The following is a 57671-nucleotide window of genomic DNA, read 5'->3' as shown; positions in this document are numbered from 1 at the left end:
CCTGTCCGACGCCGGTCCGAGCATCTGTGTCAACGGCCAGGGCGTGTTCACCGGCTTCGACAACGAGCTCCTCAAAGCGGTGGCCGCCAAGCTCGGCCTGCAGATCCAGTTCGCCGGGACCGAGTTCGCCGGGCTGCTGTCGCAGGTTGCCACCAACCGCTTCGATGTCGGCTCGTCGTCGATCACCACGACCGATGAGCGTCGCCGAACCGTCGATTTCACCAACGGCTACGACTTCGGCTACTTCTCGCTCGTCGCGCCGGACGGCGGTGCGGTCCAAGGCTTCGGCGACCTGAACGATTCCGTGCGGATCGGCGTCGTGCAGGGCACCGTGCAGGACGACTACGTCGTCAACACGCTCGGGCTCGACCCGGTCAAGTTCCCCGACTACGCCACCGCCTACGCGAACCTGAAGGCCGGGCAGATCGATGCCTGGGTGGCGCCGTCGCAGCAGGCCGAGGGGTCGGTGCAGCCCGGCGACAACGCGTCGATCGTGGAGAACACATTCAGCGTCAACAACTTCATCGCCTGGGCGATCGGCGAGAACAAACCCAATCTGACCGAGGCCCTCAACTCCGGTCTGGACGCGGTGATCGCCGACGGCACCTATGCGGACCTGTACGCCGACTGGGTTCCGCGCGAGCTACCCGACGGCTGGAAACCGGGCAGTAAGGCTGCGCCGGAACCCGAACTGCCTGACTTCGCCGCGATCGCCCGCGAGAACGCCGACGACACCGCTGCCGGCGACACCGCACCGAAGAGCACCCTGGAACAACTCGGCGCGACATTCTTCGACTGGGGGCTGTACAAGGAGTCGTTCCCCGACCTGATCAAGACCGGCCTGGTCAACACGCTGATCCTGTCGCTGGTTTCCGGGGTGCTGGGCACCATCCTCGGCATGCTGCTGGCGGTCGCGGGCATCTCCCGGTCCCGCTGGCTGCGCTGGCCGGCCCGGATTTACACCGACATCTTCCGCGGCCTGCCCGCGGTGGTGGTGATCCTCATCGTCGGGCTCGGAGTGGGCCCGGTGGTGCGTGGCATCACCGGCAACAATCCGTACTGGCTCGGCGCGGTCGCGCTCGCCTTGCTCTCTGCGGCCTACATCGGCGAGATCTTCCGCTCCGGCATCCAGAGCGTCGACGACGGGCAGATGGAGGCGTCACGCGCCATCGGCTTCAGTTACCGGCAGTCGATGCGGCTCGTCGTGGTGCCCCAGGGTGTGCGCCGCGTCCTTCCGGCCTTGATGAACCAATTCATCGCCCTGATCAAGGACAGTTCGCTGGTCTATTTCCTCGGGTTGCTGGCCAGTCAACGCGAACTGTTCGCGGTGGGACGTGACCTCAACGCCCAGACCGGCAATCTGTCGCCGCTGGTGGCTGCGGGCATCGTGTACCTGGTGCTCACCATTCCGCTGACCCATTTGGTCAACTACATCGACGCCCGCCTACGGACGGGCCGATCCGTCGAGGTAGATGAGGATCCGGTACCCCCGACTGCCGTCGAGAGAGGCTGAGCAGTGTCTGAGACCACCACCCGCGATGCGGTGTCGCTGACCGGTACCGATCTGCATCTGTCGTTCGGCAAGAACCATGTGCTGCGCGGTGTCGACATCGCCGTCGACGCCGGCACCACCACCACTGTCATCGGTCCGTCCGGGTCAGGGAAGTCGACGTTGCTGCGGGTGCTCAACCGGCTGCACGAACCCGACAAGGGTGACATCGCGCTCGACGGCCGTTCGGTGCTGCGCGACAATCCCGATGAACTGCGCCGTCGCATCGGCATGGTGTTCCAGCACTTCAATCTGTTCCCGCACAAGACGGTGGCGCAGAACATCGCGTTGGGTCCGCGCAAGCTGCGTGGGTTGAGCAAAGACGAGGCGCACGAGGTTGCGTTGCGGCAACTCGACGTCGTCGGTCTGCGCGCGAAAGCCGATGTGCGGCCGGGCAATCTGTCGGGCGGCCAGCAGCAGCGGGTGGCGATCGCCCGTGCGCTGGCGATGTCACCGCAGGTGATGTTCTTCGACGAGGCCACCTCCGCGCTGGACCCCGAACTCGTCAAAGGGGTCCTTGCGCTGATGGCGGACCTCTCGGCGGAGGGGATGACGATGGTGGTGGTCACCCACGAGATGGGCTACGCGCGCAACGTCTCCGATCACGTGTTGTTCATGGACCACGGCGCGGTGGTGGAAACCGGGCCGCCCGAGCAGCTGTTCACCGACGCGTCGTCGGAGCGGCTGCGCAACTTCCTGTCTCAGGTGCTCTGAGCGCACGCCTCACGGAGTGCCGATCCCGAACAGCTGCGCGGCGTTCTCGTAGAACACGCCGCGAACCCAGTCGTCGCCGAGATCGAGACGCACGACCGCTTCGAGCGCATGCGTGTAGGGGTAGGGGATGTTGGGGTAGTCGCTGCCGAACATGATGCGATCGCCGACGTCGAGCAGACGGGGCAATGCGTCGACCGGAAACGGTGCACTTTCCTCGGCAAAGTCTGTGAACGACATCGTGGTGTCGAAGCGGACGTTCGGGTAGCGCTCGGCGAGGTCGAGGAACTCGACGTACTCGGGGGTGCCCATGTGCGCGATGATCAGCGGTAGCGACGGAAATCGGCGCAGCAGCGCGGCGATCGGTTCGGGCCCGGTGTGAGTGCCCGGCGCCGGCCCGGACCCGCAGTGGATGATCACCGGCACCTGGCTGTCGGCGATCTGCGACCACACCCCGTCGAGCAGCGAGTCCATCGGCGAGAAGTCTCCGACCTGGATGTGGCATTTGAACACCTGCGTGCCGCGCTGGATCGCGTGCGAGATGTAGGAGGGTGCGGACTCTTCCGGGTAGAAGGTGGCCGTGTGCAGGCAGTCCGGGTGATGCGCCGCGAAGTCCGATGCCCAGCCGTTGAGCCACTCGGCCATGTCCGGCTTGTGCGGATACACCAGCGACGAGTAACCGCGCAATCCGAAACCCTGCAGGCCCGCGACCCGGATGTCCTCGTCGGCCCGGTAGGTGATGGGCCACTCCCGTCCGATCAGTGGTCCGGCCGAATCGAAGTACGCCCAGACCTTGTCCATCACCGGCTTGGGCATGAAGTGGGTGTGGATGTCGATCAGCCCGGGCAGATGCAGGGACTTCCACATCTGCCGCACCGCGTCGGCTTCCTCCGCTCCGAACGGAGCTGATCCGGAGTTCTCGTACACGTCGTTGTCCACTCGATCGACGTTACCGTCGGCCCGTCTCTGCGACTACGTCAACGAAGAACACGTCCTCGTGGATGGAACGGGGTCATCGGGTCAGCCGACGGCCGATCGGCTGGGCACCAGATCCGGCCGCGCGTCGGCGAGGATCTCGTCGCGATCAGCGGCGAGGGCGAATCCACTGTCGATCATCTGCTCGGTCGCCGAGCGGTACCGGGCCAGATAGTCATCGGCGTCGCGATACCGTCGCGCCAGCAGGCCGGGATCGGCCGGAGTCGTGGAACCGAAGAGCATGCAGATGCGGGCGACGTCACCGGTGACGATGCCGCGCAGTACCTGGGTCGCCGCGTCGACGCTGGGTGAACGCACCCCGCCGACAACGTTGCCGATTTCGTCGAGAACGAATCGTGGTCTCGTGTCGAGGCTCTCGACGGCCAGCGGTGCCGCGATCGGCGGCGGGGGGCCACCGGCGGCCCAGGCGTTGAGGTGGTGCAGGGCTGCGCGCAGGACGAAACGCTGTTGGCCTCGGTTGACCGGTGTCGGGCAGCCCAGCATGGATTCGTACGGGCCGATCTGGTGCAGGTCGGCGTGCGAGGTCCCGGCCAGCTCCCAGATCCGGATGCGGTCGGTGTCGGGCTGACGTGACCGCACCGACATGAAGTTGGTCAACACGTCGGTCTCGGTCTGCACCATGAACACCGGGATGGGCACCGATTTGGCGATCCTGGTGGGTACGCCGCGGAAGACCTGGTCGATGTCGACGCCGCTTCCGGGCTCGCCGAACGGCATCTCGGCTGCGGCGCGGCTGTGGATGAGGATGCCGTCGACGACCGCATGGCGCTCGGCGAACCGGTTGGCGTAGGTGGTCAGCGCCATCGCCGACTGCGACTCGCCTGCGGCGAGCACGCGTCGCACCGACAACCCGCTCAGCGGGTGACCGTCGTCGGAGGGTGCGCGCAGTGCGGCGCAGACGGCACCGAAGATGTCGAAACAATAGGCATCGCCGGGGTGACGCAGTGCGCCATAGCGTTCCGGGTCCTTGGCGGCAAGACTGCGGGGACCGCCATCGATCGCCATTCCCACCGAACCGTGTCCGCCGGCGATTCCGGTGTATTGGGCCGACACGCCCAGCCAGGCGTAGCCGTTCCGGAGGAGTTCCTCGGCGAGATAGGTGTATTCGGGTGCGGCATCGGAGCCGCTGCTGACATTGAGCCACTCCACCACGACGGTGCCGTTGAAACCGGTGTCCGCGACGGGTCGTCGGAGCAGGGCGCGCGTGGTGAACGCGGCGGAATCGAGCAACGTCACGCCGTCGGCGCCCGACGGCGCGTATCCGCGCGCCACACCGCGGACCGCGTACTCACCCTCACGGTAACCGTGCTCGACGAGGTCGGGTCCCGGGGTGGCGCTCACGATCGAACAGCCGTTGCCGCCGGACAGTTCGGTGAACTCGATCGGTTCGATGACGTCGCGTGCTGGTGGGGTCCCTGCGGACACGTGGGCTTCCCTTCTGCCGACGGTCACATGAAAGCGTTTGTGCTTCACGCTGATTGTCGAGTTTACTGATCTGCGACCGGTTTGTGGGTGAGGAGTTCTCGATGGCGGGCATCTTGATCGCGGGCACCACCAGCGACGCCGGTAAGAGCGTGGTGACCACCGGTTTGTGCCGGGCGTTGGCGCGCCGTGGCATGCGGGTCGCGCCGTACAAGGCGCAGAACATGTCGAACAACTCGATGGTGTGCGTCGGTCCAGACGGTGACGGTGTGGAGATCGGGCGGGCCCAGTGGGTGCAGGCCATGGCGGCGCAGGCCACCCCGGAGGCGGCGATGAATCCGGTCCTGCTGAAACCGGGGAGCGATCGCCGCAGCCACGTCATGTTGATGGGACGGCCGTGGGGTGCGATCGACTCCTCGGACTGGCTGGAGGGACGGCGCGAGCTCGGGCGGGCGGCACACGCCGCCTTCGACGATCTCGCGACTCGATTCGACGTGGTGGTCGCCGAGGGCGCGGGCAGCCCCGCCGAGATCAACCTGCGGGCGGGCGACTACGTCAACATGGGATTGGCCCGGCATGCCGATCTGCCGACGGTCGTCGTCGGTGATATCGATCGCGGTGGGGTGTTCGCGGCGTTCCTCGGTACGGTGGCCCTGCTGTCGCCGGAGGATCAGGCATTGGTTGCGGGGTTCGTCGTGAACAAGTTCCGCGGTGACCTCGATCTGCTCGCTGGGGGCGTGCGCGATCTCGAACGGGTCACCGGCCGCCGGGTGTTCGGCACGCTGCCCTGGCACCCGGACATCTGGTTGGACTCCGAGGATGCCCTCGACCTGCAAGGACGACGGACGACGACCGGGCGGCGCGCACGGGTGGTGGTGATCCGGCTGCCCCGCATCAGCAACTTCACCGACGTCGACGCGCTCGGTATCGAACCCGACCTCGACGTCGTGTTCGCCTCGGATCCCCGATCGCTGGCCGACGCCGACCTGGTGGTGTTGCCGGGTACGCGATCGACCATCGCCGACCTGGCCTGGCTGCGCGAGCGCGGCCTCGACCGATCGATCATCGACCATGCACAGGCGGGCAGACCGGTGCTGGGTATCTGCGGTGGCTTTCAGATGCTCGGCCGCACGGTCTGCGACCCCGAGGGCATCGAAGGTGCGCCGGCCGAGGTCGACGGTCTGGGACTGCTCGACGTCGAGACCACCTTCGGGTCGTCGAAGGTACTGCGGCTGTCGGAGGGGCGGTGGCGCGACGTGCCGGCCTCGGGCTACGAAATCCATCACGGGCGGATCACCCGAGGTGAAGGCGCCGAAGAGTTCCTCGCCGGCGCACGTGCGGGCCGCGTCTTCGGCACCATGTGGCACGGTTCGCTCGAGGGCGACGAGTTGCGGCACGAGTTTCTTCGGCAGGCTCTGTCGCTCAATGCTTCTGACGTCTCTTTCGGGGCCGCGCGAGAACGGCGACTTGACGTGCTCGGCGATCTCGTGGAGACGTGTCTCGACGTCGACGCGCTGGTGGATCTGGCGCGGGACGGGGCGCCGCGCGGCCTGCCCTTCGTGGCGCCGGGCGCACCGTAGCGGTCGATGCGCGGGTCATGCGACGGTGACCCGCGGGAGAACGCCGACCGCATCATCGGGACTCGCCGGCAAACGGGTGCAGCGGAGTCATCCCGCGCGGTGAGATGAAGAGGCCTTCGGCCTCCGCTGTGACAGCCCCGTCGACCAGCATCGCCGCGCGGGCCAACGTCTTTCGGCCATCCCGTTCTGGAGTGAATGCTTCGATCCGCAGCGGCCCCAACGGGGTGGGCCGCAGATATCGGATGGTGAGCGTCCCGGTGTAGCTCGGTAGGCCGGTCATACTCGCCGCCTCACCGAGAACCTGGTCGAACAGCAGAGAAACCACACCACCGTGGACGTGACCGGGCGGACCCTCGTATGCGGCGCCGAGTTCCACGTCGGCGTGGGCGACCACTGGATCGGTGACACTGCCCCGGACCACCGTCAGCGGTGGCGCGATCGCGTTGCGGAGGCCGATCACCGCGTTGCCCCAGGCCATTCCGCGACCCTCGGCGGTGTGCCGGACACCGTAGGCCCCGGGGATCTGCTGTGCCCGCAAGGCTGCGGTGACCTCCGAGATCGTTTCCGTCGCCGAGTGCACGGTCGCGTCGTCGACCTCGGTCCGGATGACGGCGTCGACGAGTTCGCGGAGGGCTGCGGTGAGCGGTTGGTACACCGCAACCCGGTGGTGGTACTCGTCGGCCGTCAGGTCTTCGTAGGTGAACTCCATGATGCTCCTGACTGGCTCGGGCGAGGTCCACGGCCCGAGACGGACATGGGCTACTTCTGGTTCTTGCGATGATTGGCGATCACAGTGCCGAACATGAAGTTCATCTTGGTGCCCAACGGCCAGCCCACGTAGTAGCAGAGGAACAACGCGATCTCCTCGAGTTGCTCGGGAGTCAGTTCCTCGTTGGTCAGGGCTGCCCCGGCCTGTATCTCGGCCACGTCGATCTGCCCACCGGCGGCGAGCGCACCCAGCAGGATCAGCCGACGATCACGGATGGACAACCCCTCGCGGGTCCACACTTCGGCGAACACCTGATCGCAGGTGTGCGCGAAGAAGTCGCCCGGTCCGTCGGACATCTCCCAGCCGTAGACCTTCGACATCATGTCGAGGCCCTTTCGCCGCCGGGCGTCGGCAGTCTCGTCTGGGCTCGACCCGTCTGTACCTGCCTCATGTGGGGCCGTCATCGTTGTTCTCCTTCCTGATGTGGCACACCGAGTTCCGCCGCGAAGTCGCGTAGCGCGATTTCGCCGAGGGGGAGGTCGACGTCGAGTTCGCGTCCCAGTTCCAGCGCCAGGGTCAGATCCTTTTCGCCGAGCCCGCGGACTGGGATCAGCACGTCGTGCCAGAAGTCGTCGGGTGCCACGTCGGCAGTGGTGTCGCGCAGCATGATCGCACCCGGCCCACCGGTGATCGCGTCGGTGTGCCGAACCACTTTGCCGAGCTTGGTGATGTCGATCCCGGCGGCCTCGGCGAGGCGAGATGCCTCCATCGCCGCGGTGAACGCCACGAAATGCATCAGGTTGCGCGCCAATTTCATCTTGGTGCCGGCGCCCACGTCGTTGCCGGCGTGGACGAGCATGTCCGACACCGCCGCGTAAGGCTCCTTCAACCGCAGGTATGCCTCCCGGTCACCCCCGACCATGATGGCCAGCCGCCGCTGCTCGGCACCCGCCGCGCCCCCGGAGATCGGTGCGTCCAGCAGGGTGACGCCCTTGTCGGCGCAGTGGGCGGCCAACTCGGTGGCCGTCTGAGGGCTGATGGTGGAGTGGACGGCGATGATCGTTCCGGGCGTGGCGGCCTCGAGGAGCCCGCCGGCACCGGACACGACCGTGCGTACCTGATCGTCGTTGAGCACGCAGATGCCGATGATGTCGGCACGGGTGGCGAGATCGACCAACGATGACGCCGCGGTGGCGCCCGCATCGACGAGCTTGGCGACTGCGTCGGCGGAGAGGTCGAACACCGTGAGCTCGTCCGACCAGGCGGTGAGGCTTGCGGCCATCGGACCCCCGATGTTGCCGAGTCCGACGTAGCCGAGCCGGATCTGTCCCGGGCCGGGGTCACTCATGAGCGGATGACCTGTCCACCGTCGACATTGAAGATCTGCCCGGTCACCCAACCGGCCTCGTCGGAGAGCAGGAACAAGCACATGCCGACCAGATCCTCCGGTGTCCCGAAACGCTTGAGCGGCAGACGGTTGACGATGTCGTCCACCATTTCCTTGGGAGTGGTGGAGCGGGTGGCCTCGGTGTCGATCGGGCCGGGCGCGATGGCGTTGACCCGGATGTTCTGTCCGCCCAGTTCGGTGGCCAGCTGCTGGGTGAGGCCGTTCACACCCACTTTGGCCAGGCCATAGAAACCGCTGTAGAGCCATGCGGCGGTGGAGGACTGGTTGACGATCGCGCCGCCGTCGGTCATATGCGGGTACACCGCCCGGGTGACGTTGAGGGCGCCGTCGAGGTTCACGCTCATGAACTTCTTGTAGTAGTCCCAGGGCACGGTGATCAGGAAGTCGAGCTTCATCCCGCCGTAGATCGCTGCGTTGTTGACCAGACCGTCGATCCGGCCATAGGCGTCGACGGCCGCCGCGGCGAGCGCCTGCGCGGACTGTTCGTCGGCGACGTCGGTACTGACGTAGAGACCGTTGATGTCGGCGGCCACCTGCTTACCTGCGTCGTCGTTGAGGTCGGCGACGACGACGTTGGCGCCCTCGGCGGCCAGAGCGCGGGCATAGACCTCACCGATGCCGCCGGCGGCCCCGGTCACGATGATGGTCTTGTCTCCGAAACGGTTGCGACTATCGGAAGTCATTGTGCTGCTTTCTGTTGTGGGTTGTGCGAGCGTCATCTGTTGGTCGGTGAGGAGCGAGCTTGCGAGCGTCACCTGTTGGTCGGTGAGGAGCGAGCTTGCGAGCGTCACGAAGGGTCATGCCGGCGTCGCCACGGCCTTGGACTCCAGATACTCCTCGAATCCGGCGACGCCCATCTCGCGACCGATGCCGGACTGCTTGTAGCCACCGAACGGGACGTCGGCGGAGTACCAGATGCCGCCGTTGATGCCCATGGTCCCGGTGCGGACTCCGTTGACGACCTTGTTGATCCGGTCCGGATCGGTACCCCAGACCGCCCCCGACAGGCCGTATGGTGAATCGTTGGCGATGCGAATCGCATCATCGTCGCCGTCGTGCGCAATGATCACCAGCACCGGCCCGAAGATCTCCTCCTGCGCGACCCGGGCGGAGTTGTCCAGGCCGGATATCAGGGTGGGCTCCACGAAGTAGCCCTTGTCCCTGTCGGCGGGACGGCCGCCGCCGATCTCGATGGTGCCGCCCTCGCTCCTGGCGAGCGCGATGTAGGACTCCACCCGCTCGCGTTGGACGGCCGAGATCAACGGTCCGCAGATGGTTCCCGCGTCGCTCGGATCGCCGGCGGGCAGTCCCGCCAGCGCGTTCTTCGTCGCGGTGATCGCCTCGTCTAGCTTCTCGCGCGGGACCACCAGCCGGGTGGTGATGGCGCATCCCTGACCGGCGTGGGTGACGACGTTGAACGCGGCCATCGAGCAGGCCGACGCGATGTCGGCGTCGTCGAGCACGATGAACGCCGACTTCCCGCCGAGTTCCAGGAACACCTTCTTCAATGTCTCGGCAGCACCGGCCATCACCTTCTTGCCGGTCGCGGTGGAACCGGTGAACGAGACCAGGTCGACGCGCGGATCGGTCGAGAGCTGCGCACCGAGCGCGTGATCGCTGGAGGTGACGACGTTGATGACGCCGGGCGGGAAGTCGGTCTCCTCGGCGATGACCTTGCCGACCAACGCCGCGCACCACGGGGTGTCCGGCGCGGGCTTGAGTACCACCGTGCAACCGGCCGCCAAGGCGGGGCCGATCTTCGCGAAGTTGATCTGGTGCGGGAAGTTCCACGGGGTGATGGCGCCGACCACCCCGACCGCCTCGAACCGGACTTCGCGGGTGTTCTTGAGGCCCATCGGTTTCGCCTCGCCGAGATCGGTGGTCCACTCGTAGGACTCGGCGAGGTCGGCGAAGTAGCCGAGATCGTTGACGGGGCCGGAGAATTGGGGTCCGGAGGTCAGGAAGGTCGGGCAACCGACCTCGGCGACGGCGAGTTCGCGGAACTCGTCGCCGTGGGCGAGCAGCGCATCGCGAAGCTGACGCAGACAGCGCGCGCGGAACCCGTGGTCGCGTGACCAGTCGGTGGTGTCGAAGGCGCGGCGCGCGGCCGCGATCGCCGCGTCCATGTCGTCGGCGGTGGCATCGGCCGCCTGGCCGAGTACTTCTTCGGTGGCCGGGTTGCGCACATCGAAAGTGCCGCCGGTGCCGGGAGCGAGTTTGCCGTCGATCAACAGGTCTGACGACGACACTGGGCGTAGAGGCATGGTCTGGAACTCCATCTGGACAGGTGTCTGGACTCGTGATCAAACCTAGTGTAGCGTGACTCACATGTCCAGTCCCGTGTCTCAGGAATCCACTCGCCGACGGCTGACGCAGCAACAGGCCGAGACGGTCACCCGGTTGACCGACGCGGCGGTCGAGGTGCTCAACATCGAGGGTTTCGACGGTCTCACTGTGCGCACCGTGGCGAAATTGGCGGGGGTCGCCCCGGCGACCGCGTACACGTATTTCTCGTCGAAGAGTCATCTGGTCGCCGAGGTGTTCTGGCGTCGCCTCAGTGCGGGTGTGCCCGAGCCGGATCTGTCGGTGCCACCGGCCGAGCGCGTCGCCCAGGTGCTGCGTGAGGTCTCGATGGTGGTGGCAGGTGAGGGGCAGCTCGGTGGCGCCGTGACCATGGCGCTGTTGGGCACCGACCCGGACGTCGAGCACCTGCGCCTGCGGATCGGCGGTTTTATTCGTCGCCGGCTCGCCGAGGCGCTCGAGGTGGACCCCGAGCACCCGGGTCCGCTGCTCGATGCACTCGAGATGATCTACGCCGGTGGCCTGGTGCACGCGGGGATGGGGCATATGTCCTACGAGCAGACATCCGAACGTCTGGTCGCAGCAGCACACCTACTGATGGAGAAGTGATGACCGATACCGCCACGGGGACGGGTATGGAGCATCTCGTCCCGTTCGATCCGTATGCCTATGACTTTCACGAGGATCCGTATCCGACGTACGCTCGGCTCCGGGACGAGGCGCCTGTCTACTACAACGCGGAGATGAACTTCTGGGCGCTGGCCAAACATTCCGATGTGCGCACGGGGTTTCGCGACTGTGTGAACCTGTCCAACGCGTGGGGCGTGTCGATGGACCCGTCGTCGTATGGGCCGGACGCACACAAGTCAATGTCGTTCTTGGCGATGGACGACCCGAAGCACATGCGCATCCGGAAGCTGGTGTCCAAGGGGTTCACGCCACGGCGCGTCAACGACCTCACAGATCGGATCACCGCACTGACACAGCAACATTGGGACAGATGTCTCGAGATGGGCGAGTTCGACTACGTCGAGGACTTCGCCGGCCTGCTCCCGATGGATGTCGTCTCCGAACTGCTGGGGGTCCCCGAGGCCGATCGCGCCTTCCTGCGGCAGCAGTCGGATCTGCTGCTGCATCGCGAAGAGGGTGTGCTCGACATCCCCGAGGCCGCCGTCTACGCCTATATCGAACTGCACAAGTACTACACCGAACTCATCGCCGAACGCCGGAACAATCTCGGCGAGGATCTGGTGTCGGCGTTGATCGCCGCCGAGATCGACGACGACGAGACCGGCGAGAAGACCAGCCTCACCGAGGACGAGATCGTCGGCTTCATGGTGCTGATGGTGGTCGCCGGCAACGAGACCACGACCAAACTGCTTGCCAACGCACTGTATTGGGCCTGGCGCAATCCGGCCGAACTCGCCAAGGTGATCGCCGACGAGGACATGGTGCCCGACTGGACCGAGGAGACCCTCAGATACGACAACTCGACGCAGATGGTGCTGCGCAAAGTCGCCGCCGACACCACTTTCGGTGACATCACCATCCCGGAGGGTGATCGGGTGCTGCTGCTCGTCGGTTCGGCCAACCGGGACGACGAGGTCTTCGACAACGCCGATCGGTACCAGATCGGCCGCGACTGCAGCCAAGCGCTGATGAGCTTCGGCATGGGGACCCACTTCTGTCTCGGCGCGCACCTCGCGCGACTCGAATCGAACATCGGTCTGTCCGAGGTGGTTCGCACCATCAAGTCGGTGGACATCGACATGGATCGTGCCGTCCGCGTCCACTCGGTGAATGTTCGTGGCTTCGCCCAACTACCCGTGAAAGTGCAGGTGCGCTGATGGCATTCATCCCTCATCCGGACAGACGACCGGTGCTGATCGCCGGTGCGTCCTCGGGTATCGGCGCAGCGACCGCCGAATATCTGGCCGACGCAGGCTATCCGGTCGCACTCGCAGCCCGGCGCGTGGACAAGTGCCACGAGATCGCCGAGAAGATCACCGCCAATGGTGGTGAGGCGGTGGCGGTCCCGCTCGACGTGACCGACGAACAATCCGTCGTCGACTGCGTGGCGAAGGCGCAGGCAGCCCTGGGGCCAATCGAGATCGCGGTCTCCGGTGCGGGTGACCTCGCGATCGGACTCTCCTACGAGACGTCCTCCGATGAGTTCGCGTCGCAGGTGAACATCCACCTCGTCGGCGCACACCGCATCTACCGTGCGGTGGTCCCGGACATGATCGAACGCGGACGCGGTGACTTCGTGTTCATCGGTTCGGATGTGGCGCTGCATCCGCGACCCTGGTCGTCGGCCTACGTGGCGGCGAAGTCGGGTATCGACGGCCTGGTCGCGACCGTGCAGCTGGAACTCGAAGGAACCGGCGTGCGGGCCAGCATCATCCGGCCGGGCCAGACCATCACCGGCATGGGTATGAACCTGGATCAGAAATCCACCGACGCCATGCTCAACGACTGGATCAGACACGGCCTCGCTCGGCATGGGAACTTCCTTGCCCCCGAACACCTTGCGCAGGGGATCGGCGCCATCGTCGCGATGCCGCGCGGGGCGCACATGCGCGTGGTGGAGATCGAGGCCGAAGGAGCATTGACCAAGAAGGGAACCGACGCATGACCGCACTCACCAAACCCCAGCGCGTCTCCGGCGGGGACGGCGAACACGGCCACCTCGACGAACTCGCCTCCGACCCCATCGGACTGTTCTGGCGGGTCCGCGACGAGTGTGGCGATGTGGGCCAGTTCCAGCTCGCCGACCGGGAGGTGGTCCTCGTCTCCGGTGCACTTGCCAATGAGGAGTTCTTCCGCGCGCCGGAAGAAGATCTCGACCAGGCGGCCGCCTACCCGTTCATGACGCCGGTGTTCGGGGAGGGCGTCGTCTTCGACACCAGCCCCGAAGAGCGCTCCAAGGCCATCCACAACTCGGCGCTCAAGGGCCCGCACATGAAGCAGCACGCGGTGACCATCCCGAACGAGGTCGAACGCATCATCGCCGACTGGGGTGACGAAGGCGAGATCGACCTGCTCGAGTTCTTCGCCGAACTCACGCTGTACACGTCGTCGGCGTGCCTGATCGGCCGCAAGTTCCGCGAGCGGCTCAACGGACACATCGCGCACCTGTTCCACGACCTGGAGAAGGGCACCGACCCGATCGCCTACGTCGACTACAACGCCGACATCGAAAGCTTCCGCAAGCGCGACGAGGCCCGAGCCGAGTTGGTGGAGTTCATCCAGGGCGTGATGGACGAGCGGATCGCGAATCCGACTGAGAACAAAGAAGATCGCGACCTGATGGATGTTCTCGTCCAGGTCGGATTCGACGCCAACACCATCACCGGGATGTTCATCTCGATGATGTTCGCCGGCCACCACACCACCTCAGGAACCGCAGCGTGGACGCTGATCGAATTGTTGCGCAACCCCGACTACATGGGGCGCGTGTACGCCGAACTCGACGAGATCTACGGCGACACCCCCGACGGCGAACGGCCCGAATACACTTTTGCCCACACCCGGCAGATGCCGCAGTTGGAGAATGCGCTCAAGGAGGCCCTGCGGCTGCACCCACCGCTGATCATCCTGATGCGTGTGGTGCAGAACGACTTCCACATCGAGGACTTCGAGATCACGGCAGGTCAGTCGATCGCGGTGTCCCCGGCCATCTCCAACCGGCTACCCGAGGACTTCCCCGAGCCGGACACCTTCGATCCGGATCGCTATGACAAGCCCCGGCAGGAGGACCTGGTGAACCGGTGGACGTGGATTCCGTTCGGTGCCGGCCGCCATCGTTGCGTCGGGGCGCAGTTCGCGATCATGCAGCTCAAGGCGATCTTCTCGGTACTGTTCCAGAACTACGAGTTCGAGATGCTGCAGCCGTCGGAGACCTACCGCAATGATCATTCCAAGATGGTCGTTCAGCTGCAGCAGCCGTGCCGTGTGAAGTACCGGAGGCGGTGAGCGCCGATGCGTGTCGAAGTGGATCTGGATCTGTGCCAGGGGCACGGCATGTGCGAGATGGAGGCGCCTGAGGTCTTCCGAGCGCACTCCGACCACGTCGAGATCCTCGACAAGGAGCCAGACGAGAGCCGCCGAGCCGAGGTCGAGGCCGCGGTCATGTATTGCCCGACACAAGCCCTCAAGATTGTGGACGACGAGTGAGTGGAGAGACGCGACATGCCTTTTGATCGTGCCGAACTGGAAGAGATGAAACAGCGTTGGCTGGACGCCAACGTCGAGGCGGAGAAGGCCGGCGACTGGAAACCGCTGGCGGAGTTCTACACCGAAGACGCCACCTACGGGTGGAATTACGGCCCCGACAAAGATTTCATGGCCGTCGGACGCGACGAGATCCGCGACATCGCACTCGGCCAGGAGATGGAGGGCCTCGAAGGTTGGGAGTATCCGTATCAGGCGTGGGTGATCGACGATCAGACCGGCGACCTGATCGGTTTCTGGAAGCAGGTGTATCAGGGCACCCGCGAGGACGGCACCAACTACGCCCTCGAGGGTATTCAGGGCAGCTGGTTCAAGTACGCCGGTAACTTCCAGTTCTCCTGGCAGCGCGACTTCTTCGACTACGGGAACGTGTCGGCGCTGTTCATCGAGATGCTGAAGAACAACGCGATGAGTGACGGCATGCTCAAGCGGATCGAGAAGGCCACCGGCGATCAGCCGGGCTGGTATCCGTTCGGCAAGGCGCCCGTCGAGTTCTGGTGAGCACTGAGATGACTACCTTAGCCCCGGCCTACCAAGGTCTGAGTCAGTCGCAACTCGCCGTCTTGGTGCCCGAACTCCTGCTCTCCGGGCAGTTGATCGACCGCAGTGGTATGGCACACCTGATCAGCGCCTTCGGGCGAGAAGTGATGGGGCAGGTCGCCATCGAGGAGTGGATGGCCGCCAGCCCCGTCTACACCCAGCGTATGCGCACCGCTCTCGGCATCGACGGCGACGGCGTCGAGGACATGTTCAAATGTCTGCAACTCGACATCGGTGCGCCACCACAGTTCATGGACTTTCGCTATGAGGTGACCGACAAGTACCACGGTTCCTTCTTCCTGCAGCACTGCGGCGCGTTGATGGACGTGGAACCGATGGGCGACGACTACGTCACCACGATGTGCCACGACATCGAGGACCCGACTTTCGACGCCACTGCCATCGCCACGAACCGTCGGGCGCGCATCCGTCCGATCCACCGGCCGCCGCGACGGCCGGAAGGTCGTACACCGCATTGTGAGTGGACAGTGACGATCGAGGACGACCGCGACGAACTGCCGTTGCCGTCCGATGCGCAGGAGATGTTCGGCACCCGAGCCGGGACGGTGACGCTCACCCCCATCGACGCGTCGGCGACAGACGGACTGGTCGACTACCGGGGACCGCTGCTCGCCGACCTCCAGTTCCGGGAGTGGTCACACACCGCGCTCGCCCGGATCGCCGAGGAGATCGCACTGCAGCACCAGCTGTTGTCGCTCGGCTTCCTCTGGTCGGTTCGTCGGCACGCGACCGATGAGGCCCAGGTGCGCGAAATCTACCGCAAACAGCTGACCGGCATCGCGGGATTGTCGGCCGACCGTCTGCGGCGGGCGCTGACGCTGGGCGCCGACGCGTCGGCCCTGGCGACGGTGATCAACCTGCATCCGGTTCTCGGTCCGCTCGCCTACACCGGGGTGGCTGCCGAGGTGCGGGGGGACGACGTCATCGTTGTGGTGCCCACCGAGTCGGATGCGGCCGTCGACGGCGGCTGGATCGCGCTTCTCGATGCCGACCACGTCGAACCGCTGCAGGCGATCGCGACCGCGGTGGACGCATACTGGGCGGTGTCGTCGGCAACCGCTGCCGACGGAGTCACCGAGTTCGTGATGAGCAGAGGAGATGCCGCGCACCAGGAGTCAGGGGAGGTGGCGATCGCGCGATTCAGTTCGGGCGCCGACTTCGAGTTCACCGACCGTGGGCGATCGATTCCGATCACGCCGGTGGGTAGCGGTGTTTGATGACCCCGAGTCGGTGACCGCCCCCTGGCCGGGGGCGGGGGACCTGAGTCTCTCGGGTCGCGTTGCCGCGGTGGCCGGCGCGACCCGGGGGATCGGTCTGTCGGTGGCATACGCGCTCGCCGGACGAGGTGTGTCGGTGGTGATCAACGGTCGAGATCCGGTTGCCGTCGATGAGACCGTCACCGAGATCCGTGGCGGTGGTGGCTATGCGGTGGGCGTTGTCGGGTCGGCCGGTGACGACGGTGTGGCCCAGAAGATGGTCGATGCGGCGCTCTCGGAGTTCGGGGCGCTCGACATCGCCATCAACTGTGCCGGCATCGCCGAACCGCCGGGATCGACGATCCTGTCGATCAGCGCCGAGGAGTTCCGTGACCAGCTCGACGCACATCTGATGAGTGCATTTCATCTGATGCAGGCCGCCGGCCGGGTCTTCGCCGAACAGCAGACCGGGTCGATCGTCCTGACCGGGTCCGCGGCCTCGCTCGGGATGTTCGGGGGCAGTGGCTACCCGGCGGCCAAGGGCGGGGTCAACGCCCTTGCGCTGGCCGCTGGTGCCGACCTCGCCGACCGTGGCGTCCGGGTGAACGTGGTGATGCCCGGTGCGAAGTCGCGGTTGTCGAGCGGTGACGACTACGTGTCGCATATCGAGAGCCTGCATCGGCGAGGGATACTCGACGAGGTGACCCGGGACGCGGCGCTCGACCCTGCCCCGCCCGAGTACGTCGCCGCGCTCTACGTGTTCCTCGCCAGCGGCGCCGCACGACACGTCACCGGTCAAATATTCACCGCAGCAGGCGGTTTCATCGGGCGCTATGAGCCCCAGCAGGCGTCGTTCGTCGCCTACCGCGACCACAAGGACAGCGCCCCCTACACGCTGAGCGAACTCGCGGAGTTGCTGGGCACGAACTGATGTGAGGGGTGGGCGTCACGAAGGGCCGGCACCTGCAGCCGTTCGCCGCGCCGCGAGGTCGAGCCAGAACCGCGCCCCCGCACGCACGGCATCGGCCACCGGTGCCGGCTCCCAACCGAGTTCGCGCACCGCCTTGCGGTGATCCATCTGCGACATCTGGTGCATCAGCCGTACGGTCTGCACGCTGAGCTTGGGTGTGGCACCGGTCAGTCGGCTGCGCAAGGAGCCCACCGCACCGATCGCATACATCGTCGGTTTGTGCAACACCAGACGGGGTTCTCGACGACCGGCGATGCCGGCTGCGATGGACACGACCTCGTCGAGGTCGATCTGCGACTCGGCGATGATGTAGCGTTCGCCGACGCGGCCCTTGTCGGCGGCGAGACGGAGCGCGGCGGCGGCATCGTCGACACCCACCGATTCGGTGCGCATCCCGCGAACGGTGAAGGGCAGTTTGCCCAGCGCGGCGCCCGCGACGAACGACCCGTGCGGGGTGGGCAGGTAGTCGCCAGGGCCGTAGGTGTTGGCCACGCACAGCGCGACGACCGGCACCCGGCCGTCGCGTCCGTAACCCAGGGCGACGTCCTCGCCGGCGACCCGGGACCGGATGTAATCGTTCGCCTCGTGGTGCCAGTTGAACTCGTCGGTCTCGTCGACGATGGCGTCCGGACGGCGTCCGATCGTCGCGATGCTGCTGGTGAACACGAATTTTCGCAGGTCGGCACGGGCGGCGACGTCAAGCACCGAACGCACCCCGTCAACATTGGTTCGATCCAACACCGAGCCATCGGTGAGCCAGGCGCGCGCGTCTACCGCGCAGTGGTACACCACCTCGCAGCCCGACATCGCCGACGCCAGCGCGTCGCTGTCGAACAGGTCGCCGACCACCCGCTCCACATCGAGATCGTCGATGGCCCGGGTGTTGCTGGTCGCGCGCACCAGAACCCGCACGTGTTCGCCGGATTCGACCAACTGCCGCGTCACCCGGGAGCCGAGGAAACCGGTCGCCCCGATCACCAGTTTCACCCCGACGATCCGCTCGCATGATCGGCGACGGCTGCGGCACCCCGCGACAACATGGTCGCGAACATGCGATCACCACGCTCGGTGGGCTGCGCCGCGCCCGCGCCGAACACCACCAGCAGCAGCGTGTGCAGCAGGCCGTCGACGTAATCGTTCCAGCACTGCGCTGCCGAGTAGTCGGCGATCCCGCGTGTGCACAGTGCGTCGTGGTAGGCGCTCACGATGGCTCGTTCATGAGCGCGCCGGTCCGTGACCGACAGACTCGTAGAGACCAGAAATGCGATGTCACGCAAGGGGGGACCGGCGGCAATGGTCTGCCAGTCGACCACCGTGGCCGTTCCGTCCGGATCGAACAGGATGTTGTCGAGCCGCAGGTCGGAGTGGATGATCGTGTACGGCTGGTCGGATGCGACGAGCCAGTCGTGTGCGTGCGCCACGAGATGGTCGAGGGCTGCAGAGTCCGGCCCCGTCGGCGCGAACCGCTCGCGGAAGGTGTCCGCCATCGGGACGAGGAACTCCTGCATCATGTCCGCGTCCTCGGCGGTGGGCAAGTTCAGGCCGGCTTCGGTGAGCAGCGTTTCATCGCACCACCGGGGTGCGTGCAGGCCGGCGGCGGCAACGGCAACCGCGGTGACGGCCTGCGGATCGGCGCCGGCGATCTGATCACCCTGCTCCGCCGGGGCCATGTCCTCGAGGAGCAGCACGAACTCGCTTCCCGCATCGGAGATCACCGCCGCGTATGCGCGTGGAGTGGGGACGTCGACTGTCGGGGCGATGTCGGCGTAGAAGGCAACTTCGTTGCGGAATGCGCCCACTGCGAACGTGCGTTGGTCGAGTGGGCCGGTGGCGATCTTGGCGACCATGGTTGTCGGGAGCGTCGCGTCGTTGATCGCGTAGGTGAGCGACAACCGGAACGAACTGGCCATCTGACCGGAACCGACCGGAGATGCCGACACCGAAGCCACCGTCGCCACGTGACCGGCCGAACGCAGCACACCGGTGAGGAAGTCGGCGGTGACCGCGTCGACATCGGTGGGGATCAACCCCGGTTTCGAGGGCGATGGACTCACCCCGCTCCCGGTCATCGAGTGTCACCGATCGAGACGCGCGCGTAGGCCGCGGAGAGTCCGGGATTGACCGGGAGATCAGGCAGTTCCGGTCGGATGGACCGATACGCGGCGAGGACGTCGAGGAGTTCGGACGGGGCCGCCCCGTGCAGGATGACGGAGTCGACACCGAGGTCGAATTGGTGGGCAATAGTGGCGGCGCACTGTGCCGCGCTGCCGGTCGCCGAGTCGGCCACCCACGCTTGCGGTATGGCCTCATGGAGTTGCCGGATCTCGTCGTCGGTCGCGGTGGCGTCAATCGGACCGCGCGCGCCGACGAACGCGTCCGTCGCTCTCAGGTGTTCGAGATCTGCCGCGGCCCAGTCATTGGCCTTCATGAGGACATCGGGGTAGCCCTGCAGGTACGTGGCCAGTCGTCCGTAGAGGCGACGGAGTCGTTCGGCGTCACCGAGTCCGTCGGGGATGGTGGCCAGGACCGACCAGATGCGTACCGACGCCGGGTCCCGTCCGGCGCGTTCGGCGGCGGTGCGCACGATCTCTACGGCTCTACGCGTCGCCTCGTCGGAAAAGACGGTGTGCAGCACCACGCCGTCGGCGATGCGACCGGCGAGTTCGAGTGTCCGGCGGGACATGGTGATCAGCATGACCGGCACCGGTGTCACCGAGACGCCGAGATTCAGCAGCGGAAAGCTCCCGATCGGGCCGTCGTGTCCGACGATCATCTCGCCGCGCCACAAGGTGCGGAGAACTTCGGCGACATCGGCGAGTTGCGCCCCGGTGACCGGCGGCACATCGAGGATCTGCCACTGCGCGTCGATCCCGCGGCCGAGGCCCAGGGCGAACCGGTTGCCGCTGAGTTCGGCGAGAGTTGCCCCCATCGTCGCGGTGATGATCGGGTGACGGGTGTTGTGATTGGTTGCCGCGGTGGCGACCCCGATACGCCTGGTCGCAGCCGCGATGGCCCCGCAGAGGACGGCGGCGTCCTTGACGTTGAACCGTTCGGAGACGAATGCGGTCCCGAAACCGGCACGATCGGCCAGGGCGGCCTCGTCTACCAGCTCACCCGGGTTGACGGGGTGCCGGGAGAGTGCGTAGTAGCCGATCTCCGGAAGCGGCTTGCGCGGGTCGGAGGGGTCGACGGGCGTTCGCACGCTCACACGGCCGCCGAGGTGGTCACCACCCGGTAGTCCCTGGACCGCGCATCCCGCACCCACAACGTTCCGCCGGTCGAGGTCGGTCCGTCCTTCTTCAGCTCCCGCTTGAGGATCTTGTTCGTCGCAGTGGTGGGCAGGTCATCCTCGATACGGACGAACCGCGGCCACGCCTTGGGGGACAGGTCCGGTTGTGCGGCAAGCTGTTCGGCGAACGACTCGGGTGTCAACTTCGCGTCGTCCTGCAACACGACCGCCGCCATCACGGCGTCACCGACATGCTCGTCCGGGACCGCGTACACGGCCACCCGGTTGAGTTCGGGAATGCGCAGCAGATTGCGTTCGATCGGTCCGGCGGCCAGGTTCTCGCCATCGACCCGCATCCAGTCGCCGGTCCGCCCGGCGAGGTAGATCCAGTCGTCGGCGTCCTTGTAGGCGAGGTCGCCGGACCAGTACATCCCGTGACGGATTCGTTCGCTGGTGGCGTCGGCGTCGTTGTAGTAGCCCATGAACATGCCGGCGCCCTCGATGTTGACCAGCTCGCCGATGGCGTCCTCCGCGTTGGTCAGTGCGCCGTTCTCGTCGAACTCGGCACGCGGACACTCGGTGAGCGTGTCCGAGTTGTACACGGCCACATTGGAAAAACCCTTGCCGATGGAACCCTCCGGCGTGCCCGGTTCGCGGGTGATGATGATGGCGAGTTCGGTGGAGCCGAAGCCGTCCCACACCGTGCATGCGAAACGGCGGGAGAACTCGTTGATGTCGCGGTCGGTGGCCTCGTTGCCGAACGCCACGCGCAGAGGGTTGTCGGCGTCGTCGGACCGCTCCTCGGTGGCGAGGATGTAGGCCAGTGGTTTCCCGACGTAGTTCATGTAGGTGGCCCGGTATCGCCGGATGTCGTCGAGGAAGGTCGACGCGGAGAACTTCGCCGGTGCGATCGCCGCCCCGCCACACAGCGCCACGCAGTAGCCGCCCATCAGGGCCGCGGAGTGGAACAGTGGCATCGACAGGTAGCAGACATCCCCTGGTCCCACATCGTACTTGTCGGCCAGGACCGGTCCGGCGAACGGAATCATCATGTGCGCGAACTGAACCGGTTTGGGGTTACCACTGGTTCCGGAGGTGAAGATCAGCATGAACGTGTCCATTGCGGTCGGCTCGCTCAGCGGGACCAGCTCGCCGGCATCGGCCAGCAGCGTGGCCCACTCCGGCGACGATGTGTCGAGCACACGAACCCCGGACAGATTCAGACCGGCGAGCAGCGGGCGATGCTCGGCATCGGTGATGAGGATCTGGCAGTCGGCGCGGACGATGTCGGCCGCCAGACCTTCGCCGCGGCGGGTGTTGTTGAGACCGACGGTGACGTAGCCGCCGAGTGCTCCCGCGGCCAGCGCGATCAGCATGTCCGGTGTGTTGCCGAGTAGGACACCGACATGCGGCGGCCGTGACCGGTCGGTCAGCGTCAAGACCGCGGCTGCGGCACGTTCGGCAGCCGCGATGTACTGCCGCCACGACCATTGCATGTCGTCGTAGGTGATCGCCAGGTTGTCGTCGTCGGTGCGCTCGCGGAGGAGCTGCGTCACGGTCTCGGCCACATCCTCACTGTAGAACGTGTTCTCATTCCTTGTGAACAGATTCCGAGAAATGTCTACTCGGACGTTCCGCGGGGCCGGTCAGCGGATGAACCAGCCGGTGCCGGGGCTGATCGTGAAGGCCTGCTCGGCCCGTCCGATGATGGTGGTGGTGAACGATATGCGGCCGATGCCGGTGGATACGACCGCGCCCGACGAGGGCTTGCCGGCAGCGCAGACCGGGAAGGTGACGTCGTCGGTGCGGTTCGTGTTCACGTTGCGCCAGGTGATGGCCACCCGTGCGGTGGCCAGGCTGTCGGCACATGCCTCGGCGAACGGCCGCAGCGCCAACCGGGTGCGCTCACCGTCGGCTGCCACCGCGGTGAGATCGGCGGCAAAACCTCCCGAGATCCCGTTGTCGTCGACAGTGATGCCGACATTCGGGGCCTGGTCGACACGCAACGGGGTCGGTGCGGCATCGGCAACGCCCGCGCCGACGCTCAGGGTGAGCCCGGCGGCAGCTGCTGCGGCGATCAGGGTGGACTGGCGCGCGGTGGTACCGCGGGAGACGAGTCGGGACGCGATCACGGTCATTGCTTTCCCTTCGAGGTGGGCCCGCATGGTCGCCGGCGTTGCCTCCCAGGGTCGCCGACGCCCACGGCCGCCGGGGCGCGCCCGTGGTGATCTGTTATGCATCCGAGATGCGTGACGCCGACCACTGCGATGCGAGTGCTTGGATTGGTCCATGGTTGCCGACATGAACTGGACAGACCGCGAGCCGCCGACCGATCCGATGAGTGCCTTCGGTATCGGCAACGTGGCCATGGTCGAGGGCGGCCGGGTGGCCGCCGACCAGCAGCTCGGACCGCTGTTCGCCGATCACCGCGGCCGCATCGACCTGGCGGCCCTGGCGGTGCTGTTCGATCACCTGGGGGGCCTGCCGTTCTTCCGGTCCGGCCCCAACGGGTCCCCGTGCGTACAGGCGCGGCTGGCGATGTCGATGCAGGGGCGCGTCGGCGTGGATGACCGGGTCACCGGGACCGCCGAGCTGATGATGCACGACGACGGCTTCGGTTCGACCCGGGTCGATCTGGTCACCTCGACCGGACGGCTGTGCTGTACCGGAACCGCGCGCAACGTGGCGGTGGGGCGATCCTTCGACGCGCATCCCGCCGAGCCCCGCGGCGCCGAACCCACACCCAGCGGTGCCTACACCCATGGCGTCGAACTGCCGCCGGCCATCGAGCCGTCCCTGACCGGGCGGGAGATCGTCGAGCAGATCGCGAACGGGATACGCCCGGCCGGGCCGATCGCCGACCTTCTCAACGGTCGGGTCGAACTCGTCGACTACGACCGCGCCGCCGGTGTGCGTTTCCTGATCACCACCGAGCCCTGGATGGGCAACATCTTCGGCACCATGCATGGGGGAGTGATCGCTGCGATCGCGGCGCAGGCATGCTCGTTCGCCGGTCAGGCCAACGCCGCCGCCGGCGCGGACTACCAGCTCGGCGACCTCGCCATCGGGTTCCTCAGGTCGCCGGCAGTGCACGGCGGCGAGCTCGCCGTCGACGTGCGGCCGGTGAAGGCGGGTCGTCGGATCGCGTCCTTCGAGGCGATCATGCGGTCGGCCGACAGCACGGTGCTGAGCACCGCGGCCGCTGACGTCATCTATCGCTGAGTTCTGCGGGCCGGGTTTCGACGCCGGACGTGCGATGGCGGCGGTAAAAACAATCAAGCATGATTGCTTTTTCTGGCGGCATGTGTGACGCTGGTCGCATGTCGTTGGTGGACACTCTCGTCGCCGATCTGAGCGATGAATCCCGAGAACTCGATGACCTGGTGGCCGACCTGGACGACGCCACCTGGTCCCGGCCGACTCCGGCTCCCGGATGGACGATTGCACATCAGATCGCCCACCTGAGCTGGACCGACGGGATGGCGTTGCTCGCCGCTACCGACCCCGACGGGTTCGCGGTCGCGCTCACCGAGGCGGCGCCGAACGCGGAGCGTTACGTCGACGAGGCCGCCGAGCGTGGTGCGGCCGCAGCCCCCGCGCGGATCCTCCACGACTGGCGGACCGCGCGTAGCGCGCTCGCGGATGCCCTGCGCGCTGTGCCCGACGGTGTGAAGATCCCGTGGTTCGGACCGCCGATGTCGGCGGCGTCGATGGCCACCGCGCGACTGATGGAGACCTGGGCGCACGGCCTCGACGTCGCCGACGCGCTGGGGGTGGCGCGGACCCCCACCGACCGCATCAAGGGTGTCGTGCACATCGGGGTCCGTACCCGCGACTTCGCCTACACGGTCAACGGGCTGACCCCGCCGGAGGCTGGGTTCCGCTACGAGCTCACCGCGCCATCGGGGCAGTTGTGGACGTGGGGACCCGAGGACGCCCCCGACATCGTGCGGGGTCCGGCCGTCGATTTCTGCGGCGTGGTCACCCAGCGGCGTGCAGCGGCCGACTCGGATCTGACCGTCGACGGCGACGAGGCGCGCCGATGGGTTCGGATCGCCCAGGCCTTCGCCGGGCCGCCCGGAGCGGGCCGCGAACCCGCCGGCACCGCGACGAAGGACTGACGAGATGGCCTCCACCGCACCGCGCAGTATTCGCATCGGCAACGCGTCGGGCTTCTACGGCGACCGCTTCGCCGCTGTCCGCGAGATGCTCGACGGCGGCGAGCTGGACTACCTGACCGGCGACTACCTCGCCGAATTGACCATGCTCATCCTCGGCCGCGACCGGATGAAGGACCCGAAAGCCGGTTACGCCAAGACCTTTCTGCGTCAGATGGAAGACTGTCTCGGTTTGGCCGTCGACAAGGGCGTCCGGATCGTCGTCAACGCCGGCGGACTCAACCCGCACGGGTTGACCGTGGCGTTGCGCGAACTCGCCGACAGCGTGGGCATCGATGCGGGGATCGCGTTCGTCGACGGTGACGACCTCACCGAGCGTGCTGCCGAGCTCGGCCTCGGCACGCCGCTGACCGCCAACGCCTACCTGGGCGCGTTCGGCATCAAGACGGCTCTCGACGCCGGTGCCGACGTGGTGGTGACCGGCCGGGTCACCGACGCCTCGTTGACCGTGGGGCCGGCCGCCAGTGAATTCGGTTGGGAACCAGCTGACCTGGATGCACTGGCCGGTGCAGTGGTGGCCGGCCATGTGATCGAATGCGGTGCGCAGGCGACGGGCGGCAACTACTCGTTCTTCACTCAACTACCGCGGATGGGGCATCTCGGATTCCCCATCGCCGAGATCGCCGCGGACGGCTCGTCGGTGATCACCAAACACCCCGACACCGGCGGTGCGGTCACCGTCGGAACGGTCACCGCGCAACTGCTTTACGAGGTCACCGGCCCGCGCTACCTGGGGCCCGACGTGACCACCCGACTCGACAGCATCACGCTGACGCAGGCCGGCGAGGATCGGGTGTCGATCAGTGGCGTGCGCGGCGAGGCGCCACCGGCGACCACGAAGGTGTCGCTGAACCATCTGGCCGGCGTGCGCAACGAGATCACCCTCATCCTCACCGGCCTCGACATCGAGGCCAAGGCCGAACTGTTCATGGCGCAGTTCGCCGATGCGCTGCCGACGCAGCCGGCAGAGATGGGGTGGGAACTGTCCCGGCTCGACCGGCCCGACGCCACCACCGAGGAGCAGGCGAGTGCGCTGTTGCGTTGTGTGGTCCGCGATCCCGATGCGAAGAAAGTCGGCCGGGCGTTTTCGGCGACCGCCGTGGAGTTGGCCCTGGCGAGCTATCCCGGCTTCACCATGACCGGTCCGCCGGGTAACGGCTCGCCGTACGGGGTGTTCGAACCCGGGTACGTCGACGCCGCCGAGGTGGAGCATCGGGTGGCCCTGCCCAACGGGGTGGTGGAGCGGATCGATCCGAGCCCGCTGCGCACCGAGGTGCCCGCCGACCCCGACGAGCCGTCGCCATCCGGTGCCCACGACTGGGGGCCGACATCGTCAATACCGTTGGGCACGGTGGCGGGCGCGCGTAGCGGCGACAAGGGCGGCAGCGCGAACATCGGTGTGTGGGTGCGTGATCCGGCGCACTTCGAGTGGCTCGACCACACCCTCGACGTTGCGCTGCTCAAAGAGTTGCTGCCCGAGGTCGCCGACCTCGTCGTGCACCGGTACCGGCTGCCCAATCTCCATGCGGTCAACTTCGTGATCGAAGAGGTCCTCGGACGCGGCGTCGCCGATAACGTGCGCTTCGATCCGCAGGCCAAGGGGATGGGGGAGTGGCTGCGGTCGCGTCCGGTACCGATCCCCGTCGCCTTCACCGCAGCACCAACTGACAGCGCATCCCCCGACAGCGAGGAGAACAGGTGACCATCACCAGTCCGGTCTGGGACAGCCCGGAGCGCGCCGAACTCCGTTCGACCGTCCGCGGATTCGTCGAACGGCACGTTCGGCCGCATCAGGACGACTGGGAGCGTGACGGGCTGTTGCCGCGTGACCTGCATCGTGAGGCCGCGAAGCTCGGCCTGTTCGGACTCGGCATCGGCGAGGAGGTGGGAGGCTCCGGCGGTGACCTGGTCGATGCCTCGGTGCTGGGTGAGGAGTTCCACTACGCCGGGGCGGCGGCTGGCGTGTTCGCTTCGCTTTTCACACACGGCATCGCTCTGCCCCACTTGATCGCCGCCGGTGATCCCGACCAGATCGATCGCTGGGTGCGACCCACGTTGGCCGGGGAGAAGATCGGCAGCCTCGCCATCACCGAACCCGATGGCGGCAGCGACGTGGGCCATTTGCGGACCACCGCGGTGCGCGATGGCGACCACTTCGTGGTGAACGGCGCCAAGACCTACATCACCTCGGCGGTGCGCGCTGACTTCGTGACCACCGCCGTGCGGACCGGCGGGCCGGGGGCGTCCGGCGTGTCGCTGCTGGTGCTCGAGAAGGACACGCCGGGGTTCACCGTCACCCGCCGACTGGACAAGATGGGCTGGCGCAGCTCCGACACCGCGGAACTGGCCTTCGTCGATGCGCGGGTCCCGGTGTCGAATCTGGTGGGTCCGGAGAACTCCGGATTCGCGCAGATCGCCGCCGGGTTCGTCGCGGAGCGGGCGGGTCTTGCGGTGCAGGCCTACGCCAGCGCGCAACGGTGCCTGGACCTCACTCTGGACTGGGCCCGGGACCGGCAGACGTTCGGTAAACCACTCATCGCCCGGCAATCGGTGCAGGACACCGTCACCGAGATGGCGCGCCGCATCGACGTGGCCCGGACCTACACCCGGGCCGTGGTGGAGCGCAAGGTCGCCTCTGGCGACGATCTCATCGCCGAGGTCTGCTTCGCCAAGAACACCGCGGTGCAAACCGGTGAATGGGTGGCCAACAAGGCGGTGCAGTTGTTCGGGGGACTGGGTTACATGACCGGCACCGAGGTCGAACGGCAATACCGGGACATGCGCATCCTCGGCATCGGCGGCGGCACCACGGAGATCCTCACCGGCCTCGCCGCAAAACGATTGGGGTATCAGCAGTGACCACACTTCGATCCACCATTGATCCCGCTGCCGAGGACTTCCGCTCCGCCGAGCAGTCGATGAACCAGAAGCTGACCGAACTGCAGGCGGAGTTCGACAAGGCTCTCGCCGGCGGAGGTGGGAAGTACGTCGAGCGGCACCGCAAGCGCGGCAAGATGATTCCGCGTGAGCGGATCGAGCTGCTGATCGACGAGGATTCCGCTTTCCTCGAACTGTGCCCGCTGGCCGGATATGGTTCCGACTTCCAGGTCGGCGCCTCGGTCGTCACCGGCATCGGCGTCGTCGAAGGTGTCGAATGCATGATCGTCGCCAACGACCCCACCGTGCGTGGCGGCACGTCCAACCCGTGGACACTGCGCAAGATTCTGCGCTGCAACGACATCGCGCTGGCCAACCGACTGCCGGTGATCTCGCTGGTCGAATCCGGCGGGGCGGACCTGCCCACGCAGAAAGAGGTGTTCATCCCGGGTGGTCGGATGTTCCGAGACCTCACCCGGCTGTCCGCAGCGGGTATCCCCACCATCGCGCTGGTCTTCGGCAACTCGACCGCCGGTGGTGCATACGTTCCGGGGATGAGCGATCACGTGGTGATGATCGAGAATGCGTCCAAGGTGTTCCTCGGTGGTCCACCGCTGGTCAAGATGGCCACCGGTGAGGACAGCGACGACGAATCCCTCGGCGGCGCACAGATGCACGCGCGTCAGTCCGGGCTCGCCGACCATTACGCGGCCGACGAACAGGACGCGATCCGCATCGGCCGTCGCATTGTGTCCCGGTTGAACTGGCGCAAGCAGGGACCCGGACCGGTGGCCGAGGTCGTCGAGCCGCACCACGACCCGTCCGAACTACTCGGCATCGTGCCGGCGGACCTGAAGATCCCGTTCAACCCGCGCGACGTGATCGCCCGCATCGTCGACGACAGCGACTTCGACGAGTTCAAACCCGAATACGGTAGCTCGCTGTGCACGGGGTGGGCCCGCCTGCACGGGTACCCGATCGGCATCCTCGCCAACGCGCAGGGCGTGCTGTTCAGTCAAGAGGCGCAGAAGGCCACCCAGTTCATCCAGCACGCCAACCGCAGCAACACGCCGCTGTTGTTCCTGCACAACACCACCGGCTACATGGTCGGCAAGGAGTACGAGCAGGGCGGCATCATCAAACACGGTTCGATGATGATCAATGCCGTCTCCAACTCGACGGTGCCGCACATCTCGGTGCTGATGGGCGCCAGCTACGGTGCGGGGCATTACGGCATGTGCGGTCGCGCCTACGATCCGCGTTTCCTGTTCGCCTGGCCCAGTGCCAAATCCGCGGTGATGGGGGCAGCGCAGCTAGCGGGTGTGATCTCGATCGTGTCGCGGGCGGCGACCGAGGCGCGCGGCGGAACAGTCGACGAGGCTGCCGATGCCGGGATGCGGCAGATGATCGAAGCCCAGATCGAGGCGGAATCGGTGCCTGCGTTCTTGTCCGGGATGCTCTACGACGACGGGGTGATCGACCCGCGCGACACCCGGACGGTGCTGGGGTTGTGTCTGTCGGCGATCCACAGTGCCCCGGTGGAGGGCACATCCAACTTCGGCGTCTTCCGGATGTGAGGAAAACATGACAGATTCCGCACCACAGATCACGTCGGTCCTGGTGGCCAATCGTGGCGAGATCGCCTGCCGCGTGTTCACCACTGCACGGGCGATGGGGATGCGCACCGTCGCGGTGTTCTCCGACCCGGACGAACATGCGCCGCACACACGGCTGGCCGACGCGGCCGTTCGGCTACCGGGGACGACGTCGGCCCAGACGTATCTGCAGGGTGAGGCGATCATCGCCGCGGCCCGCTCAGCCGGCGCCGACGCTATCCACCCCGGATACGGCTTTCTCTCGGAGAACACCGAATTCGCGCAGAAGGTGATCGATGCCGGACTGACGTGGGTCGGCCCGTCGCCCGCCGCGATCTCGGCGATGGGTTCCAAGGTCAACGCCAAGAAGTTGATGGTCGACGCCGGGGTGCCCGTGCTCGGCGACCTCGACCCCGCCGCAGTGAGCGCCGACGATTTGCCGCTGTTGATCAAGGCGTCGGCCGGCGGCGGTGGTCGTGGCATGCGGATCGTGCGGACGCTCGACGAACTCGCGGATGCGGTCGCGGCCGCCGCGCGGGAAGCAGAGTCCGCGTTCGGTGACCCGACCGTGTTCTGCGAACCTTACATCGAGCGCGGTCACCACATCGAGGTCCAGATCCTGGCCGACACACATGGTGCCGTGTGGGCGGTCGGCGAGCGTGAGTGTTCCATCCAGCGCCGCCACCAGAAGGTGGTGGAGGAAGCCCCGGCACCGTTGGTGGAGCGGATCGGTGGTGACCTGCGCGCCCGACTGTTCGACGCCGCGCGGTCGGCGGCGTCGGCCATCGACTACACGGGTGCCGGTACGGTCGAGTTCCTCGCCGACGAGTCGGGCCGGTTCTTCTTTCTGGAGACCAACACCCGGCTACAGGTGGAGCATCCGGTGACCGAGCTGACCACCGGAACCGACCTGGTGGAGTGGCAGTTACGGGTTGCGATGGGGGAGCGTCTCGACGGTGCGGAACCGGTCGCGACCGGCCACGCGATCGAGGTGCGGCTGTATGCCGAGGATCCGGCCGCGGACTGGCAACCACAGTCGGGCACCGTGCACGCCATCCGGATCGACGCGGACACCGAGTTCGGCCCGTTGAGCCGCCCGGGCATTCGGGTCGATGCGGGCATCGTCGACGGCAGTGAGGTCTCCACGTTCTACGACCCCATGCTCGCCAAGGTGATCGCTTGGGCACCGAATCGTCGGCGTGCGGCAGCGATGCTGGCGCGCGCACTGGCCGACGCCACCATTCACGGACCGATCACCAATCGGGACATGCTCGTCAACACCCTGCGCTCCGAGCAGTTCCTCGCCGGTGACACCGACACGGGATTCATCGACGAGATCGGACTCGACGTGTTGTCGGCGTTGCCGGCCTCCGAAGGCGACATCTGTGTCGCCGCGACCGTCGCGGCTCTGGCGGATTCGGCGGCGGCGCGCCGCGATGCCGTGGTGCAGCGTGGATTGCCCTCCGGCTGGCGCAATCTCGCGTCGGGGCCGCGGGTGCGACGGTTCACCGATGTGCGCAGTGGCGGCGAGATCGACGTGCGGTATCGACACGGGCGTACCGGCGTGACACTGCCAGACCTGCCCGACACGACGGTGATCGCGGTGGCTCCCGGGTCGGTGACGTTGGAGGTCGACGGGGTGCGCCGGGAGTGGACGGTGTCGGGCTACGACGATCTGCTCTTTGTCGACCGGCCCGGAATGTCGGTGACGTTGCGGCGGGTTCCTCGGTTCGTCGATCCGTCCGCGATCGCGCGGCCCGGTTCGCTGCTGGCGCCTATGCCGGGCGCGGTGATCCGGGTGGCTGTCGCGGAGGGTGATCGGGTGAGCGCGGGACAGCCGCTGTTGTGGCTGGAGGCGATGAAGATGGAACACACCATCGCGGCGCCCGCCGACGGGGTGGTCACCTCGCTGTCGGTGGAGCCGGGCAGGCAGCTGTCGGTGGGTGACGTGCTCGCGGTGATCACCGACGACGAGAACGACCGGACAGACGTAGCAGCAGAACAGAAGGAGAAGGTCGGATGACCGAGACGCTCAACGACACCGCGCCCAACCCGTTCGTGGAGACCCCGGAACGCGCTGCGTTGCGCGCGTCGGTGGCGGCGTTCGCCGCGAAGTACGGCCAAGAGTACTTCCGGGAGTGCGCGCGGGAAGGTCGTAAGACCGACGAGATGTGGCTGGAAGCAGGCAAACTCGGCTTCATCGGCGTCAATCTCCCCGAGGAGTACGGCGGTGGGGGCGCCGGCATGTACGAGCTGTCCATCGTGATGGAGGAGATCGCGGCTGCCGGTGCCGGACTGCTGATGCTGGTGGTGTCGCCGGCCATCTGCGGCAACATCATCGCCCGTTTCGGCACCGACGAGCAGAAGGACCGGTGGATTCCGGGACTGGCCGACGGCACCATCACCATGGCGTTCGGCATCACCGAACCCGATGCCGGGTCGAACTCGCATCAGATCACCACAACCGCTCGGCGCGACGGCGACGAGTGGTTGCTGACCGGACGCAAGGTCTACATCTCCGGTGTCGATCAGGCCGATGCGGTGCTGATCGTGGCGCGCACCGAGGACGCGAAGACCGGCAAGCTCAAGCCGGCGTTGTTCATCGTGCCGACCGATGCGCCGAACTTCGAGTACACGATGATCGACATGGAACTGCAGAACCCGGAGAAGCAGTTCCAGCTCTTCCTCGACGACGTACGGCTGCCGGCCGACGCGCTGGTCGGGTCGGAGGACGCTGCGTTGAGCCAGCTGTTCGCTGGGTTGAATCCGGAGCGCATCATGGCGGCAGCGTCAGCGGTGGGTATGGGTCGGTTCGCGCTGGACAAAGCCGTCGCGTACGTGAACGACCGCACCGTGTGGAAGACGCCCATCGGTGCGCACCAGGCGATCGCCCATCCGCTGGCGGAAGGCAAGGTGCAGATCGAGATGGCCAAGCTGATGATGCAGAAGGCCGCGACTTTGTACGACGCGGGTGACGACTGGGGGGCAGCCGAACCCGCCAACATGGCCAAGTATGCCGCGGCCGAGGCGTGCGTGAAGATCGTCGACCATGCCGTGCATTCGATGGGCGGTAACGGACTGACCACCGAGTACGGTCTGGCGCCGCTGTTGAGTCTCGCCCGGATCGCTCGCATCGCTCCGGTCAGTCGTGAGATGATCCTGAACTTCGTCGCGCAGACGAGCCTCGGGTTGCCGAAGTCGTACTGAGCGCGACGGCACGGTGCGTAATGGCAGAACAGGAAGCTGACATGATCGACGGAACCCCAGAGGTCGTCCATACGAGGATCGTCGAGGGGATTGCGACGCTCGAGCTGGATTCGCCGGCGAACCGCAACGCGCTCGGAGCGGTGCTCGTCGACCAGTTGTCGACTGCGTTGCAGTCGGCTGCCGACGATCCGGGCGTGCGGGCCGTGGTTCTCACCCACACCGGTAGAACATTCTGTGCCGGCGCCGATCTCAGCGCGGCGCTGAAGTCCGGTATGTCGGTGGAGGACGCGTCGGCACACGGTACTCGATCGATGATCGATTTGATGCGTGCGATCCTGACAATGCCGAAACCGGTCATCGCCCGTATCGACGGTCATGTGCGGGCCGGGGGACTCGGTCTGATCGGCGCCGCCGACATGGTGCTGGCCGGACCGTCGTGCACCTTCGCGCTCACCGAGGCGCGGCTCGGGTTGGCGCCGTCGGTGATCTCGCTGGTTCTGCTGCCGAAGCTCACCGCGCGCGCCGCCGGGCGGTTCTTTCTGTCCGGTGAGACCTTCGGGCCCGAGGAGTCGGTCCGTATCGGGCTGGTGACCGAAGCCTTCGCCACCATCGACGACCTCGGGTCCGGCATGGACGCGGTGCTCGCGAACCTCCGGCGATCATCCCCGCAGGGGCTCGCGGCGTCGAAGGCGCTGACGACCGCAGAGGTGCTGGCGCGGTTCGAGAACGAAGCCGATGCGAGGGCCGTGGAGTCGGCGGAGCTCTTCGGATCCGAGGAGGCTCGGGCTGGGATGACCGCATTCCTGTCCAAACGACGCCCGCCGTGGGACCTCACCGCGGATCAGCGATGACGACGAGCGGTACCCGCGCGCCGGTGCCGCGCGAACCCCGACAGGAGCGGTCGCGACTGACCCGTGAACGGCTGGTGCAGTCGACGATGGACGCTCTCGCCCATGACGGGTGGGCGGCGGCCACAGTTGCGGCGGTCGCCGAGCGCGCCGGGGTGTCGCGCGGTGCGGCGCAGCATCATTTCCCCACTCGCGAGGCGCTGATCACTGCGGTCCTGGAGCAGGTATTCGAGGAGATGACCTCGACCGCTTCCGGGGTTCTCGCATCCCTGCCCGACGACGAGGAGGACCGCGTGGCCGCCGCGGTCGACCGAGCGGTTGCCATCTATACAGGAACCGAATTCAAAGCGGCGCTGCAGGTGTGGGCGGCCGCTGCTTCCGATCCGGCGTTGCGTCAGCTCATCCTGCCGATGGAGGCGAAGTTCGCCCGCGCCGCTCACCAGATGACCGTGGCGGCGATCGATCCCGACAACCGCTACCCCGATTCACATCGAATTGCGCAGGTCACCCTCGACCTCGCCCGCGGTCTCGGCCTGGCCGACACCTTGTCCGACGATTCGCGCCGTCGCGCCCAGGTGGTCGCGACATGGACCGAAATGGTCACAGCGGTGATTCAGGTGCGGTCCCGCTGAGGGATTGAAGCGTCCCCTGCTCGCTGAGGGCGACCGAGCTTGCGAGGCCGTCCCCGGGTCCCCCGCGTCCCTGTGCCCTGAAGAGCGTCCGAGCTTGCGAGGCCGCGTTACGAAGGGTCCACCCACGCAACGACACTCACGCACGAAATGTTGTCGGACCCCGCCGCTATCCTGAACTCAACACCTCGCCGATCAAGTCCATCCAGACCCCTCCCGCAGCGCACCAAAGTTGTCAGACCCGGCCGCTAGTCTGATATCAGTCCGGCTCCCCGTCAACGTTTCCCGCCGCAGAGGGGAAATCCATAGCTCACCCACGATCCCTGAGGTACATCCGAGCTTGCGAGGCCGCGTTACGAAGGGTTCACCCACGCAACGACACTCACGCACCAAAAGTTGTCGGACCCCGCCGATATCCTGAACCCAACAGCTCACCGATCGAGTCCATCCACATCCCACCCGCAGCACCCCGAAGTTGTCGGACCCTCCCGATAGTCTGATGGCAGTTACGATTCCCCACTAACGCTTCCCGATCACTAGAGAATCGGAGAGTAAGCCTCGGCCATAAATCACGAAGAGCGCAGCGACGAACAAGCGAAGCGCCCTGATCCCTGAGGAGCGTCCGAGCATGCGAGGCCGCGTCACGAAGGGTCCACCCACGCAAGCATACTCACGCACACGAAGTTGTCGGACCCCACCGCTATCCTGAACCCAACACCTCGCCGATCGAGTCCATCCACATCCCACCCGCAGCACCCCGAAGTTGTCGGACCCTCCCGATAATCTGATACCAGTCCGACTCCACGCTAACGACTCCCACCCATCAGAGAACCGAGAAAGACGCCGCACCCTTGATCGCTGAGTAGCGTCCGAGCTTGCGAGGCCGCGCCACGAAGGGTCCACCCACGCAACCACACTCACGCACGAAGTTGTCACACCCCACCGCTATCCTGAACCCAACACCTCGCCGAACAAGTCCATCCACAGCCCACTTGCAGCGCACCAAAGTTGTCAGACCCGCCCGATAGTCTGATAGCAGTTCGATTCCCCACCAACCCATCCCGACCTCAGAGACCGTCTTCGCCGGAAAGGAGCGTTTCGTGTTCACCTTCACCGACCGTGCCGCCGACGACGCCCTGCTGGCCAGCAGCAGTCTCGACGAATTGGCGCAGCATGGTCGCGACCTGTTGCGGTTGAGTAATCAAGCCCAAGCCCTGGCGATGCAGATCGCCCGTCAGATCGGGCGATCCACCTACAACGAGCGTCTCGCCGGGTACAACGATTTCGTTCCGAACCGAGTCCGCAACGCCGCGGACAAGGCCGCGAAAGGCGAAATCTCGCTGCAGTTGGGTATTTCTAGACGTCAAGCCGGTGAATGGGTCAGTCTCGACGAACTACTCGACGAACACCCCAAGATCCGTGACGCCTTCCGTGCCGGCGATTTGAGACCTCACCGGCTGGGTGTGGCCATCCGCGGCGCCGCCACCGGCCCCACCGGCGACCTGCGAGCACGACTCGGCGAACTCGCCGACAACGCCGAAACCACCGACGAAACCGATACCGACACCGACAATGTCGACGAGGAACTCACCCTCGACCTCGACGACCCCGCAGCCGACCTCGATCCCGGCACCGACGATCCCGGCACCGACGATACCGGCACCGATGGTGAGGGCGCGAGCGAGGCTGGTGATGCTGCGTCCGAGACCGACCCTGCCGCCACCGACGATCCCGCCGGTGACGATGCCGACGAGGATGAGCCGTGGGATTTCGATGATGTGGTGCTCGATCTGGCCAGCCGACCCACCACCGACACCGCCCTGCGAGATGATCTCGACGCCATCATCATCAGCCTCGACCCCGATCGAGCCGCCGAGGCCCGGGAGGACATCACCGATCTGTTCGGGGATGTGACGATCGGTAACGAAGCGTTCGGGCACATGACCGTCGATGCCTGCATCCCCGCCGAACACGGCGTGCACCTGCGTGACCGCATCAGCGCCTTGATCAGCCGACGGGTGTGTCGCCGTGATGGGCGCAGCATCAAAGCCCAACGCGTCGCCGCGTTCGCCGAAATCATCAAAGCACCCGGCGCAAAACTACGCTGCCACTGCGGCGACGACACCTGCCCCGCCCGCCAGACCCGCACCAACAACCCAGCACCCGCGACAGCACCCACCCCGAGTTCGGTCACCGGCGGTGAGCGCGAGTCGTCGGTCGACACCAGCACGGTTGACGACACCGTTGCACCCGACCAGACCGCCGACGAACCCGCCGTGGGTGGACCGGACGCGGCCGAAGAACAGCCGATCACCCTCGCCGACATCGACGAAGACACTGCCGTCGACAGCGACAGCGACTCGAACATCGACGACAACGGCGAGAGTAGCCAATCCGGCACCGGAACCAATGCCGTTGACATCACTCAGGATGCCGCGCCCTCCCCGGAACCTCGACGAGACTTCATCGCCGCACCACCTGCCGAGCACGACGCCGCCGTGGCCGATGCTCACACCGACTCCGACACCGATTCCGATTCCGATTCCGACCTTGTCCTCCCCAGCCTGACCCTGCTCCACGACCCCACCGGTCTCGACCCGACCCGCCTGATGGGCTACGGCGCCATCGACCCCGCCCACGCCGCTCGGATCGCACCACACGCCACCACCATCACCGCCCGCCCCAGTGAAACCCGCACCGCCAGCGGACTGATCATCTTCGGCAACCGCACACCGGCCCCACCGATCGACCCCACCGGGCACGGAGGTTTCGCCACCCCACCACCGGGGGCGCTGACCTACAGGCCGTCAGCCGCGTTGCGGGCGGAGATCATCCAACTGGACCGGCGCTGCCGTTATCCCTACTGCGGGCGACCATCCGAAGAGTGCGAACTCGACCACCTGCTCAAGTTCTGCCATGCCGACCCGGTGGCCGGTGGCTGGACTGTGGGGTTCAACCTTGCACCGCTGTGCCGTCCCGACCACGACCGTAAACATGACGGGCCGTGGATACCGACCATGCACACCGACCGCACCATCACCTGGCGCAACGCCCGCACCGGACAGATCATCGTCACCTACCCGCGCTGACCGCTGCGTTGTCACTGCATCCGGATCGGCGGAAGCGAATCAGTCGCCCCTCGAGGTGCTCTCTCGCTGCACGGCGCTGGGCGCCGATGCACACCTGACGTCGCCGCGAGCGCCCGCCTGTCAGGATTGGGGCATGTTCCTGGTCGCTGCGCTGCTGGCCCTGGTCGTGCTGAGCGGGGTGCTGAGTGCCTGGCGAGATCCCCGTCGTCTGAAACCGGGAATCTACTTGACCGCCGCGGGCGCCCTGCTCGTAATGATCACTGTGTTCCTGGCCTTGACGGCGACCGGAAACGAAGTCACCGAGGCCTGGGTGTTGCTGGCGATGGGTGCCTGCGGCCTGCTCGCCATCATCGCCCTGGGTATCTACCTGATCGTCAACGGGTTCGACCTGGCCCGAAAAGAAGGTGCGCGCCCGGCGACGTTGCTGTCGACGCTGCTCGGGATCTTGTTGTTCGGCTACGCGATCGGGGTGTTTCTCGGCGTGGTGATCGGTTGGTTCGACTCGGCGGCCTCCAATAGTTTTCTGCTCGTCTTACTGGCGGTGGGCCTGCCTGCGGGTTACCTCGGATTCGTGTTCGTCGCCTTCCTCGGTTGGTCACTGCTCTACGCGCAACACGGCCGCCGAAAGGCTCGTACCGAATCGGTCGACGCGATCATCGTGCTGGGCGCCGGTCTGCTCGGCGGAAACCGGGTCAGCCCGCTGCTCGGCAGTCGCCTCGACCGCGGACATGAACTGCTGGACAACGCGATCCGCGCACGCCGCGACCCGATCCTGGTGTGCTCGGGTGGACGTGGCGGTGACGAGACGGAATCCGAGGCGTCGGCAATGTCGCGCTATCTCGTCGAACACGGTGTCGACGATCGGCGCATCCGCATCGAGGACGCCTCCACCGACACCGCCGAAAATCTCGCCTACACGAAACGATTGCTCGACGAGACCGGCATCACGGGCCGGGCGGCAGTGGTCACCAGCGACTACCACGCCTTCCGGGCCGCGACCCTCATGCGGTCGGCGGGGATCGATGGATACAGTACCGGCGCCCACACCGCGGCCTACTTCGTCCCGAACGCGCAGGTCCGAGAGTTCGTGGCGATCCTGCGCGATCATCTCTGGCTCAACGTCGCGGTGCTCGCAGTGCTCTCGGTGCCATGGGTGGCCGGCCTCGTTCGCGTGCTCTAGAGCGCTGAACCCCCAACCGCTGGGCGCCACGGGTCGACGCGTGCCGTCGCGCAGGCCGAGCCAAACCGACGAATTGGGGTGCTGTCGGGTGAATGGGTCATCATGGTGATGTGCAGTGTGAGGTGGCACGCGAGGCATTGTCCGCGCGAATCGACGGTGAGTACGAGGGAGTTCCGTCGGCCCGCGTCGACGAACACCTCGCAGAATGTCCGTCCTGCCGGGACTGGCTGGCGATGGCGACTCGCCAGTCCGGAGTGCTCTCCGAATTGGGTCGCTCCGAGGTCCCCGACCTGTCATCTGCAGTTCTCGACGAGGTCGCCCCACCATCTGCGACGAGCTTCGCCGCAGTGCACCTGGGAGTGCGACGCAACATCGTCCGCATCGGACTCACACTCGCCGGAGCAGCCCAGATCGTCATCGCAATGGTGCAGATGACCGGAGCCGACTTCGGCATGACCCATGGTGGACATCCGGAGTCGACACATCTGGTGAACGAGACGACCGCCTGGGCGCTGGCGCTCGGGGTGTGCATGGTGGTCGCCGCCTGGTGGCAACGTGCCCTGCCCGGACTGCTCGTGGTGCTGAGCGTCTTCACCGTGGTGCTGGCCGGGTACGTGATCCACGACGCGATCGCGGGTCAGGTGACACTCGCTCGAATGCTCTCGCACCTACCGGTCGTCGTCGGCCTCGGCTTTGCGGCCTGGGGCAGTTTGCCCCGGACACCGGGTAGCCGCTCGGACGGTTTCGACCTCGACCGGTGGTCGTCGGGTCCGTCTCCCAATCATCGGGCGGTCTGAACCTGCTGCCCCATCACCCGGCAGCCGTGGTCACACCATGACGAAGAACATGATCGACATGCCGGCGGCCATGAACACCTGCGACAATTCGCCGGTGTGCGTGAGCAGGGCCGACGCACGTTCCTGCGGGTCGCCGGCGATGCGTCTGCGGCTGAAATAGAGGTACAGCCAGCCCAGGGCCGCAACCAGGAACACGATGCCCAACACCCAGTTGATCGCGGTGGCGTAGCCCGGGAGACCGGCGTGCATGTCCATGTCACCCATGTCGGGAGAATGACTGTGCGCCACGTTCATCTCGGACATCGCCAGCGCCATGGTGTGCATGTCATGGCTACCGCCCGAGTCGGCGCCGGGCAGGATATCGCCATTCATCGCGGCGTACATCCAGGCCATCGCGGCCATCATCACAGCGTGATAGCCGTGGGCGACGCGTTCGGGTTCCTGGGTCGCGAAGGCCGCGGCCGCCACCACAAACCACACTGCGGCGGCCCCGAAGAAGATCATCGGTCCAGTTGTCGGCCACTCCATGCTGAAGGGCCATGCCATCACGACCATGGCGAGCGCCATCACAATGTGCAGCAGGTGCCCGACCACACCCGTCCATCGCATGCGGTGGGCAACGAGTGAGTATGAGAACTGTGCGATCGACAGTCCGAACAGGACGGTGACCACCCACCGCAACAAGAGATCGTCGATCATGCACGCACCTCCTGCTCGCTGTTCGCCTGCTTGTCGGCCTGGGCAGAGCGGCGGTTGCGCAGTGCGCCGATGGCCGCGTCGACCGCGATGAACAGCGCCAATGGCAGTCCGAATAAGGGCACGTACCAGCTGACGACGGCGACCACCGCGACGACGGCGACTGCCTCGGCCGGTTTGAGCTCGCCGAGCGCGCCGCGACGAGGCGGAGTGGCCAGAGCCCGATGCGAGCGCGTCGGACGCCGCCGCCACCACATCACGTAGCCGAGAATGATGACGGTGATCAGCCCGATCGCCAGCGCGGCCAGCGCGATCTGGTTGATCAGCCCGAAGTAGATGCCCATATGTAGGCCGATGAAGGCAGAGGTGGCTTTGGCCATGAAGGGCCAGTCGGCGTAATCCACGCGGTCGACGATCTGGTCGGTCGTCGGGTCGACGGCCACTGAGTCATAGCTCTCCGGGAAGCTGCGCTTGTTCTCACCGACCAACCAGGCCGACTCCGGGTCCGACGCCGGGGTGATCACCAATGGGCCGCCCAGCCCGGCACTTGTCGCTGCCGCGTAGACCCCGTCGATGTCGGTCAGGTCGGCCTCGCCGGTTGTTTCCGCACCGGTCGTTCCGTGGTCGTGCTCACCACTCTGCGCTGCAGGTTCTTCGGTCAAGGCGGTCGACGGGGACGGTGTTGTCCACGACATCGCGCTCCGTAGATCGGCGATGTTGGCCCCGGTCCAGCGTGACCAGCTCAGACCTGACGCGGATAAGGCGAGCAGACCGATCACGAGCCAGATTCCGATCGCGCCGTGCCAGCTCAACATGCGCTGCCGTTTCGGGGCCTTGGTGTCAGGCACGAGGAGGCGGCGGGTCTTGCGGGTGCGTCTGCGGTGACCGACCCACAGCACCAGCCCCGCCAACGAGACGAACCACAACCAGCTCGCCGCCAACTCGCTGTAGTTGCGGCCGAACGCACCGAGGTGGAGGTTGCGGTGGAATGCGTCGAACCAGGCACGCACGGGCATCCACTGCCCAAATGTGGTGAGCGCGCCGCGGACCTCACCGGTGTACGGGTCGACGAAGACAGTGCGGCCATAGTCCTCGGGAACGTCGTCGACGGCGAGCACCACCCGGGTGGTGTCCTGTGGCGACTCCGCCGGACGGATCGAGCTCACCGTCCCCTCGGGATGTGCGGCGCGTGCCGCCGCGACCTGTTCGCTCAACGGCAGTCGCTGGTCGCCGACGGAGTCGACGGTCAACTCGTGGCTGTAGACCGCTCGGTCGATCTGCGGGACGAGCGAGTACAGCAGCCCCGTCACGGCTGCGATCAGCAGAAATGGACCGACCAGCAGTCCGGCGTAGAAATGCCACCGCAGCAGGAGCGGTCGCCAGCGGTTCCACGCCCCATTGGGCACTGCGGTCGGGCCCGAACGCTGCTCCGGTCTCGGTGGTGTGGGCTGCGGCGCTTCGGGTGGTGTGGTGGCAGTCATCGCGGAGAACTCGTTTCTTTGGGCTGAAGGGCGATACGGGCTGTAAGTCCGGCGTCGGGACGTCATATGAGTAGTCGCGCGGCACGGACTTTCGGTTCCCGGGGCCCGTAATCGCAGTGGTGTGACCTGTGCCGCTTTTTTCGTGGAAACGACGCGCGGTCGTAGAGTTGACGAGACATGAACTGTTCAGGCAACTGTGTCTGCCTGCCGACACCATTCAGGACCGTATGAGCAACACCGCCAGCCGAAGTCGGCACGTCGACCCGGGCGCGTTGGTCTGGGGGAGCGTCGTGCTCGGTGCTCTGGCCGTCGCAGCCGGGGCGATCGTGTCCGGGACGACCCGCTTCCGCGAGACGGGGGACAGCTTCCCCGGATGGTTTACCGCGGTCGCCTTCCCGACCGGGCACTTCGTGGTCACGATGCTCTCCGCCATCGCGATCGGGTCACTGGTCTACATCACGATCTGTGCGCGGCCCGATTCGCACCGGATGATCGGTATCGAGACGTTCCGTGCCCACCGCATCGTGCAGCGGACCGCGCTCGGCTGGTTGGCCGGCGCGATCGTGATGATCGTCATCACGGCGGCCGATCGCTCCGGAGTGTCGACGAGCGCCCTGCTCAGCACGTCGGCGATCATGCAGATCGTCGAGGCCTCCGAGCAGGCGGTGGCGTGGATCGTCAGCGCCTGCTGCGCGCTGGTGATCGCGATCGTGGTGCGTATCACCCTGTCCTGGACCGCTCACGCATTGCTCGTGATTCCCGCCCTGATCGCTGCGGTCGCCCTCCCGGTGGCCGGCAACGCCGGGCAGGGCCCGAATCACGACTACACGACGACGGCGATGATCGTTTTCGCGGCCGCGGTAGCGGTCATCACCGGACTACGGGTGGCCGCAGCGACGACGATCGGACGTGACACCCCCGAGCAAGACCGGATGCAGACCGGACGACGACTCGCCTGGACCCTGGTCATCCTCGACGCGGTGACGATCGTCTACGGCCTGATCCTGATCGGTTTTCTGGTCCCGATAGGGCAGTTGGCCACATCGGCCTACGGCCGCTGGGCGCTTATCGCCGCTCTCGCGGCACTGGTGGGCTCTGTGGTCGACGTCCGGATATTGACCCTGCTGCGCCGGAGTTCGGTGATTGCGCCGAGGACCGTGATGCTGTTCGGGGCGGGTGTGGTGGCCGCGACCGCGCTGCAGGCCGCATTGGCCGGGATGGCCACCCGAACCGCGCCTGCATTGCTCGAGCACGAGTTCACCGCGTGGGACGTGTTCCTCGGGTATGAACTCCCGGACGGTCCATCGGCGGCCCGGTTGGCGTTCCTGTGGCGTCCCGACCTGTTCCTCGGGGTGGGCGCCATCGTGCTGGCCGTCCTGTACGTGATCGGCGTGCAGCGGCTGCGTCGACGCGGCATCGAGTGGGGATGGACGCGGACGCTGTCGTGGGTGCTGGGCTGCCTGTCTCTGCTGGTCGTCACCTCGTCGGGGGTACGTACCTACGGCATGGCGATGTTCAGTGTGCACATGGCCGAACACATGGCGCTCAACATGTTCATCCCGGTACTTCTGGTACTCGGCGCCCCCGTGACACTCGCGCTGCGCGCGCTGCCGACGGCGCGTGGCGGCCTGCCCCGGCCGCGGGAATGGATCGTGTGGTTGGTGCACTCGCGGTTCACGCGGATCCTGACCAACCCCATCGTCGCGCTGCTCATCTTCGTGATCTCGTTGTACGGGGTGTATTTCACGTCCCTGTTCGACACCCTGGCCCGCTACCACTGGGGTCACGACCTGATGAGTGTGCACTTCCTCATCACCGGCTATCTCTTCTACTGGATCATCATCGGAATCGACCCGGGCCCCAAACGCCTGCCGTTCCTGGGTCGGCTCGGGTTGCTGTTCGCGGTCATGCCGTTCCACGCGTTCTTCGGCATCGCGACGATGACGATGGACTCCCTGATCGGCGGTACGTTCTACACGTACCTGGGCCTGCCCTGGCTCGACGATCTGTACCGCGATCAGTTCGTGGGCGGCGCCATCGCCTGGGGTGCCAGCGAGGTGCCGGCGTTGCTGGTGGTGATCGCCCTGGTTCATCAGTGGGCCACCCAGGACCGGCGGCTCGCCAAACGCCGGGATCGTCACGCCGACACCTACGACGACGACGAACTCACCGCCTACAACCGAATGCTCTCGGAGCTCTCTCGAGACCGCTGAACCGACCGCTTCAGCGCACTGCCACCTTCACTGCTTGGCTGTACTCCTCGCGCTGCTGCGGTGAGATGGAATCGGGGAAGGTGACGACGATGTCGAGCACCTGGAACGAATCCGGATGCTTGCCCAAGTAGATCTCGGCGCGCCCAGTGGTGGGGAAGTGGAGCACGGTCAATTCGTCGGCGGCCATAGCCGATGCGCAGCCGGCCGTCGGACACACTTCGTCGGTGACGTCGTGGCGTGCGGTCACGGGCAGGTCCTGCGCATCGACACCATCGAGCACGGTGTCGAGTGACAACGGGTCGATCGGGTTGTCGATCAGGGACTCGGTGGCCCGATCCGGGGCGCTGACCTCATCCTCGGCGCACCCGGCCACACCGAATACAGCGACCGCGCCCACGCCCGCCAACAGCAGGGCCCTGCCCCGGATCGCGGCCCTCACGCCGACACCTTCTCGGCGCGTTCGGCGTCGTTGCCGGCCCACTCGCGGCCTGCGGCGAAGCGTCGCAGACGCAGGCTGTTGGACACCACGAAGAACGAGGAGAACGCCATCGCCGCGCCCGCGATAAGCGGATTGAGCAGGCCGGCCGCCGCGATCGGGATGGCCGCGACGTTGTAGCCGAACGCCCAGATCATGTTGGTGCGGATGGTCTGACGGGTCGCGCGTGCCAGACCGAGGGCCTCGACCACGCTACGCAGATCGTGCCTTACCAGGATGATGTCGGCTGCTGCGATCGCGACGTCGGTGCCGCGGCCGATGGCCAGCCCGAGGTCTGCGGTCACCAAAGCGGGGGCGTCGTTGATGCCGTCGCCGACCATCGCGACCACCCGGCCCTCCTCGCGCAAGCGCTCGATGCGGGCCACCTTCTCGTCGGGCAGCACCTCGGCCACCACCTCGTCGATGCCCACTTCCTCGGCGACCTTCTTCGCGGCCGCAGCGTTGTCGCCGGTCACCAACAGCGTGCGCATCCCGAGCCGCCGCAACTCGGTGACCGTCTCGGCTGCACTCGACTTCACGGTGTCGGCGACGGCGATTGCGCCGCACACCTCGTCGTCGATCGACACGTATACGACGGTCTGGCCGGCCGCCTCGGCGGTGCGCCGGTCGCGCGCCAGGTCGGCCGGCACAGCGGCCCCTTTGGCGACCCAGCGTGGCGAGCCCACCTGGACCCGGCGTCCCTCGACGACGCCGCGCACACCCTTTCCGGGTTCGGCGACGAACGCGTCGACGCCATCCGGGTCGACGTCGGCCGCCGCGGCGATCGCCTTGGCCACCGCGTGCTCGGATGCCGCCTCGAGAGTCGCGGCCGCGCGCAGCACGCCGTCGCGGGCGTGGCCGTCGGCCACCGACACCGAGACGATGTCGAGCGCACCATTGGTGAGCGTTCCGGTTTTGTCGAACACCACCGTGTCCACCTCACGGGAGGCGTCCAGGGCCTGGTGGCCCTTCAGAAAGATGCCCAGCTGCGCGCCGCGCCCGGAGGCAACCATTAACGCCGTCGGTGTGGCGAGGCCGAGCGCGCATGGGCAGGCGATCACCAGCACCGCAAGCCCGGCCCCCACCGCGTGGTCTATGTCGCCGTCGGCGATGAGCCAGCCCGCCACTGTCGCCGCAGCGATCACGATGACGATCGGCACGAAGACACCGGCGATGCGGTCGGCGAGGCGCTGGATATCGGCCTTGGCGCTCTGCGCCTGCTCCACCAGACGCAGCATCGCGGCGAAGGCGGTGTCGTCGCCGACGCGGGCCGCTTCGATGACCAGCCTGCCGTTGAGTGCGGTCGTACCGCTGGTCACGGCATCGCCCTCGTCGACGTCGACGGGTCGAGACTCGCCGGTCATCGCGCTCATGTCGATCGCCGACGACCCCGAGGTCACCAGACCGTCGGCGGCGATCGTCTCGCCCGGACGCACCACGAACCGCTGGCCTTCTTTGAGCTCGCCGACCGGGATACGCATCTCCCCACCGTCGGGGAGCACCACCGCGACGTCCTTCGCGCCGAGCGCGGCCAATGCGCGCAACGCGCCGCCGGCCCGGGACCGTGCTCTCGCCTCGAAGTAGCGGCCGGCCAGCACGAACACGGTGACACCAGCGGCCACCTCCAGATAGATGGAGTCGCTGCCGATGATGGCCTCCCACACACCGACGTCGGCGGCCTCGGCGTCCTCGCCGAACATCGAGATCAGCGACCACCCGGTGGCCGCGATGATCCCGATACTGATCAGCGTCTCCATCGACAGCGCGCCGACCCGGAGATTCCGTGCGGCAACCCGGTAGAACGGCCACGCGCAGTAGGTGACCACCGGAGCGGCCAATGCCATCAGAATCCACTGCCATCCACTGATCCGGGTAGCGGGGACCGTCGCGAACATGATCGACAGGTCGGCCAGTGGGACGAATAGCACCAGGGCGATGACCATCCGCCGGAACAGCGAATCGGCGGTGCGCAGATCAGGATCATCGTCGGGGTCGGCCGGGCCGGACGAACGGCGTTCAGCGGAGTAGCCGGCCTTGTCGACCACCGCGCACAGGTCGGCGTCATCGAGCGCTTGCGGGGCATCGACGGTCGCGACACGCGTGGCGTAATTCACCGACGCGTGTACTCCGTCGACCTTGTTGAGCTTGCGTTCGACGCGTGCGGCGCAGGCGCCGCAGGTCATGCCGGACACCTCCAGCTCGACTCGCCGCACCACGCCTGCCGAGTCGGATCCTGCCGTGCTGTTCACCGGCGCGACCTGTGTCACCCTGCCTCCCAACGTTCACGCATGCCGACGTGTGCTGCCGGCAGATCCCTCCAAGTGAGTAGTCGTTGTGCCGGGCCGAGAAGTTCCCGGCACCGAAAATCCGATCCCAGGCGTCGGATACGGTTGCCGAGTGATCACGAGGCCCGACGACGACGAGGTGACTCGGCTCGCCATGGGCGCTGCTCGCGGAGACCGACACGCACTGGAGGCCTTCGTCCAGGCTACGCGCGACGACGTATGGCGCTTCGTGGGGTATCTGGCGGATCGCCGGATGGCCGACGACCTCACCCAGGACACCTATCTGCGGGCAATTCGGTCGATGCCGTCGTTCCGTGCCGGGGCGTCCGGACGGACCTGGCTGTTGGCCATCGCGCGGCGCACCGTCGCCGACCACTTCCGTCGGGCGGCTTCGCGTCCGGTGCTCGATCTCACGTCGCCGGAGAACATCGCCGTCGTGGCGCGCAGTACGCGCCACGACGATCACGTGGAACTGGAGATGCTCGTCGAGTCGCTCGACAAGCCTCGTCGGGAAGCGTTCGTGCTCACCCAGATCCTGGGGATTCCCTACGCCGACGCGGCCACCATCTGCAGTTGCCCGGTGGGCACGATCCGGTCGCGGGTGGCGCGGGCGCGCGACGATCTGATGGCCGCCTATCGGGCCGGGGAACGTCACATCGGTTGATCGACTGGGTTGCGGGGGCCGGACATGGTCCGGCCCGGACGCGCACGGGTCATCGCGTCCGGGCCGGGGTCGGAGCGGCTGTCAGTTGTCGTGGATGATCACACCGCGAATGTTCTTGCCGTCACGCAGATCCTGGTAGCCCTCGTTCACCTGGTCCAGGCTGTAGGTGGTGGTGACCAGTTCGTCGAGCTTGAGTTGGCCGGCGTCGTAGAGCCGCAGCAATCGGACGATGTCGTACTGCGGGTTGGCCGACCCGAACAGACTGCCCTTGATGGACTTCTCGTTCAGCGTCAGGTCGATGCCCGGCCAGTGCACGGTGAACTTCTCCGGGCTCGACAAGCCGGTGAGGATCACCGAACCACCCTTGCCGACGCCGCCGATGGCCGCCGACACCACGTCTTCGTCGACGGTGCCGACGGTGACGATGGCGCAGTCGGCGCCCTGACCCCAGCTGATCTCGGTGATGGTCTCCTGCGCCTCGGCGGCACTGGCGAACGCGTGGGTGGCGCCGAACTTGATCGCCGTGTCGCGTTTGAAGGCGATCGGGTCGACCACGATCACCGCCTTCGCCCCGGCGTGCACAGCGCCCTGCACCGAGTTGATGCCGATACCGCCGATGCCGTAGATCACCACGATGTCGCCGGCGCGGACATTGCCAGTGTAGACGGCCGAACCCCAGCCGGTCGGCACACCGCAACCCACCAGCACTGCCTTGTCCAGCGGCAGCCAGTCGTCGACCTTGACCACCGAGTGCTGGCTGATGGTGGCCCGCTCGGAGAAGGTGCCCAACATGCACATCGCACCGAAGTCGGTGTCACCGTCATGGAAGCGGAACGACCCGTCGGGCATCGAGCCCTCGAGGATCGTGGCCCCCATGTCACACAACGACTGTCGACCGGTGGAACAGTATCGGCAGGTGCCGCAGTTCGGGATGAAGCTGCACACCACGTGGTCGCCCGGTTTGACCTTGGTGACGCCGGGACCGATCTCCTCGATGATCCCGGCACCCTCGTGGCCGCCGACGATGGGGAAGCGCGGCGGCAGGTCGCCGTCGGTCAGGTGCAGATCGGAATGGCACAGGCCGGCGGCGGTGTACTTGATCAGCACCTCGCCGTCGCGGGGCGGATCGAGGGTGAGTTCGGTGAGCTCGAAGGGCTTTCCGACGCCGGTGAGGATGGCGGCTTTGGTTTTCATGATCGTTCGCTCCTTTGCGAAAGGGTGAGGGAAGGTGATCAGAGTGCGACGTTGACCGCTTTGGTCTGCGTGTAGAGGTCGATCGCGGACGAACCGAGTTCGCGACCCCACCCACTTTGTTTGTAGCCCCCGAACGGCATTGCGGTGTCGAATCCGTTGTATTGGTTGACCCACACCGAACCGGCCTTGATCGCGCGTGCGGTCTTGTGTGCCTTGGACAGATCTGTGGTCCAGATACCGGCGGCCAGACCGTAGATCGAGTCGTTGGCGGCCGCGGCCACACCGGTGTCGGCGTCGAAGGGCAAAGCCGCCACGACCGGGCCGAAGATCTCCTCGGACACGATCGAGAAGTGCGGCTCGACGTCGACGAATACGGTCGGTTCGATGAAGAATCCCTCCTCGCCCCAACGCTTTCCACCGGTCAATGCGCGCGCGCCGTCGGCGAGGCCGGCGGACAGATAGCCCGAGACCCGGTCGAACTGTTCCTGGCTGACCAACGGGCCGAGTTCGGTGGCGGGATCCAGGCCCGGTCCGATCTTCGCCTGCGACGCCGCCTCGGCGACCGCGGCGGTGAAGTCGTCGAAGATGGGGCGCTCGACGAACAATCGGGTGCCGGCCACACAGCACTGGCCGTGGTTGAACATCCATGCCGCCACCGATCCGGCGACCGCCTTGTCGAAATCGGCGTCGGCGAACACGATGTTCGGGCTCTTGCCGCCGAGCTCCAGCGACACCTTCTTCAGATTGCCCTTGGCCGCCTCGACGATCTTCTTGCCGACCTCGGTGGAACCGGTGAACGCGATCTTGTCGACGTCGTCGTGGGCGGCCAGGGCCGCACCGGCATCACCGAAGCCGGTGACGATGTTGACCACACCGGGCGGGAACCCGGCTTCCTGGAAGATCTCGCCGAGCAGCAATGCCGTCAGCGGGGTCTGCTCGGCCGGCTTGAGGATCACCGTGTTGCCCGCGGCGAGGGCGGGGGCGAGCTTGAACGCGGCCATCAGGAGCGGGAAGTTCCACGGCACGATGAGCCCGCACACGCCGACCGGCTCGCGCAGGGTGTAGGCGTGGAACTCGCCGCCGGGCACGAACGGCATCGAGACGTCGACGGTGGAGCCGGTGATCTTGGTGGCCAATCCGGCGTTGTACCGGAAGATGTCGGCCGACCAGTTCATGTCCACCGCGGTCGCGATGGTGGCGGCCTTGCCGTTGTCGAGTGCCTCGAGTTGTCCGAACTCGGCGGCGCGCTCGGTCAGCAGGTCGCCTACCCGCCACAGCAGCCGCTCACGCTCGTTGGGCTTCATCCGCGACCACGGGCCGTCGTCGAAGGCCTGTCGCGCGGCCCGCACCGCGCGGTCGACGTCGACGGCCTCGCCGTGGGCGACCGAGGTGATCGGGCGTGCGGTGGCCGGGTCGATCGTCTCGAAGGTGCGGCCCGAAGCGGCCGACACCCACTCACCGCCGATCAACATCGGACGGTCGGTGGCGATGAAGTCGCGGACCCGCGCATGCAGGTCGGTGGCGACGGCGGTCATGAAAACCTCCTGGTCAGGTGGCGAGATCTGAAGTGATCTGGGTCATAGTTGTGACCTGCTTCATTTCTGCCACCATCGGCCGGGAGTGCGCTGTCCAGAAACTGAACAGTGCGTTGAACACCGCGTCTAATCCGGTCCCGGCGGCCGCACGGTCAGAGAATTTCCGGGTGACTCAGATCCCGAGCGCACGCATCCGGGCGTACAACGTGGTGCGGCTGATCCCGAGTTCGCGTGCGGCATGCACCTTGTTGCCGCCGGCGTGGTCGAGCGCATCGACGATCGCGACCCGCTCGGCCTGCTCGCGCCCGGACAGATGCGCGGCCCGACTGGTGGTGCGGTAGGTGGGCGGGAGGTCGGCGGGCTCGACGATGCGCGCCGCCCGGGCCGCACACGACTGCGCGGCCTGACGCAGCACCGCATCCAACTCGGCAATGTTGCCGGGCCAGTCCTGACACAGCAGGGCGTCGGTTGCGTTGCCGGACAGTCGCATCCCCGGGGCCAGGCGCTGCAGGACCGCGCTGGCGGTGGCGGCCAGATCAGAACTGCGCTGCCGGAGCGGAGACAGATCGATGCGGCGCCCGCACCTGCCGATCAATGCGGCCACGCCGGCGGTGACGTGCTCGCGCGGGGCGCTCACCACGATGAGCGGGCACCCCGACCACGACGCCGCCGCCTTGGTGAGCAGCGTGATCGAACGATCGTCGAGCAGGTCCACGCCGTCGACGATGAGCGGTACCCGTCCGGATCGGGCCCGCGCGATCGAACCGACGATGTCGGGGTCGCGGCCGCAGATCAGATCCTCGGCGACGTCGACCGTCAGGGTCGGTCCGGACCCGTGGTCGGCGGCGAGCGCGTGCGCCTCGGTGGTGCGGCCGGTGCCGGGCTCACCGGTGACCGCGATGGTGGTCGCGGCCACCGGTGCGGTGCGGGTCGCCGCAGCGGGTCTCGGCGAGGTGTGCGCGGCCGGGCGGAACCGGAACAATGCCGCGCCGCCGACCCCGGCGACCGGTTCCACCCCGACCTCGACCTCGATACCGGACACCAACGTCAACGGGACCACCATCGCGCGCAGCGTCGGCTCGGTGGCGAGTACCCGCAGGGCCCCGATGTCGGCGGGTGAGAGCAGCTCGGCGGCCGGCGCGTTGGTCAGTTGCAGGTCGTCGCCGATCGCGGCGACCGCGATGTCGCGTCGTGGCGCGGCGCGCTGGAACGCATCGAGAACCCGACGCTGGTGGGCGCGCGAACGGTCCAGCAGGCGGTCGGCGATGTCGGCGACGATGCCGTTGACGAAAGGCACGGCCAGAGGGTTGATGTGCTCGGCCGTCTCCGACATACAGATGATGCCGGCCAGTCGTCGGGTGGCCGGATGGACGATCGGCTGACCGAAGCAACTGATCGACTTGAACCGTTCGAGATAGTGCTCACTGCTGTTGACCGCGATCCCACCGCGGATCTCGGCAGGAGTGCCCAGCGCGGTGGTGCCGACGATCTCCTCCCCGAACGGCATCCCGGGTGCGGCGCCGAGGTCGTCGAGCGTGCGTTCGATGGCACTGCCGAACGCGACTCGCGAGACCATGCGGCACTCGTGATCGACCAACAGCAGCGACATGTTGGTGTCGGCCAGACGCGCGGCCGCGTCGTCGAGGACCGGCCGTGCCGCGTCCAGCAGCGGATCGGCGCTCGCGGTGTCCACCAGCACGGTTGGCGTCGGGTCGTCAGGGCGCACACCCCACAACGCGGAGCGCCGCCACGAGTGGTCGATGACAGCTCGTACCGGGGGTCCGTCGGGGTGCTTCTGCAGTGTGTCGATAGTCACAAAATGGCACAGATGGCGCGCGGAGGAAAGCCGCCGCCGTTGTCGGCCGGTCCTCGGTTGACGCCGATGCGTGGTGATCGGACGAATCGGGCACAGCGCGAACGTGCTGGTCAGGACCCGCGTCCCGAATCGTATGGTGTTCGCCGTGAACACGTTCCCCACCACCGGCATGCCCGACGCGGCCGACACCGCCTGGCTGTTGGCGGCCTTTGCGCTCGTTTTGTCGATGACTCCGGCCCTCGGTCTGTTCTACGGCGGCATGGTGCGTTCCAAGAGCGTGCTCAACATGATGATGATGTGCTTCTCGGCGGTGCCCATCGTGTGGATCGTGTGGGTGGCGGTGGGCTACTCGATGGCCTTCGGGCCGGACCACGGTGGCGTGATCGGCAACCCGATCACCTTCGCCGGCCTACGAGACCTCTTCGGCCATTTCGGTTCCGGTGGCGCCGACAGCGCTGGTATGCCGCTGGTGGGGACTATCCCGGCCGTACTGTTCGTGGCCTTCCAGGCGGGCTTCGCGATGGTCACCGTCGCGCTCGTCGCCGGCGCGGTCGCCGATCGGATGAAGTTCACGTCCTGGCTGATCTTCGCCGGATTGTGGTGCCTGCTCGTCTATGTCCCGGTTGCGCACTGGGTGTTCAGCGCCCCGGGCCTGACCGCCGAGCGCGGCGGCTGGATCGCCACCCATCTGCATGCGATCGACTTCGCCGGCGGAACCGTCGTCGAGATCAACTCGGGCGCATCGGCGCTGGTGATCGCACTGCTGCTGGGGCGGCGTGCGGGCTGGCCACGGGATCCGATGCGCCCGCACAATCTGCCGTTCGTCATGCTCGGCGCCGGACTGCTCTGGTTCGGGTGGTTTGGCTTCAACGCGGGATCGACGCTGGCGGCCAACGGCTCGGCCGCGCTGATCACCGCCAACACCCTCGGTGCCGGCGCGACGTCGATGGTGGCGTGGCTGATCGTCGAACGGGTCCGCCACGGTCGGCCCACGTCGTTCGGCGCCGCCTCCGGCGTCGTCGCCGGACTGGTGGCCATCACGCCGTCGTGTTCGTCGGTCACCCCGATCGGTGCGCTCGCGGTGGGTGCGGTGGCCGGGGCGTTCGCCTCCTACGCGATCGAGCTGAAATTCCGCTGGGGCTACGACGACTCGCTCGACGTGGTCGGTGTGCACTTCGTCAGCGGCGTGGTCGGGATGCTGATGGTGGGGCTGGTCGCCAGTTCGTCGACACCGGCCGGCGTCGACGGTCTGCTCTACGGTGGCGGCCTCGATCAGCTCTGGCGTCAGGCCGTCGCCGTCGTGGTGGTGTTGGCGTATGCGTTGGCAGTGACCGCGGTGATCGGGCTGGCACTGAAATACACGCTCGGCCTGCGCGCGGACCCGCAACATGAACTCGACGGCATCGACGACGCCCAGCATGCCGAATCGGCCTACGACTTCCACACACCGCGTGGCGGACGCGTCGACGTCGGCACGTGAGGTGGTGAAACCGGCCCGGCTACCGTGGAGCCCATGCGTGTCGCGACCTGGAATGTGAATTCGGTCAAGCAGCGGATTCCGCGGTTGTTGCCGTGGCTCGATCAGCGCGCACCCGACGTCGTCTGCCTGCAGGAGACCAAGCTCTCCGACGACGCCTTCCACGAGACTCTCGGCGCGGACCTGGCCGAGCGCGGCTACGAGATCGCCCATGTAGGACAAGGACAATGGAACGGGGTGGCGCTGCTGTCGAAGGTCGGTCTCGAGGACGTCCGCGGCGGATTCGAGAACGTGCCCGGCTATCCCGAGCCGGATTCACCCACCGAGGCCCGCGCGGTGTCGGCGGTGTGCGGGGGAGTGCGCATCTACTCGTTGTACGTGCCCAACGGGCGTACCCCGGATTCCGACCACTACCACTACAAACTGGACTGGCTGGCGCGGTTGCGCGATGCGGTGGCAGCCGGTGACGGCGACGACGCCGCGGCGAACACGATGTTGTGCGGCGACATGAACATCGCGCCCGCCGACGCCGACCTCTTCGACCCGGCCGCCTACGTCGGGCACACCCACGTCACCGACCCCGAACGGGACGCCCTGTCGGCGTTGACCGCGTTGGGGCTGCACGACGTGGTTCGTGACCGCTGGCCCGACGACCGCGTCTTCAGCTACTGGGACTACCGGGCCGGGATGTTCCACAAGGACCTCGGTATGCGCATCGACCTCATCCTGGCGGGTGCGCCGATCGCGCGGCGGGTGGCGGCGGCCTGGATCGACCGACAGGCCCGAAAGGGCTCCAAACCGAGCGATCACGCGCCGGTGATGGTTGATCTCGACACCGCCCCGGACGGTGACATCGGGCCGGTGGTGCCGCCACCGTCGAATCCGGCGAAGCGCGGCGGTGGGGCGGTGCGGCTCCCGCAGTCCGTCGAGCCGGGCGAATAGCCCTATGAACTGCGAGTTCTTCCTTCTGGAAGTCGCAGATTCTCTGCCTGTTTTCGGGGGAGATGGCGATACCCGGGGCAGGAACCGAGCACGGCCCGATCACCGCCCGTTCACTTCCCGGCGATGATCTGTTCGACGGCTTGCACAGTTTTTTGACCTGTGCAAACTGCATCGGTAGAGTGGATCGCCGGTGCCCGGCTCATGCTGGGCCAGTCCGCATGCCCGGGGACACCCGGGGCAGGTGGACTGACAGGCGAAACCGTCGTCGAGCGTATGACACGCCCGACCCCGGGGTAGCAAAATTGTACTGACCAGCGCGTACGTGCTGGTGGGGCGAGTTGTGGAAGCATCGCAATCGGAAACGGTTGTCGACGCTTGCCCGGAGCACCAACCGCAGCGAGACAACTACACAGGATGTCGGACATCGAACCCGGTGACCGGCGATCACTGCCGACAAAGGAAAGAACACCTAGTGCCAACCATCAATCAGCTGGTCCGCAAGGGCCGTCACGACAAGGCTGCCAAGACCAAGACCGCGGCCCTCAAGGGGAGCCCGCAGCGTCGTGGCGTGTGCACCCGCGTCTACACCACCACCCCGAAGAAGCCGAACTCCGCGCTGCGCAAGGTCGCCCGTGTGCGCCTGACCAGCTCCGTCGAGGTCACCGCTTACATCCCGGGTGAGGGCCACAACCTGCAGGAGCACTCGATGGTGCTCGTCCGCGGCGGTCGTGTGAAGGACCTGCCCGGTGTGCGCTACAAGGTCATCCGCGGCTCGCTCGACACCCAGGGTGTCAAGGACCGCAAGCAGGCCCGCAGCCGCTACGGCGCGAAGAAGGGGAACTGATAAGTCATGCCACGTAAAGGACCCGCACCCAAGCGCCCGCTGATCAGCGACCCCGTCTATGGCTCGCCGTTGGTCACCCAGCTCGTCAACAAGATCCTGCTCGACGGCAAGAAGTCGACCGCCGAGCGCATCGTCTACCAGGCTCTCGAGCAGGCCCGCGAGAAGACCGGCACCGATCCGGTCATCACGCTCAAGCGTGCCCTCGACAACGTCAAGCCGACCCTTGAGGTGAAGAGCCGCCGCGTCGGTGGTGCCACCTACCAGGTGCCGGTCGAGGTGAAGCCGAACCGCGCCAACACCCTCGCCTTGCGCTGGTTGGTGACCTTCAGCCGTCAGCGTCGTGAGAAGACGATGGTCGAGCGTCTGGCCAACGAGCTGCTCGACGCCTCCAACGGTCTCGGCGCTTCGGTCAAGCGTCGTGAGGACACCCACAAGATGGCCGAGGCCAACCGGGCGTTCGCGCACTACCGCTGGTGACAACCTGCTCCGCCCGGCCGCGATCATGATCGCGTCGGGCGGAGCGACAACCCTGAAGATCAACCACAATTCCCGAAGGGAAACCACGTGGCACAGGAAGTGCTCAGCGACCTCAAAAAGGTTCGCAACATCGGCATCATGGCCCACATCGATGCCGGCAAGACCACCGCAACCGAGCGAATCCTCTTCTACACCGGTGTGAACTACAAGATCGGTGAGACCCACGACGGTGCCTCGACCACCGACTGGATGGAGCAGGAGAAGGAGCGGGGTATCACCATCACCTCCGCGGCCGTCACCTGTTTCTGGAACAAGAACCAGATCAACATCATCGACACCCCCGGGCACGTCGACTTCACCGTCGAGGTGGAGCGCAGCCTGCGTGTGCTCGATGGCGCCGTAGCCGTGTTCGACGGCAAAGAGGGCGTCGAGCCGCAGTCCGAGCAGGTCTGGCGGCAGGCGGAGAAGTACGAGGTCCCGCGCATCTGCTTCGTCAACAAGATGGACAAGCTCGGTGCGGACTTCTTCTTCACCGTGCGCACGATCGAGGAGCGCCTCGGTGCCAAGCCGCTCGTGCTGCAGCTGCCGATCGGTGCCGAGGACTCCTTCGACGGCGTCGTCGACCTGATCGAGCAGAAGGCGATCACCTGGCGCGGCACCGTCGAGATCGGCGCCGAGCCGACCATCGAGGAGATCCCCGCGGATCTGGCCGACCAGGCCGCCGAGTACCGCGAGAAGCTGCTCGAGACCGTCGCCGAGTCCGACGAAGCGTTGCTGGAGAAGTACTTCGGTGGCGAAGAGCTCTCCGTCGAGGAGATCAAGGGCGCCATCCGTAAGCTCACCATCGCGCGTGAGTACTACCCGGTGATCTGCGGCTCCGCGTTCAAGAACAAGGGTGTCCAGCCGATGCTGGACGCGGTCATCGACTACCTCCCGTCGCCGCTCGACGTCCCCTCGGTCGAGGGTCACGCCGTCGGCAACGAGGAAGAGGAGATGTCGCGTAAGCCGTCGTCGGACGAGCCGTTCTCGGCCCTGGCGTTCAAGATCGCGGCGCACCCGTTCTTCGGCAAGCTGACCTTCGTGCGTGTCTACTCGGGCCGCATCAACGCGGGCACCCAGGTCCTCAACGCGACCAAGGGCAAGAAGGAACGCATCGGCAAGCTCTTCCAGATGCATGCCAACAAGGAGAACCCGGTCGAGGATGCCACCGCGGGCCACATCTACGCGATGATCGGTCTCAAGGACACCACCACCGGTGACACCCTGTGCGATCCGAACGCTCCGATCGTGCTTGAGTCGATGAGCTTCCCGGACCCGGTCATCAACGTCTCCATCGAGCCGAAGACCAAGTCCGACCAGGAGAAGCTCGGTACCGCGATCCAGAAGCTCGCCGAAGAGGACCCGACGTTCACCGTCCAGCTCGACGACGAGACCGGCCAGACCGTCATCGGCGGTATGGGCGAACTCCACCTCGACATCCTGGTCGACCGTATGCGGCGTGAGTTCAAGGTCGAGGCCAACGTCGGCAAGCCGCAGGTCGCCTACCGCGAGACCATTCGCAAGGCGGTCGACAAGCACGAGTACACCCACAAGAAGCAGACCGGTGGTTCCGGCCAGTTCGCGAAGGTGATCGTCAAGCTCGAGCCGCTGGTCGACGCCGAGGACGGCGCGACCTACGAGTTCGACAACGCCGTCACCGGTGGCCGCGTGCCCCGCGAGTACATCCCGTCGGTGGACGCCGGCATCCAGGACGCCATGCAGTACGGCGTGCTGGCGGGATACCCGCTGGTCAACATCAAGGCCACCCTGCTCGATGGCCAGTATCACGACGTCGACTCGTCGGAAATGGCCTTCAAGATCGCTGGTCAGCAGGTTCTGAAGGAAGCTGCCAAGCTGGCCGGTCCGGTGATCCTCGAGCCGATCATGGCTGTCGAGGTCACCACGCCCGAGGACTACATGGGCGACGTGATCGGCGATTTGAACTCCCGCCGTGGCCAGATCCAGGCCATGGAGGAGCGCAGCGGTGCGCGTGTCGTGAAGGCACAGGTGCCGCTGTCGGAGATGTTCGGCTACATCGGAGACCTTCGGTCGAAGACCCAGGGCCGGGCAAACTACTCCATGGTGTTCGACTCGTACGCGGAGGTTCCGTCGAACGTGTCGAAGGAAATCATTGCGAAGGCGACCGGCGAGTAATTCGTCGCGACCCATCGCGAAACGCGCTGGCCCACAAGCGGGCGCACAACGTAAGTGAAGAACTCCTGCTGGGATCCGCCCAGCAGGACAACAACAGTCCAGGAGGACAAACAA

Annotated in this window: 49 protein-coding genes (1 of these 49 only partly in view); 30 read left to right on the top strand and 19 right to left on the bottom strand. The window is 66.5% G+C overall.

Going from position 1 to position 57671, the window contains the following annotated elements; translation table 11 throughout:
- A protein-coding gene (locus tag OSB52_RS10890; protein ID WP_266061677.1) for an ABC transporter substrate-binding protein/permease crosses the window boundary here: on the top strand, positions 1-1513 show its 3' portion. The gene continues 197 nt to the left of window position 1, outside the view; 1513 of the gene's 1710 nt are visible here — the last part of the coding sequence; the start codon falls outside the window, past its left edge; its stop codon occupies positions 1511-1513.
- A gap of 3 nt (positions 1514-1516) precedes the next feature.
- A complete protein-coding gene (locus OSB52_RS10885; protein WP_266061641.1) occupies positions 1517-2263 on the top strand; it encodes an amino acid ABC transporter ATP-binding protein in 747 nt (248 codons plus the stop codon).
- Positions 2264-2272: 9 nt separating this feature from the next.
- Here the strand turns inward: OSB52_RS10885 and OSB52_RS10880 are convergent, their stop codons facing one another.
- Entirely contained in the window at positions 2273-3127 is an 855-nt protein-coding gene (locus OSB52_RS10880; protein ID WP_266061676.1) for an amidohydrolase family protein, read from the bottom strand.
- A gap of 153 nt (positions 3128-3280) precedes the next feature.
- On the bottom strand, positions 3281-4681 hold the full coding sequence (locus OSB52_RS10875) for an alpha/beta hydrolase domain-containing protein (protein WP_266061640.1): 1401 nt from the start codon (positions 4679-4681) through the stop codon (positions 3281-3283).
- Positions 4682-4782: 101 nt separating this feature from the next.
- On the opposite strand from OSB52_RS10875, the gene OSB52_RS10870 reads away from it, so the two are divergent.
- On the top strand, positions 4783-6258 hold the full coding sequence (locus tag OSB52_RS10870) for a cobyric acid synthase (RefSeq protein WP_235723518.1): 1476 nt from the start codon (positions 4783-4785) through the stop codon (positions 6256-6258).
- A 52-nt stretch (positions 6259-6310) separates the two neighbouring features.
- Here the strand turns inward: OSB52_RS10870 and OSB52_RS10865 are convergent, their stop codons facing one another.
- The 5 genes from OSB52_RS10865 to OSB52_RS10845 all read right to left on the bottom strand — a co-directional run bounded on the left by OSB52_RS10865 (position 6311) and on the right by OSB52_RS10845 (position 10639).
- Positions 6311-6967 (bottom strand): PaaI family thioesterase, encoded by a 657-nt coding sequence (locus OSB52_RS10865; protein WP_266061639.1) that lies wholly within the window; start codon positions 6965-6967, stop codon positions 6311-6313.
- A 50-nt stretch (positions 6968-7017) separates the two neighbouring features.
- Entirely contained in the window at positions 7018-7350 is a 333-nt protein-coding gene (locus tag OSB52_RS10860; protein WP_235723597.1) for a carboxymuconolactone decarboxylase family protein, read from the bottom strand.
- Positions 7351-7427: 77 nt separating this feature from the next.
- Positions 7428-8315, bottom strand: coding sequence for an NAD(P)-dependent oxidoreductase (locus OSB52_RS10855; RefSeq protein ID WP_235723520.1), 888 nt, complete (start codon positions 8313-8315; stop codon positions 7428-7430).
- On the bottom strand, positions 8312-9058 hold the full coding sequence (locus OSB52_RS10850) for an SDR family oxidoreductase (RefSeq protein WP_235723521.1): 747 nt from the start codon (positions 9056-9058) through the stop codon (positions 8312-8314). The genes OSB52_RS10855 and OSB52_RS10850 overlap by 4 nt, the downstream gene beginning before the upstream one ends.
- A gap of 114 nt (positions 9059-9172) precedes the next feature.
- Positions 9173-10639: an aldehyde dehydrogenase gene (locus OSB52_RS10845; protein WP_266061638.1), complete on the bottom strand. Its 1467-nt coding sequence runs from the start codon at positions 10637-10639 to the stop codon at positions 9173-9175.
- Between the two features lie 64 nt (positions 10640-10703).
- Between OSB52_RS10845 and OSB52_RS10840 the strand changes: the two genes are divergently transcribed.
- The 8 genes from OSB52_RS10840 to OSB52_RS10805 are packed head-to-tail and all read left to right on the top strand — an operon-like array spanning position 10704 to position 17597.
- Positions 10704-11285, top strand: a complete 582-nt coding sequence (locus OSB52_RS10840; protein ID WP_235723523.1) for a TetR/AcrR family transcriptional regulator — start codon at positions 10704-10706, stop codon at positions 11283-11285.
- On the top strand, positions 11285-12523 hold the full coding sequence (locus tag OSB52_RS10835; protein WP_266061637.1) for a cytochrome P450: 1239 nt from the start codon (positions 11285-11287) through the stop codon (positions 12521-12523). The genes OSB52_RS10840 and OSB52_RS10835 overlap by 1 nt, the downstream gene beginning before the upstream one ends.
- The gene (locus OSB52_RS10830) at positions 12523-13311 is read left to right on the top strand and encodes an SDR family oxidoreductase (RefSeq protein WP_266061636.1); all 789 of its coding nucleotides are present in this window, start codon (positions 12523-12525) and stop codon (positions 13309-13311) included. Before OSB52_RS10835 ends, OSB52_RS10830 begins: the two co-directional genes overlap by 1 nt.
- A complete protein-coding gene (locus OSB52_RS10825) occupies positions 13308-14651 on the top strand; it encodes a cytochrome P450 (protein ID WP_235723526.1) in 1344 nt (447 codons plus the stop codon). The genes OSB52_RS10830 and OSB52_RS10825 overlap by 4 nt, the downstream gene beginning before the upstream one ends.
- Positions 14652-14657: 6 nt before the next feature.
- On the top strand, positions 14658-14852 hold the full coding sequence (locus tag OSB52_RS10820) for a ferredoxin (protein ID WP_235723527.1): 195 nt from the start codon (positions 14658-14660) through the stop codon (positions 14850-14852).
- Positions 14853-14867: 15 nt separating this feature from the next.
- A complete protein-coding gene (locus OSB52_RS10815; protein WP_266061635.1) occupies positions 14868-15410 on the top strand; it encodes a Cif family virulence factor in 543 nt (180 codons plus the stop codon).
- An 8-nt stretch (positions 15411-15418) separates the two neighbouring features.
- Entirely contained in the window at positions 15419-16687 is a 1269-nt protein-coding gene (locus tag OSB52_RS10810) for a hypothetical protein (protein ID WP_235723529.1), read from the top strand.
- Between the two features lie 13 nt (positions 16688-16700).
- Positions 16701-17597 (top strand): SDR family NAD(P)-dependent oxidoreductase, encoded by an 897-nt coding sequence (locus tag OSB52_RS10805; protein WP_235723598.1) that lies wholly within the window; start codon positions 16701-16703, stop codon positions 17595-17597.
- Positions 17598-17612: 15 nt separating this feature from the next.
- Here OSB52_RS10805 and OSB52_RS10800 read toward each other — a convergent pair whose 3' ends face one another.
- The 5 genes from OSB52_RS10800 to OSB52_RS10780 all read right to left on the bottom strand — a co-directional run bounded on the left by OSB52_RS10800 (position 17613) and on the right by OSB52_RS10780 (position 23003).
- Positions 17613-18623, bottom strand: a complete 1011-nt coding sequence (locus OSB52_RS10800; RefSeq protein WP_235723530.1) for an NAD-dependent epimerase/dehydratase family protein — start codon at positions 18621-18623, stop codon at positions 17613-17615.
- The gene (locus tag OSB52_RS10795; RefSeq protein WP_235723531.1) at positions 18620-19705 is read right to left on the bottom strand and encodes a phosphotransferase; all 1086 of its coding nucleotides are present in this window, start codon (positions 19703-19705) and stop codon (positions 18620-18622) included. Before OSB52_RS10795 ends, OSB52_RS10800 begins: the two co-directional genes overlap by 4 nt.
- Positions 19702-20844, bottom strand: a complete 1143-nt coding sequence (locus OSB52_RS10790; RefSeq protein WP_266061634.1) for a TIGR03857 family LLM class F420-dependent oxidoreductase — start codon at positions 20842-20844, stop codon at positions 19702-19704. The genes OSB52_RS10795 and OSB52_RS10790 overlap by 4 nt, the downstream gene beginning before the upstream one ends.
- Positions 20841-22433 carry a fatty-acid--CoA ligase FadD1 gene (fadD1, locus tag OSB52_RS10785; RefSeq protein WP_266061633.1) on the bottom strand — a complete coding sequence of 531 codons (1593 nt, stop codon included), beginning with the start codon at positions 22431-22433 and terminating at the stop codon, positions 20841-20843. The genes OSB52_RS10790 and fadD1 overlap by 4 nt, the downstream gene beginning before the upstream one ends.
- A gap of 78 nt (positions 22434-22511) precedes the next feature.
- Positions 22512-23003 (bottom strand): hypothetical protein, encoded by a 492-nt coding sequence (locus tag OSB52_RS10780; RefSeq protein ID WP_235723534.1) that lies wholly within the window; start codon positions 23001-23003, stop codon positions 22512-22514.
- Between the two features lie 163 nt (positions 23004-23166).
- Here OSB52_RS10780 and OSB52_RS10775 point away from each other — a divergent pair, with 163 nt between their 5' ends.
- From OSB52_RS10775 to OSB52_RS10720, 12 genes are all read left to right on the top strand, one after another.
- Complete coding sequence (locus tag OSB52_RS10775; protein WP_235723535.1) at positions 23167-24087, top strand: hotdog domain-containing protein; 921 nt, start codon at positions 23167-23169, stop codon at positions 24085-24087.
- A 98-nt stretch (positions 24088-24185) separates the two neighbouring features.
- On the top strand, positions 24186-24986 hold the full coding sequence (locus OSB52_RS10770) for a TIGR03084 family metal-binding protein (RefSeq protein WP_266061632.1): 801 nt from the start codon (positions 24186-24188) through the stop codon (positions 24984-24986).
- 4 nt (positions 24987-24990) lie between these two features.
- Positions 24991-26745 carry an acyclic terpene utilization AtuA family protein gene (locus tag OSB52_RS10765; protein WP_266061631.1) on the top strand — a complete coding sequence of 585 codons (1755 nt, stop codon included), beginning with the start codon at positions 24991-24993 and terminating at the stop codon, positions 26743-26745.
- Positions 26742-27902, top strand: a complete 1161-nt coding sequence (locus OSB52_RS10760; RefSeq protein WP_266061630.1) for an acyl-CoA dehydrogenase family protein — start codon at positions 26742-26744, stop codon at positions 27900-27902. The genes OSB52_RS10765 and OSB52_RS10760 overlap by 4 nt, the downstream gene beginning before the upstream one ends.
- Complete coding sequence (locus tag OSB52_RS10755; protein ID WP_235723539.1) at positions 27899-29497, top strand: acyl-CoA carboxylase subunit beta; 1599 nt, start codon at positions 27899-27901, stop codon at positions 29495-29497. Before OSB52_RS10760 ends, OSB52_RS10755 begins: the two co-directional genes overlap by 4 nt.
- A gap of 7 nt (positions 29498-29504) precedes the next feature.
- On the top strand, positions 29505-31538 hold the full coding sequence (locus OSB52_RS10750) for an acetyl/propionyl/methylcrotonyl-CoA carboxylase subunit alpha (RefSeq protein ID WP_266061629.1): 2034 nt from the start codon (positions 29505-29507) through the stop codon (positions 31536-31538).
- Positions 31535-32722 carry an acyl-CoA dehydrogenase family protein gene (locus tag OSB52_RS10745; RefSeq protein WP_235723541.1) on the top strand — a complete coding sequence of 396 codons (1188 nt, stop codon included), beginning with the start codon at positions 31535-31537 and terminating at the stop codon, positions 32720-32722. Before OSB52_RS10750 ends, OSB52_RS10745 begins: the two co-directional genes overlap by 4 nt.
- Positions 32723-32763: 41 nt before the next feature.
- On the top strand, positions 32764-33573 hold the full coding sequence (locus OSB52_RS10740; RefSeq protein WP_266061628.1) for an enoyl-CoA hydratase family protein: 810 nt from the start codon (positions 32764-32766) through the stop codon (positions 33571-33573).
- Positions 33570-34202 (top strand): TetR family transcriptional regulator, encoded by a 633-nt coding sequence (locus OSB52_RS10735; RefSeq protein ID WP_266061627.1) that lies wholly within the window; start codon positions 33570-33572, stop codon positions 34200-34202. Before OSB52_RS10740 ends, OSB52_RS10735 begins: the two co-directional genes overlap by 4 nt.
- A 1097-nt stretch (positions 34203-35299) precedes the next feature.
- The gene (locus tag OSB52_RS10730) at positions 35300-37288 is read left to right on the top strand and encodes an HNH endonuclease signature motif containing protein (RefSeq protein WP_266061626.1); all 1989 of its coding nucleotides are present in this window, start codon (positions 35300-35302) and stop codon (positions 37286-37288) included.
- Positions 37289-37421: 133 nt separating this feature from the next.
- Positions 37422-38468, top strand: a complete 1047-nt coding sequence (locus OSB52_RS10725) for a YdcF family protein (RefSeq protein ID WP_266061625.1) — start codon at positions 37422-37424, stop codon at positions 38466-38468.
- A gap of 122 nt (positions 38469-38590) precedes the next feature.
- The gene (locus tag OSB52_RS10720; protein ID WP_266061624.1) at positions 38591-39265 is read left to right on the top strand and encodes a zf-HC2 domain-containing protein; all 675 of its coding nucleotides are present in this window, start codon (positions 38591-38593) and stop codon (positions 39263-39265) included.
- Between the two features lie 30 nt (positions 39266-39295).
- Here OSB52_RS10720 and OSB52_RS10715 read toward each other — a convergent pair whose 3' ends face one another.
- Both OSB52_RS10715 and OSB52_RS10710 read right to left on the bottom strand, forming a co-directional pair.
- On the bottom strand, positions 39296-39964 hold the full coding sequence (locus OSB52_RS10715; RefSeq protein WP_266061623.1) for a DUF5134 domain-containing protein: 669 nt from the start codon (positions 39962-39964) through the stop codon (positions 39296-39298).
- Positions 39961-41442, bottom strand: a complete 1482-nt coding sequence (locus tag OSB52_RS10710) for a PepSY-associated TM helix domain-containing protein (protein WP_266061622.1) — start codon at positions 41440-41442, stop codon at positions 39961-39963. The genes OSB52_RS10715 and OSB52_RS10710 overlap by 4 nt, the downstream gene beginning before the upstream one ends.
- Positions 41443-41669: 227 nt before the next feature.
- Between OSB52_RS10710 and OSB52_RS10705 the strand changes: the two genes are divergently transcribed.
- A complete protein-coding gene (locus OSB52_RS10705) occupies positions 41670-43655 on the top strand; it encodes a cytochrome c oxidase assembly protein (RefSeq protein ID WP_266061621.1) in 1986 nt (661 codons plus the stop codon).
- A gap of 10 nt (positions 43656-43665) precedes the next feature.
- On the opposite strand, the gene OSB52_RS10700 is transcribed toward OSB52_RS10705, so the two are convergent.
- Both OSB52_RS10700 and OSB52_RS10695 read right to left on the bottom strand, forming a co-directional pair.
- On the bottom strand, positions 43666-44094 hold the full coding sequence (locus OSB52_RS10700) for a hypothetical protein (protein ID WP_266061620.1): 429 nt from the start codon (positions 44092-44094) through the stop codon (positions 43666-43668).
- Positions 44091-46379, bottom strand: coding sequence for a heavy metal translocating P-type ATPase (locus OSB52_RS10695; protein WP_266061619.1), 2289 nt, complete (start codon positions 46377-46379; stop codon positions 44091-44093). The genes OSB52_RS10700 and OSB52_RS10695 overlap by 4 nt, the downstream gene beginning before the upstream one ends.
- A gap of 148 nt (positions 46380-46527) precedes the next feature.
- Between OSB52_RS10695 and OSB52_RS10690 the strand changes: the two genes are divergently transcribed.
- Positions 46528-47079, top strand: coding sequence for a sigma-70 family RNA polymerase sigma factor (locus tag OSB52_RS10690; protein WP_266061617.1), 552 nt, complete (start codon positions 46528-46530; stop codon positions 47077-47079).
- Positions 47080-47160: 81 nt separating this feature from the next.
- Here OSB52_RS10690 and OSB52_RS10685 read toward each other — a convergent pair whose 3' ends face one another.
- The 3 genes from OSB52_RS10685 to OSB52_RS10675 all read right to left on the bottom strand — a co-directional run bounded on the left by OSB52_RS10685 (position 47161) and on the right by OSB52_RS10675 (position 51624).
- Positions 47161-48273, bottom strand: coding sequence for an NDMA-dependent alcohol dehydrogenase (locus OSB52_RS10685; RefSeq protein WP_266061616.1), 1113 nt, complete (start codon positions 48271-48273; stop codon positions 47161-47163).
- 38 nt (positions 48274-48311) lie between these two features.
- The gene (locus OSB52_RS10680) at positions 48312-49808 is read right to left on the bottom strand and encodes an aldehyde dehydrogenase family protein (RefSeq protein WP_266061615.1); all 1497 of its coding nucleotides are present in this window, start codon (positions 49806-49808) and stop codon (positions 48312-48314) included.
- A 172-nt stretch (positions 49809-49980) separates the two neighbouring features.
- Positions 49981-51624 carry a sigma-54-dependent Fis family transcriptional regulator gene (locus tag OSB52_RS10675; protein WP_266061614.1) on the bottom strand — a complete coding sequence of 548 codons (1644 nt, stop codon included), beginning with the start codon at positions 51622-51624 and terminating at the stop codon, positions 49981-49983.
- 169 nt (positions 51625-51793) lie between these two features.
- Here OSB52_RS10675 and OSB52_RS10670 point away from each other — a divergent pair, with 169 nt between their 5' ends.
- The 5 genes from OSB52_RS10670 (at position 51794) to fusA (ending at position 57557) form a co-directional block, all read left to right on the top strand.
- Positions 51794-53104, top strand: coding sequence for an ammonium transporter (locus OSB52_RS10670; protein WP_266061675.1), 1311 nt, complete (start codon positions 51794-51796; stop codon positions 53102-53104).
- Between the two features lie 33 nt (positions 53105-53137).
- On the top strand, positions 53138-54043 hold the full coding sequence (locus OSB52_RS10665) for an exodeoxyribonuclease III (protein WP_235723554.1): 906 nt from the start codon (positions 53138-53140) through the stop codon (positions 54041-54043).
- A gap of 472 nt (positions 54044-54515) precedes the next feature.
- On the top strand, positions 54516-54887 hold the full coding sequence (rpsL, locus tag OSB52_RS10660; RefSeq protein ID WP_007619326.1) for a 30S ribosomal protein S12: 372 nt from the start codon (positions 54516-54518) through the stop codon (positions 54885-54887).
- 6 nt (positions 54888-54893) lie between these two features.
- Entirely contained in the window at positions 54894-55364 is a 471-nt protein-coding gene (gene rpsG / locus OSB52_RS10655; protein WP_160900582.1) for a 30S ribosomal protein S7, read from the top strand.
- A gap of 87 nt (positions 55365-55451) precedes the next feature.
- Complete coding sequence (gene fusA, locus OSB52_RS10650; protein ID WP_235723555.1) at positions 55452-57557, top strand: elongation factor G; 2106 nt, start codon at positions 55452-55454, stop codon at positions 57555-57557.
- Positions 57558-57671 lie beyond the last annotated feature (114 nt).

The organism is Gordonia aquimaris (assembly GCF_026262595.1).
Taxonomy (GTDB): Bacteria; Actinomycetota; Actinomycetes; order Mycobacteriales; family Mycobacteriaceae; genus Gordonia; species Gordonia tangerina.
This window is presented reverse-complemented; position numbering and strand designations above follow the sequence as displayed.

Coding starts and splice junctions, on each gene's coding strand:
- OSB52_RS10845 (WP_266061638.1), bottom strand. CDS start 10,639: ATGCCTCTACGCCCAGTGTCGTCGTCAGACCTGTTGATCGACGGCAAA.
- OSB52_RS10735 (WP_266061627.1), top strand. CDS start 33,570: ATGACGACGAGCGGTACCCGCGCGCCGGTGCCGCGCGAACCCCGACAG.
- OSB52_RS10880 (WP_266061676.1), bottom strand. CDS start 3,127: ATGTGGAAGTCCCTGCATCTGCCCGGGCTGATCGACATCCACACCCAC.
- OSB52_RS10870 (WP_235723518.1), top strand. CDS start 4,783: ATGGCGGGCATCTTGATCGCGGGCACCACCAGCGACGCCGGTAAGAGC.
- OSB52_RS10765 (WP_266061631.1), top strand. CDS start 24,991: ATGGCCTCCACCGCACCGCGCAGTATTCGCATCGGCAACGCGTCGGGC.
- OSB52_RS10710 (WP_266061622.1), bottom strand. CDS start 41,442: ATGACTGCCACCACACCACCCGAAGCGCCGCAGCCCACACCACCGAGA.
- rpsG (WP_160900582.1), top strand. CDS start 54,894: ATGCCACGTAAAGGACCCGCACCCAAGCGCCCGCTGATCAGCGACCCC.
- OSB52_RS10865 (WP_266061639.1), bottom strand. CDS start 6,967: ATGGAGTTCACCTACGAAGACCTGACGGCCGACGAGTACCACCACCGG.
- OSB52_RS10770 (WP_266061632.1), top strand. CDS start 24,186: ATGTCGTTGGTGGACACTCTCGTCGCCGATCTGAGCGATGAATCCCGA.
- OSB52_RS10705 (WP_266061621.1), top strand. CDS start 41,670: ATGAGCAACACCGCCAGCCGAAGTCGGCACGTCGACCCGGGCGCGTTG.
- OSB52_RS10740 (WP_266061628.1), top strand. CDS start 32,764: ATGATCGACGGAACCCCAGAGGTCGTCCATACGAGGATCGTCGAGGGG.
- OSB52_RS10670 (WP_266061675.1), top strand. CDS start 51,794: ATGCCCGACGCGGCCGACACCGCCTGGCTGTTGGCGGCCTTTGCGCTC.
- OSB52_RS10780 (WP_235723534.1), bottom strand. CDS start 23,003: ATGACCGTGATCGCGTCCCGACTCGTCTCCCGCGGTACCACCGCGCGC.
- OSB52_RS10855 (WP_235723520.1), bottom strand. CDS start 8,315: ATGAGTGACCCCGGCCCGGGACAGATCCGGCTCGGCTACGTCGGACTC.
- OSB52_RS10665 (WP_235723554.1), top strand. CDS start 53,138: ATGCGTGTCGCGACCTGGAATGTGAATTCGGTCAAGCAGCGGATTCCG.
- OSB52_RS10725 (WP_266061625.1), top strand. CDS start 37,422: ATGTTCCTGGTCGCTGCGCTGCTGGCCCTGGTCGTGCTGAGCGGGGTG.
- OSB52_RS10860 (WP_235723597.1), bottom strand. CDS start 7,350: ATGATGTCGAAGGTCTACGGCTGGGAGATGTCCGACGGACCGGGCGAC.
- OSB52_RS10820 (WP_235723527.1), top strand. CDS start 14,658: ATGCGTGTCGAAGTGGATCTGGATCTGTGCCAGGGGCACGGCATGTGC.
- OSB52_RS10810 (WP_235723529.1), top strand. CDS start 15,419: ATGACTACCTTAGCCCCGGCCTACCAAGGTCTGAGTCAGTCGCAACTC.
- OSB52_RS10680 (WP_266061615.1), bottom strand. CDS start 49,808: ATGACCGCCGTCGCCACCGACCTGCATGCGCGGGTCCGCGACTTCATC.
- OSB52_RS10750 (WP_266061629.1), top strand. CDS start 29,505: ATGACAGATTCCGCACCACAGATCACGTCGGTCCTGGTGGCCAATCGT.
- OSB52_RS10715 (WP_266061623.1), bottom strand. CDS start 39,964: ATGATCGACGATCTCTTGTTGCGGTGGGTGGTCACCGTCCTGTTCGGA.
- OSB52_RS10775 (WP_235723535.1), top strand. CDS start 23,167: ATGAACTGGACAGACCGCGAGCCGCCGACCGATCCGATGAGTGCCTTC.
- OSB52_RS10745 (WP_235723541.1), top strand. CDS start 31,535: ATGACCGAGACGCTCAACGACACCGCGCCCAACCCGTTCGTGGAGACC.
- OSB52_RS10815 (WP_266061635.1), top strand. CDS start 14,868: ATGCCTTTTGATCGTGCCGAACTGGAAGAGATGAAACAGCGTTGGCTG.
- OSB52_RS10795 (WP_235723531.1), bottom strand. CDS start 19,705: ATGACCGGGAGCGGGGTGAGTCCATCGCCCTCGAAACCGGGGTTGATC.
- OSB52_RS10685 (WP_266061616.1), bottom strand. CDS start 48,273: ATGAAAACCAAAGCCGCCATCCTCACCGGCGTCGGAAAGCCCTTCGAG.
- OSB52_RS10850 (WP_235723521.1), bottom strand. CDS start 9,058: ATGACTTCCGATAGTCGCAACCGTTTCGGAGACAAGACCATCATCGTG.
- OSB52_RS10830 (WP_266061636.1), top strand. CDS start 12,523: ATGGCATTCATCCCTCATCCGGACAGACGACCGGTGCTGATCGCCGGT.
- OSB52_RS10840 (WP_235723523.1), top strand. CDS start 10,704: ATGTCCAGTCCCGTGTCTCAGGAATCCACTCGCCGACGGCTGACGCAG.
- OSB52_RS10825 (WP_235723526.1), top strand. CDS start 13,308: ATGACCGCACTCACCAAACCCCAGCGCGTCTCCGGCGGGGACGGCGAA.
- OSB52_RS10835 (WP_266061637.1), top strand. CDS start 11,285: ATGACCGATACCGCCACGGGGACGGGTATGGAGCATCTCGTCCCGTTC.